The organism is Ferrimonas kyonanensis DSM 18153, from assembly GCF_000425405.1.
Classification (GTDB): Bacteria; Pseudomonadota; Gammaproteobacteria; order Enterobacterales; family Shewanellaceae; genus Ferrimonas; species Ferrimonas kyonanensis.
The window spans coordinates 1-57,671 of sequence record NZ_AUDJ01000014.1 but is presented as its reverse complement, the minus strand read 5'-3'; the positions used below and the strand labels follow the sequence as shown (position 1 = coordinate 57,671).

At 59.8% G+C, this 57,671-nt stretch carries 45 protein-coding genes, 1 other RNA gene and 1 pseudogene; 21 read left to right on the top strand and 26 right to left on the bottom strand.

Translation table 11 applies throughout. The features are described 5' to 3' along the window. Nucleotides 1-189: 189 nt before the first annotated feature. From malQ to H598_RS0106075, 6 genes are read left to right on the top strand one after another with little or no spacing between them, the layout of a single operon-like run. A complete protein-coding gene (gene malQ, locus H598_RS23520) occupies nucleotides 190-2,316 on the top strand; it encodes a 4-alpha-glucanotransferase (RefSeq protein ID WP_028112221.1) in 2,127 nt (708 codons plus the stop codon). Beyond that, complete coding sequence (gene glgB / locus H598_RS23515; RefSeq protein ID WP_051252490.1) at nucleotides 2,313-4,499, top strand: 1,4-alpha-glucan branching protein GlgB; 2,187 nt, start codon at nucleotides 2,313-2,315, stop codon at nucleotides 4,497-4,499. Before malQ ends, glgB begins: the two co-directional genes overlap by 4 nt. Continuing rightward, nucleotides 4,499-6,514: a glycogen debranching protein GlgX gene (gene glgX / locus H598_RS23510; protein WP_051252488.1), complete on the top strand. Its 2,016-nt coding sequence runs from the start codon at nucleotides 4,499-4,501 to the stop codon at nucleotides 6,512-6,514. The genes glgB and glgX overlap by 1 nt, the downstream gene beginning before the upstream one ends. Nucleotide 6,515: 1 nt before the next feature. Next, a complete protein-coding gene (locus tag H598_RS23505; protein WP_051252486.1) occupies nucleotides 6,516-9,005 on the top strand; it encodes a glycogen/starch/alpha-glucan phosphorylase in 2,490 nt (829 codons plus the stop codon). Then, nucleotides 8,998-10,269 carry a glucose-1-phosphate adenylyltransferase gene (gene glgC, locus H598_RS0106080; RefSeq protein ID WP_028112220.1) on the top strand — a complete coding sequence of 424 codons (1,272 nt, stop codon included), beginning with the start codon at nucleotides 8,998-9,000 and terminating at the stop codon, nucleotides 10,267-10,269. The genes H598_RS23505 and glgC overlap by 8 nt, the downstream gene beginning before the upstream one ends. After that, on the top strand, nucleotides 10,259-11,851 hold the full coding sequence (locus H598_RS0106075; RefSeq protein ID WP_245595562.1) for a glycogen synthase: 1,593 nt from the start codon (nucleotides 10,259-10,261) through the stop codon (nucleotides 11,849-11,851). The genes glgC and H598_RS0106075 overlap by 11 nt, the downstream gene beginning before the upstream one ends. A 37-nt stretch (nucleotides 11,852-11,888) precedes the next feature. On the opposite strand, the gene H598_RS25465 is transcribed toward H598_RS0106075, so the two are convergent. The 12 genes from H598_RS25465 to H598_RS23480 form a co-directional block, all read right to left on the bottom strand. Then, nucleotides 11,889-17,939: a LamG-like jellyroll fold domain-containing protein gene (locus H598_RS25465; RefSeq protein ID WP_169629224.1), complete on the bottom strand. Its 6,051-nt coding sequence runs from the start codon at nucleotides 17,937-17,939 to the stop codon at nucleotides 11,889-11,891. A gap of 303 nt (nucleotides 17,940-18,242) precedes the next feature. After that, entirely contained in the window at nucleotides 18,243-18,746 is a 504-nt protein-coding gene (locus tag H598_RS23495) for a porin family protein (RefSeq protein WP_051252482.1), read from the bottom strand. Between the two features lie 208 nt (nucleotides 18,747-18,954). Next, nucleotides 18,955-20,238 carry a proton-conducting transporter transmembrane domain-containing protein gene (locus tag H598_RS0106060; protein ID WP_028112218.1) on the bottom strand — a complete coding sequence of 428 codons (1,284 nt, stop codon included), beginning with the start codon at nucleotides 20,236-20,238 and terminating at the stop codon, nucleotides 18,955-18,957. Continuing rightward, nucleotides 20,235-21,731, bottom strand: a complete 1,497-nt coding sequence (locus H598_RS0106055) for a proton-conducting transporter transmembrane domain-containing protein (RefSeq protein WP_028112217.1) — start codon at nucleotides 21,729-21,731, stop codon at nucleotides 20,235-20,237. The genes H598_RS0106060 and H598_RS0106055 overlap by 4 nt, the downstream gene beginning before the upstream one ends. After that, the gene (locus tag H598_RS0106050) at nucleotides 21,728-23,161 is read right to left on the bottom strand and encodes a complex I subunit 5 family protein (RefSeq protein WP_028112216.1); all 1,434 of its coding nucleotides are present in this window, start codon (nucleotides 23,159-23,161) and stop codon (nucleotides 21,728-21,730) included. Before H598_RS0106050 ends, H598_RS0106055 begins: the two co-directional genes overlap by 4 nt. Further along, nucleotides 23,161-23,466: an NADH-quinone oxidoreductase subunit K gene (locus H598_RS0106045; RefSeq protein WP_028112215.1), complete on the bottom strand. Its 306-nt coding sequence runs from the start codon at nucleotides 23,464-23,466 to the stop codon at nucleotides 23,161-23,163. Before H598_RS0106045 ends, H598_RS0106050 begins: the two co-directional genes overlap by 1 nt. Further along, complete coding sequence (locus tag H598_RS23490; protein ID WP_035415544.1) at nucleotides 23,467-24,111, bottom strand: Na(+)/H(+) antiporter subunit B; 645 nt, start codon at nucleotides 24,109-24,111, stop codon at nucleotides 23,467-23,469. Between the two features lie 56 nt (nucleotides 24,112-24,167). Beyond that, nucleotides 24,168-24,488 carry a Na(+)/H(+) antiporter subunit B gene (locus tag H598_RS23485; RefSeq protein WP_245595561.1) on the bottom strand — a complete coding sequence of 107 codons (321 nt, stop codon included), beginning with the start codon at nucleotides 24,486-24,488 and terminating at the stop codon, nucleotides 24,168-24,170. Then, nucleotides 24,485-24,784: a monovalent cation/H(+) antiporter subunit G gene (mnhG, locus tag H598_RS0106035; RefSeq protein ID WP_028112214.1), complete on the bottom strand. Its 300-nt coding sequence runs from the start codon at nucleotides 24,782-24,784 to the stop codon at nucleotides 24,485-24,487. Before mnhG ends, H598_RS23485 begins: the two co-directional genes overlap by 4 nt. Next, entirely contained in the window at nucleotides 24,771-25,049 is a 279-nt protein-coding gene (locus H598_RS0106030) for an MrpF/PhaF family protein (protein WP_028112213.1), read from the bottom strand. Before H598_RS0106030 ends, mnhG begins: the two co-directional genes overlap by 14 nt. A gap of 5 nt (nucleotides 25,050-25,054) precedes the next feature. Beyond that, complete coding sequence (locus H598_RS0106025) at nucleotides 25,055-26,038, bottom strand: universal stress protein (RefSeq protein ID WP_028112212.1); 984 nt, start codon at nucleotides 26,036-26,038, stop codon at nucleotides 25,055-25,057. After that, entirely contained in the window at nucleotides 26,025-26,570 is a 546-nt protein-coding gene (locus H598_RS23480; RefSeq protein WP_028112211.1) for a Na+/H+ antiporter subunit E, read from the bottom strand. The genes H598_RS0106025 and H598_RS23480 overlap by 14 nt, the downstream gene beginning before the upstream one ends. 334 nt (nucleotides 26,571-26,904) lie before the next feature. On the opposite strand from H598_RS23480, the gene H598_RS0106015 reads away from it, so the two are divergent. The 7 genes from H598_RS0106015 to H598_RS0105985 all read left to right on the top strand — a co-directional run bounded on the left by H598_RS0106015 (nucleotide 26,905) and on the right by H598_RS0105985 (nucleotide 33,883). Next, nucleotides 26,905-27,561 carry a HEPN domain-containing protein gene (locus H598_RS0106015; protein WP_028112210.1) on the top strand — a complete coding sequence of 219 codons (657 nt, stop codon included), beginning with the start codon at nucleotides 26,905-26,907 and terminating at the stop codon, nucleotides 27,559-27,561. A gap of 174 nt (nucleotides 27,562-27,735) precedes the next feature. Continuing rightward, complete coding sequence (locus H598_RS0106010; RefSeq protein WP_028112209.1) at nucleotides 27,736-28,731, top strand: hypothetical protein; 996 nt, start codon at nucleotides 27,736-27,738, stop codon at nucleotides 28,729-28,731. Further along, entirely contained in the window at nucleotides 28,728-29,276 is a 549-nt protein-coding gene (locus H598_RS0106005; RefSeq protein WP_028112208.1) for a hypothetical protein, read from the top strand. The genes H598_RS0106010 and H598_RS0106005 overlap by 4 nt, the downstream gene beginning before the upstream one ends. A gap of 42 nt (nucleotides 29,277-29,318) precedes the next feature. Further along, entirely contained in the window at nucleotides 29,319-29,771 is a 453-nt protein-coding gene (locus tag H598_RS0106000; protein WP_156896948.1) for a hypothetical protein, read from the top strand. A 5-nt stretch (nucleotides 29,772-29,776) separates the two neighbouring features. After that, complete coding sequence (locus H598_RS25460) at nucleotides 29,777-33,220, top strand: DEAD/DEAH box helicase (protein WP_051252478.1); 3,444 nt, start codon at nucleotides 29,777-29,779, stop codon at nucleotides 33,218-33,220. Nucleotides 33,221-33,536: 316 nt separating this feature from the next. Continuing rightward, nucleotides 33,537-33,683 carry a hypothetical protein gene (locus tag H598_RS26410; RefSeq protein ID WP_156896947.1) on the top strand — a complete coding sequence of 49 codons (147 nt, stop codon included), beginning with the start codon at nucleotides 33,537-33,539 and terminating at the stop codon, nucleotides 33,681-33,683. Continuing rightward, complete coding sequence (locus tag H598_RS0105985) at nucleotides 33,680-33,883, top strand: hypothetical protein (protein ID WP_028112205.1); 204 nt, start codon at nucleotides 33,680-33,682, stop codon at nucleotides 33,881-33,883. The genes H598_RS26410 and H598_RS0105985 overlap by 4 nt, the downstream gene beginning before the upstream one ends. A 434-nt stretch (nucleotides 33,884-34,317) precedes the next feature. Here H598_RS0105985 and H598_RS26405 read toward each other — a convergent pair whose 3' ends face one another. From H598_RS26405 to H598_RS0105975, 4 genes and pseudogenes are all read right to left on the bottom strand, one after another. Continuing rightward, nucleotides 34,318-34,662, bottom strand: a complete 345-nt coding sequence (locus H598_RS26405; protein ID WP_028112204.1) for a hypothetical protein — start codon at nucleotides 34,660-34,662, stop codon at nucleotides 34,318-34,320. Nucleotides 34,663-34,686: 24 nt separating this feature from the next. Further along, nucleotides 34,687-34,890 (bottom strand): annotated as a pseudogene (locus H598_RS27170) (DUF6538 domain-containing protein); the annotation flags it as partial. Between the two features lie 71 nt (nucleotides 34,891-34,961). Next, nucleotides 34,962-35,058: signal recognition particle sRNA small type (ffs, locus tag H598_RS25920), an RNA gene on the bottom strand. Between the two features lie 207 nt (nucleotides 35,059-35,265). Continuing rightward, nucleotides 35,266-36,600, bottom strand: a complete 1,335-nt coding sequence (locus tag H598_RS0105975; protein ID WP_245595566.1) for a DASS family sodium-coupled anion symporter — start codon at nucleotides 36,598-36,600, stop codon at nucleotides 35,266-35,268. A 505-nt stretch (nucleotides 36,601-37,105) separates the two neighbouring features. Here H598_RS0105975 and H598_RS0105970 point away from each other — a divergent pair. The 3 genes from H598_RS0105970 to H598_RS0105960 all read left to right on the top strand — a co-directional run bounded on the left by H598_RS0105970 (nucleotide 37,106) and on the right by H598_RS0105960 (nucleotide 39,178). Beyond that, nucleotides 37,106-37,399, top strand: coding sequence for a ComEA family DNA-binding protein (locus H598_RS0105970; protein ID WP_028112202.1), 294 nt, complete (start codon nucleotides 37,106-37,108; stop codon nucleotides 37,397-37,399). 151 nt (nucleotides 37,400-37,550) lie between these two features. Further along, nucleotides 37,551-38,456, top strand: coding sequence for a UTP--glucose-1-phosphate uridylyltransferase GalU (gene galU / locus H598_RS0105965; RefSeq protein ID WP_028112201.1), 906 nt, complete (start codon nucleotides 37,551-37,553; stop codon nucleotides 38,454-38,456). 101 nt (nucleotides 38,457-38,557) lie between these two features. Further along, nucleotides 38,558-39,178, top strand: coding sequence for a hypothetical protein (locus H598_RS0105960; RefSeq protein ID WP_028112200.1), 621 nt, complete (start codon nucleotides 38,558-38,560; stop codon nucleotides 39,176-39,178). Here the strand turns inward: H598_RS0105960 and H598_RS0105955 are convergent. The 3 genes from H598_RS0105955 to H598_RS26400 all read right to left on the bottom strand — a co-directional run bounded on the left by H598_RS0105955 (nucleotide 39,159) and on the right by H598_RS26400 (nucleotide 41,048). Then, nucleotides 39,159-39,899 carry an ElyC/SanA/YdcF family protein gene (locus tag H598_RS0105955; protein ID WP_051252474.1) on the bottom strand — a complete coding sequence of 247 codons (741 nt, stop codon included), beginning with the start codon at nucleotides 39,897-39,899 and terminating at the stop codon, nucleotides 39,159-39,161. The genes H598_RS0105960 and H598_RS0105955 overlap by 20 nt on opposite strands. Further along, on the bottom strand, nucleotides 39,900-40,796 hold the full coding sequence (gene mak / locus H598_RS0105950) for a fructokinase (RefSeq protein WP_035415540.1): 897 nt from the start codon (nucleotides 40,794-40,796) through the stop codon (nucleotides 39,900-39,902). It abuts the gene before it with no gap. Between the two features lie 90 nt (nucleotides 40,797-40,886). Continuing rightward, nucleotides 40,887-41,048, bottom strand: coding sequence for a hypothetical protein (locus H598_RS26400; RefSeq protein ID WP_156896946.1), 162 nt, complete (start codon nucleotides 41,046-41,048; stop codon nucleotides 40,887-40,889). A gap of 377 nt (nucleotides 41,049-41,425) precedes the next feature. On the opposite strand from H598_RS26400, the gene aroG reads away from it, so the two are divergent. Continuing rightward, a complete protein-coding gene (gene aroG / locus H598_RS0105940) occupies nucleotides 41,426-42,481 on the top strand; it encodes a 3-deoxy-7-phosphoheptulonate synthase AroG (protein WP_028112197.1) in 1,056 nt (351 codons plus the stop codon). Between the two features lie 131 nt (nucleotides 42,482-42,612). On the opposite strand, the gene H598_RS26745 is transcribed toward aroG, so the two are convergent. Both H598_RS26745 and H598_RS26395 read right to left on the bottom strand, forming a co-directional pair. Next, complete coding sequence (locus tag H598_RS26745) at nucleotides 42,613-42,951, bottom strand: hypothetical protein (RefSeq protein ID WP_169629222.1); 339 nt, start codon at nucleotides 42,949-42,951, stop codon at nucleotides 42,613-42,615. A 359-nt stretch (nucleotides 42,952-43,310) separates the two neighbouring features. Further along, a complete protein-coding gene (locus H598_RS26395) occupies nucleotides 43,311-43,796 on the bottom strand; it encodes a hypothetical protein (RefSeq protein WP_051252472.1) in 486 nt (161 codons plus the stop codon). Between the two features lie 169 nt (nucleotides 43,797-43,965). Between H598_RS26395 and H598_RS0105930 the strand changes: the two genes are divergently transcribed. Further along, the gene (locus tag H598_RS0105930) at nucleotides 43,966-45,354 is read left to right on the top strand and encodes a UPF0149 family protein (RefSeq protein WP_169629221.1); all 1,389 of its coding nucleotides are present in this window, start codon (nucleotides 43,966-43,968) and stop codon (nucleotides 45,352-45,354) included. Nucleotides 45,355-45,527: 173 nt separating this feature from the next. On the opposite strand, the gene cysQ is transcribed toward H598_RS0105930, so the two are convergent. Genes cysQ through cysD form a run of 5 tightly spaced genes read right to left on the bottom strand, consistent with a single transcriptional unit; the run spans nucleotide 45,528 to nucleotide 51,004 of the window. Then, a complete protein-coding gene (cysQ, locus tag H598_RS0105925) occupies nucleotides 45,528-46,310 on the bottom strand; it encodes a 3'(2'),5'-bisphosphate nucleotidase CysQ (protein WP_051252469.1) in 783 nt (260 codons plus the stop codon). After that, a complete protein-coding gene (cysC, locus tag H598_RS0105920) occupies nucleotides 46,307-46,906 on the bottom strand; it encodes an adenylyl-sulfate kinase (protein ID WP_051252467.1) in 600 nt (199 codons plus the stop codon). Before cysC ends, cysQ begins: the two co-directional genes overlap by 4 nt. A gap of 7 nt (nucleotides 46,907-46,913) precedes the next feature. After that, the gene (locus H598_RS0105915) at nucleotides 46,914-48,638 is read right to left on the bottom strand and encodes an SLC13 family permease (protein ID WP_028112193.1); all 1,725 of its coding nucleotides are present in this window, start codon (nucleotides 48,636-48,638) and stop codon (nucleotides 46,914-46,916) included. Continuing rightward, on the bottom strand, nucleotides 48,638-50,065 hold the full coding sequence (gene cysN / locus H598_RS0105910; RefSeq protein WP_028112192.1) for a sulfate adenylyltransferase subunit CysN: 1,428 nt from the start codon (nucleotides 50,063-50,065) through the stop codon (nucleotides 48,638-48,640). Before cysN ends, H598_RS0105915 begins: the two co-directional genes overlap by 1 nt. Nucleotides 50,066-50,092: 27 nt before the next feature. Then, nucleotides 50,093-51,004: a sulfate adenylyltransferase subunit CysD gene (cysD, locus tag H598_RS0105905; protein WP_028112191.1), complete on the bottom strand. Its 912-nt coding sequence runs from the start codon at nucleotides 51,002-51,004 to the stop codon at nucleotides 50,093-50,095. 334 nt (nucleotides 51,005-51,338) lie between these two features. Between cysD and H598_RS0105900 the strand changes: the two genes are divergently transcribed. The 3 genes from H598_RS0105900 (at nucleotide 51,339) to H598_RS0105890 (ending at nucleotide 57,665) form a co-directional block, all read left to right on the top strand. Next, nucleotides 51,339-53,012 carry a response regulator gene (locus H598_RS0105900; protein WP_028112190.1) on the top strand — a complete coding sequence of 558 codons (1,674 nt, stop codon included), beginning with the start codon at nucleotides 51,339-51,341 and terminating at the stop codon, nucleotides 53,010-53,012. Between the two features lie 109 nt (nucleotides 53,013-53,121). Then, entirely contained in the window at nucleotides 53,122-56,340 is a 3,219-nt protein-coding gene (locus H598_RS23465; protein ID WP_084144345.1) for a DEAD/DEAH box helicase, read from the top strand. A 131-nt stretch (nucleotides 56,341-56,471) separates the two neighbouring features. Further along, nucleotides 56,472-57,665: an ISL3 family transposase gene (locus H598_RS0105890; protein WP_028112189.1), complete on the top strand. Its 1,194-nt coding sequence runs from the start codon at nucleotides 56,472-56,474 to the stop codon at nucleotides 57,663-57,665. Nucleotides 57,666-57,671: the final 6 nt, after the last annotated feature.

Sequence of the window (57,671 nt, the reverse complement as noted above, 5' to 3'; positions counted from 1 at the left end):
TTGCCGTTCAACGTTGCCCTTTCTCCTCCCGACTTCTACTTTTTATAACGGTCGGCATGCTCATTAGCCCAGGCACCGGATGCCGCTTCAGCCTTAGCCGTCGACCCCAGAAATAGAATCAAACTGACATCAGAATGAAACGTTTGCTTTTCATTCTATCCTCAGGGCGCCGAACCGGCGCCTGGGTTCATGGATGAACGCGGTCGCCACATCGGCCGCCAAGACAGGGTGATGGAAGACAGGGTGATACCGGAAAAACTGTTTTACCTGCAAGGGATAGGCGCCGACTACCAAGACAATCAGGGACAGTGCGTGGCCATCGACCCCGAGGTGCGACGGCGGTTGCTGTTCGCCATGACCGGGCCTCCAGCCATCGGAACCGACCCCTGGCAGCAACGCATCGACGCCCTGGATGCCCGCCCCTGGCTGCAACTGGCACCGGCGTTTCAAATTACCGACATCGACACCCCCACCCTTGAGGTGTATCAGCCACAGGAGCTGACCGCTCACTTTAGCCTGAGTCACCCTCAGGCAACGCCGCTGCAGATTGAGGCCAGGCCACACTGGCAGCACGGTGAGTACTGGTACCAACAGCGCCGCTTTGTCCGCTACCATCTGCCCCTGCCTCCTGACTGGCTGAGCACCGATGCCACCGACACCGAACTGACGGTGTATCAACAGGGGCGCCAACAGCGTGTCACCCTGTGCCGCACGCCGGCCCGCTGTTATCAGGCCCCGGCCAGACCCGAACGCAGCTGGGGACTGAACCTGCAACTGTATCGACTGCGAACGTCCCGGCAGTGGGGCATCGGCGACTTTGCCGATCTGCACCGACTCATCGACTGGCTGGGTCCCCTGGGGGCCGACTTCATTCAGCTCAATCCTCTGCACACCCCGGATCCGCACCTGAAAGGCAACGTCAGTCCCTATGCCGCAGCCGACCGACACTGCCTCAGCCCCCTCTATCTGGCCCCGGAGTGGATTGAAGAGTACTCGTCGTTAGCCGCCGAGTTTCAACGTCCCCAGTGGCTGGGCCCCAGGCAACGCCTGGCTGAGGCGGACTGGCTCGACTACGACGCCATCGCCAGGCTCAAGTTTGCCCTGTTCGACCGACTGCATCAGCAGTTTCTGCAGACCGTCTGCAACTCGGGCGCTGAGCGCGACCAGGCCTACCAGCGGTTTGTGCGTCAGCACGGGGAACGGCTGCAGCAATACCGACGTCAGGAGCATCAATGGTTGTGGCAACAGCTGCAGCTGGAGACCCATCCGGATCTGCCCCTGTTCCTGCAGTTTGAAGCCCGACGACAACAGGCTCGTTGTCAGGCCCGTTGCCAGGCTTTAGGGATGGTCACCGGTCTGATTGCGGATCTCCCGGTAGGGGTTCCCCCCACCAGCTGTGAGGTGGCCGCCGACCCGCAGTACTTTTGTCGCCACGCCAGCATTGGTGCCCCGCCAGACCCCTTCGCCGCTCAGGGGCAGGACTGGGGCCTGGCACCTGCAGACCCCATCATCATGAAACAACAGCACTTTCGTCATTGGCGATCGTTGCTGGACGCCAATATGCACCACTGCGGCGCCCTGCGCATTGATCACATCATGGGCCTGAGACGGCAGTGGTGGTGCCTGCCCGGCGAGGCCCCTGGCATCGGCGGTTACGTCTATTACCCCCATGAGCAGCTGTTCGATCTGCTGGCCCTGCACAGCCACAATCATGGGTGTGAAGTGATTGGCGAAAACCTCGGCATTGTGCCGCCCGAGATCGACCAGCAGATGCAACATAAAGGCATCGCCGGTACCCAGCTGCTGCACTTCTGTCTGGACTCACAAGGCCGCTACCTGGCCCCGGATACCCTGGGGAACAACCTGATGCTGATGACCAGCAACCATGACGTGCCACCACTGGCACAGTGGTGGCAGGGTGGGGATTTGCATCTCCTTCAGCAGTTGCAACTGCTGAGTGCCGAGCAACTGCCGCAACGATTGCAGCAGCGTCGGCGGCAAAAGCAGGCCTTGCTGGAGTGGCTGACGCGCTTTGGTGACAGCCCGGCAACCGATGCCGAGCAGGATTGGAACTTTGAACTGATGGCCGCCTCTTTGCTCACCCTGGCCAAAAGCCGGGCCAACCGCTTTGCGCTGCAACTGGACGACCTGCTATTGAGCTCTCAGCCGGTCAATATTCCCGGCACCTGGAAGCAGTACCGCAACTGGCAACTGCGCTTAAGCCAGCCATTGGCCAGCCTGGAGCAGGACCCGCAAATCCATGCGCTGCTGCAACAGATCGATCAACTCCGTCGCCAATCGAGGCCCACCCCATGACCCTGACCACCCTTGCCCCACCGGCTCCCGAGGATGACGTGCTGACCCCGTCCCAACTGGGGATGCACCCAGGCGCCGATGGTCGCCGACTTCAGGTCGGTTGCTATTTCCCCGGCGCCCTGTCCGTTCGAGTCGTCGACCTCAATAGTCAGCGCACCGTGGCCACCCTGGTACCGAGAGGAAATCTTGGCTACTTCCTGGGGCCTCTCGGGCGCCGCATTCGACGATTCCCGTATCGGCTGCAGGTGGACTACCCCCAGTCACAGGCGTCAATCATCGACCCCCATCAGTTCGGCTCGCTGCTCACCGAGCAACAGCGTTACCTGTTTGCCGAAGGCAAAGAGGAACACGCCTACCGTTTCCTCGGCGCCAACCATCGCTGCGTTCAGGGTATCGACGGCATCTGGTTCAGCCTGTGGGCCCCCAACGCCAGGGCGGTGGCGTTAATCGGCGACTTTAACCATTGGGACAGCCGCAGCCATCCCATGAAAACCCACCACCACAGTGGCATCTGGGAGCTGTTTTTGCCCCAGGCCAGTCCGGGCCAGCATTATAAATACCGCCTGACCCTGGCCGATGGCCGCACTCAGGATAAGGCGGATCCCTACGCCCGGGAGATGGAATCGCCGCCCCACAACGCCAGTCGAATCGGCGCCATTGCCGACTACCCATGGCAGGATCAGTGCTGGATGGCGCGCCGGGCCCAGTGGCCTTCCCACCAGCGGCCGCTGTCCATCTACGAGGTCCACCTTGCCTCCTGGCAACGGCAACAGGACAACCAGCCTCTGAGCTATACCCAGCTGGCGCAGCGCCTTATCCCCTATGTCAAACGGATGGGGTTCAGCCACATTCAGCTGATGCCCATCGCCAGTCACCCGTTCGAAGGCTCCTGGGGTTATCAGCCCATTGGCCTGTTCGCTCCCAATCAGCGCCTCGGCGACGGCGACGCCCTCAAGGCCTTCATCGATCAGTGCCATCAACAGGGGATCGGTGTCATTCTCGACTGGGTCGCGGCCCACTTCCCCGGCGACGCTCACGGCCTGGCGCAACTGGACGGCACCGCCCTGTATGAACACGACGATCCCCGTCAGGGCCATCATCCGGACTGGGACACCCTGCTGTTCAACTACGGCCGCAACGAGGTCAAAAGTTATCTCATCAGCAACGCCTTCTACTGGCTGGGCGAATACCACTTCGATGGCCTGCGTCTGGACGCCGTCTCCTCCATGCTGTACCTGGACTACAGCCGAGAGCCCGGACAGTGGGTGCCCAACCGCCATGGCGGCCGTGAAAACCTGGACGCCGCCGAGTTGCTGAAGCAGCTTAACCAACGCTGCCATTTCAACTTTCCCGGCCTGTTGATGATTGCCGAAGAGTCCACCACCTGGGACGGCATTACCCGACCGGTGGACCAGGGCGGTCTCGGCTTTGGCTACAAGTGGAACATGGGCTGGATGAACGACACCCTGCGTTACCTCAACCAGGACCCCATTCACCGCCGCCATCACCATAGCCTGATGAACTTCAGCATGCTGTACGCCTACAGTGAGCACTTCATCCTGTCCCTCAGCCATGATGAGGTGGTTCACGGCAAAGGATCATTACTGAGCAAAGTGCCCGGCGATCCCTGGCAGAAGTTCGCCACCCTCAGGGCCTACTTCGGCTTTATGTGGACCCACCCGGGAAAGAAGCTGTTGTTTATGGGCAATGAACTGGCCCAGTGGGACGAATGGTGCCATCAGCGCTCCCTCGACTGGCACCTGCTCGACAGCCCGCCTCACCTCGGCGTGCAGCACTGGGTTCGGGACCTGAACCAACTCTACGCCAGTCAGGGCGCCCTGCATCTGTGGGACCATCAACCCCAGGGGTTTCAGTGGCTGGAGTGCAACGACTACCACAACAGCGTATTCAGCTTCCTTCGGCGCGGACCCGAGCCGACATCACCGCTGTTGGTGATCATCAATATGACGCCGCAGGTTCATGAGCAATTTGCCGTCGGCGTGCCACAACCGGGCCGCTGGCGCGAGCAGCTCAACAGCGACGCCGGTGAGTATGGCGGCAGTGGCGTGACCAATCCCGAACCGCTCAGTAGCGACGATCAGCCGCTGCATCAGATGGCGCAGCGGTTGACCCTGCGCCTGCCGCCGCTGAGCTGCGTCATTCTGGCGCCGGAGTCACCGTAATGCAGACCCGGCCGGGACGCCCTTACCCATTAGGCGCAACCCTGACGGAACGGGGCGTCAACTTCGTCCTGTTCAGTGCCCATGCCGACGCCGTCACTCTGTGCTTATTCGATGACCAACAGCAACCTCAGGCGCAACTGCCACTGCGCCCCACCCCTGGCGGCCTGTGGTGCATCGAAGTGGCCAACCTCGCCGAAGGTCAATATTACGGCTATCGGGTTCATGGCCCGACGGCGCCCCATCTCGGTCACCGCTTCGCGCCCCACAAGCTGCTGCTAGACCCGTACGCCAAAGCCCTGTCCGGACCGATGCCGTCCCCGGACAGCGAACCCGCCCCCCAGCTGGATAACGGCCACTGGATGCCCAAATGCCGGGTCACCGCCCCCCTGGCTACCGCGGACAGCCGACCCCGAATCCCCCTGTCCGACACCCTGATTCTGGAACTTCACCCCAAGGGGTTCAGCATCAATCTTCCCGGGCTGGCTCCCCAGCATCGCGGCAAACTGTCCGCCCTGGCTCAGCCACAAGCCATTGAGTATTTTCACCGCCTCGGGATCACCACCCTGGAACTGTTGCCCATTCACCCCTTCGCCAGCGAACCCTTTCTGACCCAACGCTCCCTCAGCAACTACTGGGGCTACAACAGCCTGCAGTTTTTTGCCATCCATCCCGGCTACCTCAACGGCAACGATCCGGCCGAGTTTGCCGAGGTGGTACAACGCCTCCACGACGCCGGGTTGGAGGTCATTATGGATGTGGTGTTCAACCACAGCGCCGAAGGCGATGAACAGGGCTCCACCTACAGCTTTCGTGGCCTGGACAACGCCAGCTACTACCGTCTCGATGATCGGGACCCAAGCCGCTACCTCAACTTCAGTGGCTGCGGCAACAGCCTCAACCTCAGCCACCCCAGGGTGCTGCAGATGGTGACCGACAGCCTGCGTTACTGGGTCAGGGACATCGGCATCGACGGCTTTCGCTTCGACCTGGCGACCGCCCTGGGACGGGAAGCCCCCCACTTCGACGCCGGGGCTGGCCTGCTGGATGCCATCGGCCAGGATCCACTGCTGAGCCAGGTTAAGCTGATTGCCGAGCCCTGGGATCTCGGCCCGGACGGCTATCAACTGGGTCAGTTTCCACCACCATGGAGCGAATGGAACGATCAGTATCGCGACACCGTGCGCCGGTTCTGGCGCGGCGATGCCAATCAACTGCCGGCCCTGGCCAACGCCCTTCACGGCAGTGCCAGATGGTTCGATCACCATGGCCGCGGCCCTGTGGCCAGCATCAACTTTATTACCAGTCACGACGGTTACACCCTGGCGGATCTGGTCAGCTATGAACAGCGCCACAACCACGCCAATGGCGAACACAACCGAGACGGCCATGGCCACAACTTCAGCCGCAACCATGGCACCGAGGGCCCGACCGCCGCCAGCGACATTCGCGCCCTGAGGCGGCGGCAGCAGAAAAACCTGCTGGCCACCCTGCTGCTGTCTCAGGGAGTGCCCATGCTGCTGGCCGGTGATGACCTGGGTAACAGCCAGCAGGGCAACAACAACGCCTATTGTCAGGACAACGCCATCGGCTGGCTCGACTGGAGCCCGGCCCCGGAGCAGCAACACCTGGGTCAGTTTCTGCGTCAGTTGATCGCCCTGCGCCGCTCGCAGCCTCTGCTCAGACAATGCCGTTATCAGCACAACCACGGCGATGTCCGTTTCCACTGGTACACAGAACAGGGGCACAAGATGCAGGAGTCACACTGGCATCAACCGCAGCGCCGTCACCTGATGGTGCAGATTCAATCCACAAACGACGCCCTGTTGATGATGTTCAACGCCGGGGAGACGCCAGTGACTTTTCAGCTACCGCCCCCCCGCTACGCCCAGACCTGGCACTGCCGGGTGCACACCCAGGCCGACGGCCTCGAAGACGGCCATGCCCTGTCCCACAACACGGTGACCCTTTCGGAACACAGCCTGGCAGTGCTGCAGGCTTCATTAAAGGACCAATGAGATGCCCAAAGTCAGCCGCCCGACCCCACCCAAGTTCAGCGCTCAACCCAAGGAGTGCCTGAAAGCCGGTTTCGACCATTACATCCGCTACAGCCTCAACCGTGACAAGCCCAGTGACCAGGATCTCTACCAGGCCCTGGCGTTAAGTGTCCGCGAACAACTGATGGACAACTGGCGCGACACCCGGGTTCGCAACAACCAGTTTTCCGATCGCAAAGTCGCCTACCTGTCGCTGGAGTTCCTGATGGGACGGGCACTGGGCAACGCCGCCCTCAACCTGAACCTGACCGACGACGCCCGCCAGGCTTTGAAGGGCTACGGCGCCCGGCTGGAGGAGGTCGCCGAACAGGAGCAGGATGCCGGCCTGGGCAACGGCGGGTTGGGGCGACTGGCCGCCTGCTTCCTGGACAGTTGCGCCACCCTGGACATGGCGGTACTGGGGTACGGCATTCGCTATGAATACGGCATGTTTACGCAACAGTTTGTCGATGGCCATCAGGTGGAGCAACCGGACCGCTGGCTGCGCAACGGCACTCCCTGGGAGGTCAAAGTCCCACACCACAACGTGCTGGTGCAGTTTGGCGGCCGGGCCGACACCTTCTGCGACGATCAGGGCCGGCGGCGCCACCACTGGGTCGATACCGAAGAGGTACTGGCGGTGGCCTACGATGTGCCGATCCCCGGATTTAACAACCGCCGGGTCAACACCCTCAGGCTGTGGAAAGCGGAGGCCACCGACGAGTTTGACCTCAGTGAATTCAATCAGGGGGATTACAGTGAGGCGGTCGCCAGGAAAAACCAGGCGGAGCAGATCACCATGGTGCTGTACCCCAACGACAGCAGTGAGAACGGCAAAGAGTTGCGATTACGACAGCAGTATTTCCTCAGCTCCGCCAGCCTGCAGGATCTGCTGCGCAGCTACCTCGGTCAAGGTGGTGACGTCGGTGATTTCGCCAAGCACCATGTGATTCAGCTCAACGACACTCACCCCAGCATCTCGGTCGCCGAACTGATGCGGCTGCTGATGGATGAGTATGGACTGGGCTGGGATCAGGCCTGGTCGGTCAGCAGCCGCACCCTGGCTTACACCAACCACACCTTGCTGCCCGAGGCGTTGGAGAGCTGGCCGGTGGCGCTGATGCAGCGCCTGCTACCTCGGCTGATGGAGATCATCTTCGAGATCAATGCCCGCTTCCTGGAGCAGGTGGCCCAGCGCTGGCCCGGCGACAGCCACAAGCTGCGGCAATTGTCGATCATCAGCGACGATGCCGATCCGGCGGTGCGCATGGCACACCTGGCCATCGTCGGCAGTTTCTCGGTCAATGGCGTGGCCATGCTGCACACCACACTGTTGACCCAGGGGTTGTTTCACCACTTCCACCAGCTATGGCCACAACGGTTCAACAACAAAACCAACGGCGTGACGCCCCGGCGCTGGCTGGCCCACGCCAACCCACGCCTCAGCGCCCTGCTGACCGAGCGGCTGGGCAAGCAGTGGATTACCGATCTGAGCCAACTGACCGCCCTGAACGCCTACCTGAGCGACGACAGCTTTATTCATCACTGGCGCGAGATCAAACAGGCCAACAAACAACGGCTGGCACAGTTGGTGTACCAGCGCTGCAACGTCGAGTTTGACACCGGCATGCTGTTTGACGTCCAGGTAAAACGCATCCATGAGTACAAGCGGCAATTGCTGAACCTGCTCCACGTCATCCACCTGTACCGGCGCATTACCGCCGGCGACACCGCCAATATGACCCCCCGCTGCGTGCTGATTGGCGGCAAGGCCGCCCCGGGCTACGCGCTGGCCAAGCGGATACTGAAACTGGCCAACAATGTGGCCTACATGATCAATGCCGACGCTCGGGTCCGCCCCTTCCTGAGGGTGGCGGTGTTACCGGACTACAACGTCAGTGCCATGGAGATCATCTGTCCCGGTGCCGACCTGTCACAGCAGATCAGTACCGCCGGCAAAGAGGCCTCCGGCACCGGCAACATGAAGTTGATGATGAACGGTGCCCTGACCATCGGCACCCTGGACGGGGCCAACATCGAGATACTGGATGCGGTGGGTTCGGAGAACTTTTTCCTGTTCGGACTCAATGCCCAGGAGGTTGAACAGGCTCGGCAGCACTATCAGCCCGACACCTACCTGCAGCGTTCGCCAGCGCTGCGGGGGGTCATAGAACTGCTGCAAAGCGGCCACTTCAACCTGTTGGAGCCTGGGCTGTTCCAGCCGATACTGGATGCCCTGCTCAGCCCGGCGGACCCCTGGATGGTACTGGCCGATTTCGACGCCTACCTTCAGGCCCAGGAGCGGGTCGCCGAAGCCTACCTCAACCCCGCACACTGGACCCGCATGAGCATTCGCAATACCGCCGCCAGTGGCCGCTTTTCCAGCGATGCCACCATCAGCCGTTACCGGGACGAGATCTGGAGCCTCGCCCCCGCCAACCCTTGCCGTCAAGGAGAGACGCCCGATGCTTAATTCCAATCCACGCTACGTCAGCAACCTGACCCGGGATACCTACGCCATCATCCTGGCCGGGGGCCGTGGCAGCCGCCTGCATGAACTCACCAGCTGGCGGGCCAAACCGGCGGTCTATTTCGGTGGCCAGTTTCGAATCATCGACTTTCCGCTGTCCAACTGCGTTAACTCCGGCGTGCGCCGCATCGGTGTGGTGACTCAGTACAAATCCCACAGCCTGATCCGCCACCTGAGCCGAGGCTGGGGCCATTTCAAGCGCGAGCTGGGGGAGTCGGTGGAGATTCTGCCGGCTTCCCAGCGCTACTCCGACAACTGGTATCAGGGTACCGCCGATGCGGTATTTCAGAATCTGGACATCATTCGTCACGAGCTGCCCAAGTACGTCATGATCCTCTCCGGCGATCACATCTACCGCATGGACTACGCCGGCCTGATCGCCGCCCACGTTGAATCCGGTGCCGACATGACCGTTTCCTGCATCGAAGTGGCAGTAGCCGAGGCCGCCGGTGCCTTTGGGGTGATGGCCGTCGATACCGAGCAGCGCATCACCGGCTTCGAAGAGAAACCCGCGCGGCCGCAGGGGTTGGCGGACGACCCGGAGCGCTGCCTGGCCTCCATGGGCAACTACGTGTTCAACGCCGAATTCCTGTTTGACCAACTCAGCCAGGATGCCCGGCGCCAAAACTCGGATCGGGATTTCGGCAAGGACATCATTCCCGCCATCATCGAGAATCATAAAGTCTTCGCCTACCGCCACCGCAGCGCTCTGGACAACGAACCGCCCTACTGGCGCGACGTGGGCTCTCTGGACTCCTTCTACCAGGCCAACATGGAGCTGCTGCAGCCAACTCCGCCGCTGAACCTGTATGACTCCCGCTGGCCCATCTGGAGCTACCAGGAACAGCTGGCCCCGGCCAAGTTCGTGTTCGACGACGACCATCGTCGCGGCACCGCCGCCGATTCCATCGTGTCCTCCGGTTGCATTGTCTCAGGGGCAACCGTGCGCCGCTGCGTGCTGTTCAACCGGGTTCGCATCGACGATTACGCCCTGGTGGAAGACTCGGTGATTCTGCCCAACGTCCACATCGGCCAGGGCGCACAGATTAAAAATGCCATCCTCGAGCGAGGCTGTGAGGTACCTGACAACATGGTGATCGGCTACGACCGCCTGCAGGATAAAAGCCGTGGCTTTCGAGTAACGGAACAGGGACGAGTGCTGGTGACCCGGGAGATGCTGGGCTTACAGGTGGGTTATGAAGACTGAACACAGGATTCGAGTACTGATGGTTGCGGCGGAAAATGGCGCCCTTCCCGCCGCCAAAGTCGGCGGCATGGGCGATGTGCTGCGGGATCTGGCCCCTGAGCTGGCCAAGGCCCAGGTGCAAGCCGATCAGATCATGCCCGCTTACGGCCGCTTTCACCGCCACCCCCACGCCAGCCAACTGGCACGGTTGACCGTCCCCTTCGGCGGTCGTCATGAAATTGTCACCCTGTACCAGCTGGCCAATCCGGCCCACCCCGAGTCCAGGTTGTTTGTGCTCGATCACCCGCTGTTCAGTAACGCCGGCGACGGGGTCATCTACCACTGCAATGACCCCGAACCCTATGCCAGCGATGCCAGCAAGTTTGCCCTGTTTTGCGCCGCCGTTGCCGTCGCCCTGTGCCAGCGTCACCTAGGCCGGCCTGAGGTGCTGCACCTGCATGACTGGCATGCGGCCCTGCTCACGGTGCTGCGAGCTTTTGATCCCCGCTATCAGCCGTTGCAGGCGCTTCGCTGTGTGTACAGCATTCACAACCTGGCCCTCCAGGGTACCCGGCCGTTTCGAAACAGTCACTCCAGTTTTGGTCGCTGGTTTCCGGAGTTGGCCGCCAGCCTCACCGATGCCCAGACCCGCCGAATCGAAGACCCCAGCTACCCTCAGTGTCTGAACCCGATGCGGGCCGCCATCAACCTGGCGGACAAGGTACACCTGGTCAGCCCCAGCTACGCCAGCGAAGTGCTGCAACCCAGCGACCATCGACACGGGATCTGGGGCGGAGAAGGCCTGGAGCAGGATCTCAACCGCCGTCATCAACAGGGAGGGCTCTGCGGCATTCTGAACGGCCTGGTCTACCCGGACACCCCGGCGCCATCACAGAGTTTTGAAGCGCTGCTGAACACCATGCACACCACCCTGCTTGGCTGGCAGGGCCACGGCACCCACCTGCGCAACGTCGATTTCATTGCCCATACCCGCCTGCAGTTGTGGCAGCAGGCGAAGCGGCCGCCGCCGTCGATGCTGCTGACCACGGTCGCCAGGCTGACTGAGCAGAAAGTGGCCATCCTGTGCCACCGCCTCGACAATGGCGATACCGTACTGGAAACCCTGCTGCGCCGGTTTAAGCAACGTCAGCCTCAGGGGCTGTACGTCTGCCTGGGCAGCGGCAATCACACCATCGAAGCGGAACTGCAGCGGGTCGCGGCGCATCACGACAACTTCCTGTTCCTCAACGGCTATCAGGAACAGTTGTCGGCACAACTGTACCGTCAGGGCCAGTTGTTTATGATGCCCAGCTCCTTTGAACCCTGCGGCATCAGTCAGTTGATGGCGATGCGGGAAGGCCAACCCTGCCTGGTACACGCGGTAGGCGGACTGCGGGATACGGTGGTGGACAATCAGACCGGCTACTGGTTCGAAGGCGATGGCCTCGAGCAGCAGGGGCTGGCGCTGCTGGCCAGGTTTGATGAACTGCTGGAAGCATTTGGCAGCGACGACTGGCAACGGGTCGCCGCCAATGCCAAAGAGCAGCGGTTTGGCTGGCAGTCCCCCTGCCATCTCTATCGGCACACTCTGTATCTGGAGTAACAGCCAGGCGCTCCGACGGCGTCGGAGCGCCCATGGCTTACGGCGGCAACGTCGCTAGGGCCTGAATCTCGTCCCCGGTCAACGCTCGATCGTAGAGACGCACTTCATCCAGGGTTCCGCTGAAGAACTCGGAGACGCCATCGGCGCCACCGAAGATCAGGTCGCCATTGCCATCGGCTGGCTGTGCCGAGCCCGAGGCCACGACGGCGCCATCGCGGTACAGGGTGCGGGTTCCTGCGGGTCCGTTTTGCACCAGCGTCAACTGAGTCCAGCCGCTACTGATGCTGCCGTCAGCCAGATTTGCGGGCCCGCCAAAGACCCAGGCATTCCAGGATGACACCCAAAGGCCATACCAGGGGGCACTGTCACGGGACTTGGTCACCACTCCGGACCAGCCTCCCTGAGGCCCATCGGCGTTCACCCACACCGACAGGGTGAAACTGTCACCGACGGCAAAGGCCAGCGCCGACTCATGGCCGATACGAACCTGGTCGTCGCCGCCATCGAAGCTCAGGCCGCCCCCGGCCCAGCCCGGCACTCGACTGGCGCCGCTGAGGCTGCCCACCCGACCATTGCCTGAGGCATCCAGCACCGAATCACCGCCAGCTTCATCCAATGGCCAGTAGCCCACCAGGCCGACACTGGGCAGGCCACCACCGCTGAGGTCAATGTCAAACTGAGCACTGCTGATGCTGCTGTCTGACAAGCCGTCGGCCAGGGCGATGGCCTTGAGGGTCACGCTCTGATCCAGGGTCAACACCGACAGATACTCATCAGAGCCTACATCGGGATCGCTGCCGTCCAGGGTGTAATACACCCGCGCCAGCGGCGTCGACGAACTCAGGGTCACGGCCACCGGACCGGAGAAACTGCCTCCGGCCGGCGAGATCACCGGCGCCGCCACCGTCGCCAGTGCGGCTACGGTAACCGTGATGCTGTCACCGGACTCCGGATTAGTGAGCGGTTGATGATTTTCATCCACCAGCCACACCTGCACCAGGTGACTGCCCGGCGCCACCGCGCCAAAGTCATAACTGGACAGCGACAGATCGTGCACAGGCACATAGGCCTGATCGTCCAACTGCACATGGACATGGTTGTAGCCACTGGCATCGCCACTGCGGTTCCAGCTCACCACCAGGTTGCCGCTCACCTCACTGCCATCGATGGGTGCAGTGATCACCAGCGCCGGAGCCTGGTAAGGCTCGATGGCCACACTGACCTCGGCGGTATTACTGACGGTGCCGTTTTGATCCGCCAGCCGATAGCTGAAACTGTCGCTGCTGCTGGCGCTGCCATCATGCTGGTAGCTGAGGCTGCCGGTTGCCGCGTCGTAATCGATGCTGCCGTAGGCCGGTGCCGATACCAGCTCAAAGCTGTCCAGGTCCCACCCGGCCGGGGCCGAATCGTTGGCCAAAATGGCAATGGTGACCGCCTGCCCCTGGGTGACCAGTGCGCTGTCATTGCCGGCGCTGGGGTTGCCGCTACCGGGCTCCAGGTTCATCAGCGCCACCACCTCGGCGGCGCTGAAACCGCGGCCATACAAGCGGACTTCATCCAGCACACCGTCAAAGAACTCGCTGATGCCGGCGGCGCCGCCGAACCATAACTCACCGCTGCCGGTGCCCTCCCGGGCCGCTCCGCTGGCGATCTCAACGCCATTAAGGTAGAGGCTGCGACTGCCTGACGCCTGCACCAGGGCCAGGTGGTGCCAGCCACTGCTGATGCCACTGCCGTACAGGGCCGATGGGCCGCCGAAGGTCCAGGCATTCCAGGAGGAGATCCACAGCCCGTACCAGGGACTCTGATCCCGGGACTTGGTGACCACCCCGCTCCAGCCGCCCTGGCTGGCGGCAGGATTGACCCACGCCGACAGGGTAAAGGCATCGCCGGCACCAAACGCCAGTCCGGCGTCATGGGGCACGCTGACCCAGTTATCGACGCCATTGAAACTCAGGCCGCTGCCAAAGCGACCGGCGGTCAGGCTGGCACCGAAAGCGGTACCGCTGCGACCATTGCCCGAGGCATCGTTGACCAGGCCACCGGGCAGAGCGTCCATCGGCCAGTACCCCAACAGATCCGGATCGACGCTGCCGTCGACCACCTGAATCGTGATGGTCTGGGACGCCTCAGGATTGGGCAACGCCACATGGCTCGAGTCCACCAGCCACACCTGAACCTGATGACTGCCGACGCTCACCTGGCCAAAGTCATAACTGGTGAGGGCCGTATTGTGCAGGGTGACGTGGGGGTTGTCGTCCAGCTTGACGTGAATGTGGTCATAGGCGTTGCTGTCTCCGGACAGCTGCCAGTACACCACCAGATTGCCACTGAGATTCTGACCGTCGGCGGGACTGGTAATGGTCACCGTCGCAGGCTGATACCCCTGAACCGTCACAGACACCGGTGTGGCGCCAGACCAGTTACCGGCGTAATCCTGCACCCGATAGCTGAAGCTGTCACCGCTGCCGGTGGCACCATTGTGGCGATACAGTATCTCACCACTCTGGGCATCGATGGCGTCGATGGTGCCGGCTGCGGGTGCGGCCACCACCTCTACCGAGCCGGGATTCAGCCCGGAGGCGGCACTGTCATTAGCCAGCACATCGATGCCGACACTGGCCCCGGACACCACACTGGCGCTGTCGGATTGAGTCACCGGCCCCGGCGCCGGCGGCGCCGTGGTTGCCAGAGTCAGCAGTTCCTGAGAATCCAGCGCCCGGTTATAGAGGCGCACCTCATCCAGTACCCCGGAGAAGAACTCGCTGACCCCACCGGCCCCGCCGAATCTCAGATCACCGCCGCCGGTTGCGGCTTGAGCAGCGCCGCTGGCCACCAGTTCACCATTGAGATAGAGACGACGAACGCCGCCGGGGCCATCCTGAACCAGCGACAAGTGCTGCCAGCCGGTATCGATGCTGCTGCCATACAGGTTCGACGAGCCGCCAAAGGTCCACACGTCCCAGGCGGAGATCCACAATCCGTACCAGGGGCTCTGATCCCGGGAGTGAGTCACTAATCCGGCCCAGCCTCCCTGGTGACCATCGGCATCGACCCAGGCGGACAGGGTAAAACTGTCGCTGTCGGCAAACGCCATTCCAGGCTGGTGGGACACCACCACCTGGTCACCGCTGCCATTGAACCTGAGCCCCTGTCCGTCCCAGCCAGCGGTCCAACTGCCACCGCTGAGCTGGCCGTTCCAGCCGCTGCCGGACTCATCATTGACGGTGCTGCCGCCGCCTTCATTCATCGGCCAGTAACCCACCAATCCCAGCAACGGAAACTGCGGGCCGGTTTGCTGAAGATCGAACTGGGCGACCGCCACCGCGGAAGGAATGAAGCCAAGATGATAGGCCCACACTTTCAGGGTTGCACTTTGGTTCAGCGTCACCGTGCCGGTCGTCGTCGCGGAAGACAGATTCGGGTCGCTGCCATCGAGGGTGTAATACAGGCTGGCGCCCGCCGTCGCCGAGCTGAGACTGACCGTCAGAGGCGCGGTATGGCTGCCGCCGTTGGGCGTGATCACCGCAGTAGCCACGGTGGCACTACTGCCATTGTCATACAGATCGATGGTCACCGTTGCCGGCGCCGACACATAACCGTCACTGTCCTGCACCGTGTATTGAAAACTGACGCTGCCGGGGACGGCACTGCTGGGCTGATAGCTGACCCGACCGGTGCCCGGTATCACGGTCAGCAACCCGGACGCCGGCTGGCTGATCAGGGTCAGGCTGTCGTAATCCAGACCGGCATCGTCGCTGTCGTTGGCGAGCAGATCGATGTCTGCCACGCTCCCCAGCGCCACACTGGCGTTATCGTCATTGGCCACCGGGGGCGAAACGGTGCCGCAATCCGGATAGAGGGTGGCCACTTTATGGGTGGCCAGACCATGGGCATCGGTCACCGTCAGGTGAATGCGAAAGAAATAAGTTTCGCCATCGCAACCCACCGGGGCAATCTGCACCTGGCTGCTGCAGTTGCTGTCGATGGGGTCGGAGTGGGTGTGGTTGTTGTGATGCAACACCGTCTGCCAGGCACAGCTCAGCTCCGCCAGGCTGTGCTCATTGTCGCTGAGCTGGGCCTGCAACGGATACAGGGTGTCACCGGACAGAGGGTAACGGCTGCCATCGACCGGGCTGGTGATGGTGACCGACGGCGGGGTGTTGTTGACGCTCACCAGCACACTGGCGTCGTCGCTCTGCGCCGGCGAACCAGAATCTGTGACCGTCAGCTGCACCTGGAAGCTGGCGGGGCCGGCCCCGGGGGCAGAAAACTGATGAACCGGGTTGGCGCTGCCACTGCTGGCACCATCATCAAAGTTCCACCAGTAGCTGAGCGGCCCCCCTTCCGGATCGCTGGAGCCGCCGGAGGACAACTGCACCGACAGCGGCGATGGCCCGAACTGAGGCGTGGCCGAGGCCACGGCGGTTGGCGGCCGGTTGCCCCCCGGCGCGTAACTGACCTTATGGATGAAACTGGCCCAGCTGATGTAGTACAACTGCCCTTCGGTAGGGTGAGTGGCCAGAAATACGATGCCGCCGCCCTGGCTCAGGAAGGGACGGATCTCCGCAGGACGATGATCCGCAGTCATCACAAAGTTACGAATCCACTGACCACCAAAATCACCGTGGAAGTAGGTACCCTGATAGCTGGTGGGGAAATCACTGCCCTGATACCAGACGCCGCCGGTTGAGGCATTGCCGAAAAACGGCTGCCCCTGAGTCAGCACATTACCGGTGCCCGGTACCGCATCCCCCACATCCACCGCCACGCTGTTACCGGCCCCGTCGAACGCCGGATAGCGGGTGATCGCACCGCCATGAAACCAGTCCAGTTGCGGCCGTTGGTGCACGTATACCGGCACCTGAGTAATGCTGCCGCCACCACAAGGATTGGCAAAACCAGGGCTTGGTTGAGCCGCTTGCTTCAACAGATCGCCAAAATTGACGGTACACCCCAGCACCTGTGAGGCGATCTGGTTTTGCACCACCTTATTCTGGTACTCCTGTGACGGTTCAATCCCTTCAAACAGCGGCCAGCCAAAATTCTGCCCTGGGCCACTGACCACGTTAAACTCCTCCCAGCGGTTGTTGCCCACGTCCCCCACAAACAGTACGCCGGGGTCGCCATCGGCAATGTTGTGCGAGCCGGTGCCCGGCTTCAGGCTCATGCGGTAAGGGTTTCGCAGCCCCAGTGCCCACACTCTGGACTTAGGCGCTCGCGGTGCCGCAGCATCGAAATAGGGATTGCCCGGTAGCCCATCTCCGCTCTCGGGATCCAGCCTCACAATCTTGCCATTCAAGGAGTTCGGCATTTGCGAACGGTAAGAACCGACGTTCTCCTCCGGAGTGATAATGCCGTCGTTAAGACCATCCTGATAGGCGGTTTCACCGGCGCTACCGGTGTCCGTGCTGGCGTAACTGGCACCATCGCCAAAGGCCGCCAACAAGCTGCCGTCGGTACCAAACACCAACTGACCGCTGCTGTGGGATTGGTGCAGCAGTGGAAAACCGCTGGACGCGGTTTCCCCCAGCAACACTTTACGGCTGCCGTAATCCACGCTGGTGGCATTGCGATAATCCGCCTGACCGGCGGGTTTGATGGCGGTGTAACGGGTGATGCGACCGATGGTGGCCTGAGTCACCTGAATGGTGAGCGACGGGTCATAATCCTGGTCACACTGCGGGGCGCCAACCCCGGATGGGGGTTCGCTGCAGTGCAGCAGGTGATGCCGATCGACGCCATAATTCAGGTAGAGGTAACCGTTGTTGTTGAAGTCGGGATCCAGAGCAAAGCCCAACAAACCGTGATCACGCCAGGCCAACACCTCATCGCTGATGTCGAGGAGAGGCTGAGTCACCGGAGTCGCTTGATCAATAATCCAGACTTTACCGTCACGTTCCCAGGCGTAGATGCGAGAGCCTTCCTCGTTGAAAGCCAGACCTACCACACCAGACCACCCAGCCCCATCGGGGCGGGAGAGGGTCTCCTCCGTGAAATCCGAGTCTTCAAACAGTGCCGCCGATGCCATCATTGGCAACAGCCAGAGTCCTGAGAGCAACAGCATGCCCATTATGATTTGGCGCATACACATCACCCACTGCATTAGGGTAAGAATACCGGGCGCTGATCCCCGGCATGCAACATCCTGATTCGGCAATTCAAGCCGCCGAATGCAACTAGTCTAGTAAAGAAATAAACGCTGTCGAACCTGCAACGGCTCGGCGCAAGGGCTGGCTTCAAGGATAGAAAACTGAGTGATTTTATCGGGTTTTAAAACTCTTCAATTAGAACAGCAACCTGTACCGGGGCAACGGAAAAACAATGGGGGCAACAGAAAAAATAAAAAAAGGGCGCCCCTCAGGCACCCTTGTCGACGACACCACCGGCATCAGAACCGATAAGTGACACCCAGGCTGAATCCGGACACTTCCACGTCTTTCTTGTCCAGGTACATCATGTATTCCAGACCCACGTCCAGGTTGTCGGTGGCCGCGAAGTCCACCCCGATGCCGTAGGAGAAATCGTTTTCGTCCTCCTTGGCTTTATCAAAGTCATTGCTGGCTTCCAGTTCACCCTTGGTATAACCGGCAATCACATAGGGAGTAAAACCGGAATCCATCGGCATCTGACCGCGCAGATACACGCCGTAGTAGTAGTTCAATTCAATGTCGACGCCCATCAGGGTATCGTCGGACACCCCCATGCCCAGACGTGCCTCGACCGCCACGTTTCTATTGAACTCATACCCCAGACGCCCACTCAAGGCGCCGATATCGACGCTGGGGCCGCCATCCACTTCCATAAAGTTATACTGGCCACCTACATAGACGGCAGGCTCCGATGCCAGGGCACACATCGGCATCAACAAACAGGCAAATACGATCTTTTTCATGCATCACTCCATGAGCCGTTCCGGAACTTCATAAGCCCAGAACTCAAGTTAAATCAAATAGAACACCAGCTCTAATTCGTGGTGTGTGCCCATATTACGCCCAATAACCTGCGCCGTTTTGCGCCCCGGATCACAGCCGCAAACAAATCAGTATCGAATTCGGTTCGACCCCAAGCCTGTCACCAGGCAGGCCGGTGCATTCACACCATCAAGGCGGCTCTACCTGCAGCAGCCACAGTGCCACCGCCACAATGCACAACAGCAACAACAACGACAGTGCCACCCTCCAAACCCGCAACCATCGCTCGCCAGTCTCAAACAGCCTCACCCAATATGACAAACGCCGCTGCTCTCCCCCCCAGATAAGCCAGCGCGCCAGCATTGCGAACCCTGACTGCAGCGCCACCCGCCGTCCCAACGCGACACACGCCTGGTAGCAGCGCTCTATAGCCACCCTCGGTGGCGACACACCCACAGGCGTTGGCGCTCTCCCGCCCGCGCTCTGCCAGCCCGCAACCCCGAGGCTAACCCCTATTCCCAAGGCCACCATCAACGGCCATGCCACGCCTCCATAGCGCTGCCAGAGCTCCGGGGTCACCATCGCCGCTCCCAGTGCCGTAACCAGCCCCCCGGTCACCATAATGACCACATAGGCTGGCCGTCGTTGCCTCTGGGCCCCCACGATCCCAACCATCAGGCAATAGAGCATCGCCGCAACCCCAAAGGCCTGAAGCCCCCTCCCCAACCCAGGCGCAACCACCTTACCCAGCGGCAGCCAGTGAGCCAACCCGAGCAAGCCGGTGGCGACCGGCCCCAACCACAACAACAAGAATGTTGCCAACCGCTGCGGATGATGCGCCAACGGCAGCCATTGATGCAGCGGCCATAAACCGATTTTCAAAGCAAACCCCGTCATCACCAGGGCCAGATACAGTGTTGAAGAATCGAACGTCGACAGCGCCTCGGGCAAGGAGGTAAACCCGACCGAGCCGCTGAACCCGGCCACGAGCAACATCGCCTCAAACAACAGCAGGTCTGCCACCACCAACGCCATCAGATAGAGGCGACCGGCGCGCCGGGCAGCCCCATCGCCTTGCGCGCACAACACCCCGACGCAGGCATAGCCCATCAAGGTTGAAAACGACAGAAACACAATCATATCCATCGACAAAATCGCCCCTAACTGCCCCGCCATCGACAGCAACAACAGGCGATTTGCCCCCCCAGCACCCGCGGTTTTGCCACCGAGGAATGCCGCACTGCTCCAAAACAGCACCGATACCGCCAACCACCACCATCGCTGCGAATCCAGCCCCATCCCTGCCCCCGCATACAGCCACGGCAGTTCCACCATCAGCGGCTGCGAAACCAGCAACAATGCCGCGGCCGGCAGCAACGCCAGATGCGCAGACCAGAGCAGGCGCCATGGCGATTTAGACAGCGCCAGTAGCAACGGCCACAAGGGGGAAAGCAGCACCAGCAGATCGCTCATTCGCCCCCCGCCCTGTTGACAATCAAGCTAACCCACTCCACCAAACTGAAGGGGGCCGACGCCCACAGCCCCAGAACCACAACGGTAGTAGCGGTAATCAATGGCGGTATCAACAGCATCCAGGCCGTCTCCTGCTGCCCAAGACAGCGCTCGTCAGGCCAGCGTGTGGGCGCAGGCTCAAACCAGGCGGCGTAGAGAATGGGCAGGAAATACGCGGCATTTAACAGGCTGCTGCCTGCCAAAATCCACACGACCCAGCCCTGATCGGAGGCCAGTGCCCCCATGCCGAGATACCATTTACTGAAAAAGCCCGCCAGGGGCGGTGCCCCGATCATGGCGAACACCCCCACGGTGAACGCCGCCATGGTCCAGGGCATTCGCCGCCCGACCCCATTCATTTCACTGACTCGATGAATCCCCAAGGTCTCGGCCAGGTTGCCGGCACACAGAAACAGAGTGATTTTCTGAACCCCCTGGTGCACCAAGTGAATCAAGCCGCCAGTGGCCGCAACCGGGCCGGCGACACCAATGCCAAGGATGATGTAAGCCACCTGACTGACCGTCGAAAACGCCAGCCGTCGCTTGAGCTCATCCTGAAACAGCGCCCGGAACGAGCCATACAGAATGGTGACCGCGGCCACCACCGCCAGAGGCAAGGTCAGCCCAAGGCTTTGCGAAAACTCAATGCCGTAGACGTCATACACAATCCGAATAATCCCAAATGCCCCGGCCTTAACCACCGCCACCGCGTGCAGCAGGGCGCTCACTGGGGCCGGAGCCACCATCGCCTTGAGCAACCAGCCATGCAGAGGAACCAGGGCAGCCTTAACCCCCAGGCCTGCAATACACAAGGCGAAAATCAGCATCAGCGTTGGATGCAACGAAGCATCGAGACCGGACAGAAAACCGTGCGCCCGGAACTCGGTCGTACCGGACAGGGTGTGCAGCCAAACCGTAGACAACAGCAATAACGCCCCACCGCCGAGGGTGTAGACGAGGTAATCTCGCCCTGCCCGTTTCGCGACCTCGGTGCCGCGATGGACAATAAGCGGATAGGTGCACAGGGTCAGCAGCTCATAAAATAACAGGAAGGTCACCAGGTTGCCGGCCAGGGCAACCCCTACCGTTGCCGTGACGCACACACTGAAAAACCCGAAGAAGCGACTGCGGTAAGGGGACCCTTCCAGGTAGCCGACCGCGTACACCGTGGTCACCAGCCACAGCGCCGCCGACAAGCTCAGGAACAACATCGACAGTGGTCCGGCACTCAATACCAATTCGATTCCCGGCAGCAGAGGCAAGCGGGTCTGGTATTGCTGGCCATTTAACAGGCCAAAAAACATCACCCCGACCAACAGCAGTTTGACCACCGCGCCGGCCAAATTCAGCGTTGTTCGGGCAGCCACCCGCTCCTCCGGCAGGAAGAAGATGACCAGCCCCGGAACAAGGGAGCTGCCGACCACCAATAGCGGCAGAGCCTCGCCCCAGTTCATAAGCAAACAGTCCCGCCAAAAGGAGCACCGATCTCCATCACGGCCAGCGGCCAGGGGGCAACCAACCCCAACACAACGGCCGCCATCGCCAACAGCAAGGCGGTCCACTCCATTCGCGCGACGCCCCCTTGGCTGTCATGGCCCGGCTCGGCCTGAGTAAAGGCATGAGCGATGATTTTGAACACGTAAGCCGCAGCCAATAACCCGCCGACAAGCAAAATCGCCCCCCACCACCACTGGCCAGACTCGAGTGAGGCCTCCAGCAACAACCACTTGGCAATGAAGCCACCACTGGGGGGCAACCCCATCAGACTGATTCCAGCCAGTGTCAAAGCAATGAAGGTCAGAGGCATGCGCTGAGCAACGGGCGCTAACTCCGCGATGCGATCGTGACCCGCCACCCGTTGTATGTTCCCCGCTGCCATAAACATCGCCGCCTTCGCCACCGCATGAGACAACAGCATATAAAGCCCGCCTTTCCAGGCGGTGCTCATACCAAGGGGAAAAGCCAGAAACAGGTAGCCCAGTTGCGACACCGTCGAATACGCTATCAGTAGCTTTAGCCGCTGCTGACATAGCGCCAGAATCCCGCCCCACAAAACGGCCAACGCCCCCAAAGTCCCCAGTAACTGGGCAACATACCCATCCACTGCGGGGAACACCTCCAGCCACAGACGCAACAAGATGTAGAACGGGGCCTTCACCACCAGCGCCGACAGCAACGCACTCACCGGAGCCGGAGAAAAGGCGTGGGCAGCCGGCAACCAGAAATGCAGTGGAAACAGTGCCGACTTAATCAGCAGGCCGACACTCATCACCCCTAGCGCCACCAGTACCGGCGGCGATGGCACCACTCTTTGTGCCAGTACGGCGATATCCAGGCTGCCAAACCCATGATAAATAAAGGCGATGCCTAATAGGTAAAACAAAGACCCCACTTGGCTGATTAACCAGTAACGCATCGCCGAATTCAGGGCCTGTGCCCCGCCGTCCAGCGCGATCAAGGCCACCGCCGCTAATCCCAACAACTCAAGAGTGACATAGAGATTAAAGATATCGGCCGACAGAAACAGGGCATTGAGTGCGGCCCAAAGCAGCAGCCACAATGACCAGAAATGGACTGATTTATCGCGACCAAAGTAGTCATAGGAGTAGACGCTGATCCCGAGCCCGACCACGGAGGCCACCGCCAGCATCAACAGGCTCAGCCCATCGGCATAAAGATCAATCCCCAGAGGCGCGCCCCAGCCACCAATGGCATAGCGCTGTGGCCCCATCTGTTGCAACTGCCAGCCTAACCCCGCGATCGCCCCCATCACCGCCAATGACGTGGCCAGGCCCAAGAGTCCGGCCTTGGTACGAAACAGAAAGCAGCCGATGCCTCCCAACAAAGGCACGACGATCAGTACCACACCCCACGGAGTGTCCATTACTCCCCACTGCCATCAGACAATTGGTTGTCCCCCGTTGCCTGATACAGCCGCAACATCAACGTCAGTGCCAGCGCCGTCGCTGACACCGTGATAACAATGCCGGTAATGACCATGGCGTGAGGCACCGGGTCCACCACCCCCGAAGTGCGGGACGCCAAGGCCACCAGCACCAGAAACACCCCGGAGCACATCACATTAACGGCCAGTATCTTGCGCAACAGATTCACATTGTGAATCAAGGCATGCAGGGCCAGAACAAACACGCTGACGCCAAGCAGTGCGTAGAAATAAGCGTGACCCATTCACTCCTCCCCTGGGCGCCCGCCCATAAACAGCGCCGCCAATGTCGCGCCGATGGACAGCGTCGCCATGGCCTCAATCACGACCACCAATTGACTCGCCACCGAGGGCGGGTACTGCAAAAACGCGCCATCTGCCGCGGCCAGGGCGACACCGGTCAATACAAACAATCCCAGCCCCGACGCCAGCAACAGCCGCAGCGGCAAGCCGATAAAGCGATTGTCGATACGCCAGCCACACAACAGCAGCAGTACCCCTGCCGCCCCCAATAGTGAACCGGCCTGGAAGGCGCCCCCCGGGGCGTTGGTGCCCGCCCAAAGCAGATACCCTGCCGAGACAATCAATACCGGAACCAGTTGACGGGACATGGTGTCCAGCACCTGACCCGGGTTCCATTGCCGCGACACCGAGGCGATGCGCAAAGACCACACCCCCAACAGAGCCGCCAGCAATACCGCCAACTCCAGTAAGGTGTCGTAGCCACGAAAATTCAGCAGCACCGCGGTCACCGGGTTCGAGATCCCACTCTCCTCCATCTTCGCCGCGACCGTTTCCGACAGGCTGACAGCGTGCTCTGGCAGAGAGACGACGGTGTACACCAGTCCCAACCAAAACAGCAGCAGTAACGGCCTGAGCCTAGCCCTCATGCCAGCCTCTTGCAGCCATCACTTCGGCGGCGCCGACCACGACACCGCGGGATGGGTCACAGCTCACTTTCCGCTCCCTTGACCGCCGATTGTTCGCCGGCCCCATCCTGCTCGGCCTTCGGTGCTGCCAGCCGGCTCCGCCGCATTCGCGCCATGGCTGCCAACAACAGGGCACCGGTCAGTCCGCCACCTATCGCCGCTTCCGCCAGGGCGATGTCCGGCGCATTGAGCCGAACCCACACCAATGACATCAACAATCCGAAACTGACATAGAGCACGATCGCCTTGAACGTCTGTTTAGTCGCCAATGCCAGCCACGCCAGCCACAACACCGCCGCTGCCAGCAGTCCATCAAGCAACCAAGACAACAGCGTCATTCCGTCCATGGCTTAATGCCCCGCTGCAACGCCCGCCGGGCGATCAAGTGGGCGATGCTTGCGCTGGCAAGCATCACCAACCCCCAAATGAGCAGCAGTTTACCCACGCCAAGCCCATGAGGTGCCTGAACCGCCAACCCCAGGATCACCAACCCCAGGCCAACATTGTCGGCCTTGGTCAACGCGTGCAGCCGCGTATACACATCAGGAAAACGCAGCAAGCCGACGGTGCCCGCCACAAAAAACACACTCCCTGCCAGCAATAAAATGGCAGAGAACACCTCAATGGGAGTCATTCTTCTGCTCCTTAGTCCGCCAGGCCGGTCTGACAAACGCCACGGCCGTGACCGCCGACAGCAAGGCAAAAACCAAAGCCACGTCAACCAGGGCCGAATGACCTAAGGCCTGCGCCAAAATCAACAAGATGGCCACCAGGGAGGTGCCCAGCAACTGCACCGACAACATGCGATCGGCCGCCGTGGGCCCCCGCACGACCCGCCACATACCGACAACCAGATTGACAAGCAGCACCAACACCAATGACAGGTAAAAAATTTGCATAAGGGTCAACCATCCACTTTCACCGGCGTGCTAAAGCCGGGTGGTTTCACAGCAAGCACGGAGCACTGAATCTGACCCAGTATCGTCTCGGCGGTATTTCCCATGATCAATCCCGACACCCCGGTTCGGGCGACGGTTCCCATCACCACCAGGTCGGCATCAATCTGCTGACTCAGTGACGGGATCTGCTGACAGGCATCGCCCTTAAGCAGGTGAATCGTCGGGCGAAGGTACTGCAGGGCATCGGCACCGATGCTGTGTTTCAGCGACTGCATCAAACTCTCCATGCAGGCCGAACGCTGGCGCCTAATTTGCTGAACATAAGCGTCAACCTCGGTCTGCCCGGTTCTCATGAATGCGCCATTTCGCATCGCGCTCTCGGCCGGGGCCTCCCAGACATGGATGATGTGCAGCTCGGCCGATTCGGCCAGTGCCAGGGCGCTGGCCATTTCAAGCAACTGTCGGTTCAACCCCTCAACGGGCGCGGCCTCATCCCGGGGGTAGGCATCATCAACATCGACGGCGGCCAGGATGACGCGACAAGGCTTGGGCGCCTGCGGTTTGATGATCCAAAGCGGACAGGGGCATTTCCGCAACAGGTGCATATCATCACTGCCAAATAGACGATCCAACCAATCCCGCTGCTCGGGAACCTTGATCACCAGGTCCCGGTGATGACGCAGTACCTCATGAATAATCTGCAAGAACGGAATCCCGACCAACACCTTGATGTCCATCTTGGTGCGCGTGGCAAAGGGCGCTATGAAGGCGTCCAGTTTCTGACGGTGAATAGTGACTATCGCATCCTGAAGATCGACCAGATCCGGCCCGCCATCAGACACGCCAATCCCTACCGTGACATGCGGCACCACACTGACAACGGTCAGCCTGCCCTGGTTGCTATTCGCCAACTCAATGGCCCGCTCCAGCACCGGCACGGAGCTGCGCTCAGGCTCCAGCACGCAAAGAATGTTTTTAAACCGCTTCACTACTTGCCCCTGCATCACAGTCCAAGGAAACTTCAAACATTCGCGCCACCAACTGCTCCAATCTCATCAGTTCCGGCCAGACCGCTTTGCGCAGGTCAAGCACATGGATCTGTAAGCGATTGGCACGCAGCTCCATTCCCAATGTGCCCGGGAGCAAACTGATGGTGTTCACCAGGCATACCCGAGGCAACCCCTTTGGCAATCGTATTGAAAACTCCACCACTCCCGGGAAGATGGGCAGGCCCGGGTGAAAGGCGCGCCAGGCCACGTCGATGGCCCCCAGCAGCGAGTGCCACAAGAAAAACCGGAGGAAGCGCATCGAGCCAACGACCGAACACGAGAACGCCGGCACCAGGGTCACGTAGGTCAAGGTCGCGATACACACCACCGGCAGCCCCAATATCCATGACTGTGCCGAACCTGAACTGAGCATCCACCACAGCCCGGCAAACATCAGCGCACTGGTCGCGATGCGTCGACGGTCAACACTCGGCCCCTTTCCAAGCCCGCTCCAGCCAGATCGTCGATTCATGCCAAAGCCTCAATGTTGGTTAAGCTGCCCACAGGGGCTCGAAAAACCCACGCGCCAACGCCCAAGGATGACAAACAGCAAGGTGGCCCGATGCCAGCCAGTCACAAGCGCGCCGATGCAACCACAGCTCTCCATCTTCCCAAGTGTAGATGATGAATGCTGCGGGTCTGGCCAAGTTGACCACCGCGACAACGTGGGCCGGCGCTAGTTTCCAAGGCTCACCGGCTCTCAGAGACAGAGGAGTCCGGGCCAGACACGGCAAAGGTCACGTCACCATTGGGGTCCACTTTCCCTTCTGTGTTATGGTGTGCCAGCACGGAGAAATAATTAAAAAATGAAGCAGTTTAACCAGTTAAAAACTAAGCAGCGGCAGCTGAGAGCCGGCTTTTCCGAGAACCTGAGCCTGAGGGTGCATCGCGCCCTGAGTTGGCTGCAGCGCTCGGAAGCCTGCGACGATGACCCCGACGGCGAATTCATCTTCCTGTGGATCGCCTTTAACGCCGCCTACGCCAACGACATGGATGCCCAGTACCGCGGCAGCGAACTGGATGCCTCCAATCGCTTCCTGACCCGGCTGTGCCAACTGGACCCCGAGCAACGACTCAGTGCCCTGGTCTGGCAGCAGTACCCAGGCCCCATTCGAGTGCTGCTCGACAATCAACACGTTTTTCAGCCGTTCTGGGATCACCTCAACGGCAAGCCAGGCAGCGAGCAATGGCAACAGCAGTTCAGTGAAGCCAGGCACCAGGCGGCTAAAGCACTGAGCCAACAAAACACCCCCAGGGTGCTGGCGATTGCCCTGCAGCGCATCTACACCCTTCGCAATCAACTGGTTCATGGCGGAGCCACTTGGAACAGTCAGCTGAACCGCCAGCAACTCAGGGATTGCTGCGCCATCTTGCGCAGCCTGGTACCCATCGTTATCGACATCATGATGGACAATGCCGATCAGATCTGGGGAGACCCCTTCTACCCGGTGGTGGCCTCCTGACTCAAGCAGAACGATCCGTCGTCGAACCTTAACCTCGATGACGAACCACCACGCTGCCGTTGCCGCACCTGTCGTGTTTTCAGGCAGGTGTCCATTCTGCCTGCAAGCGAACCGCCGTCGGGCTGTGATAAGATTGATTCCACAAATAAAAAAGCACAGACCTGCACCTGATCTATGAATTCACCGGGCACTCTACCTGCACCCCTGAAAGTCCAACTTCCGGTCCGGCGTTACCGCCTAACCCTACAGCATCAACTGCTCGACGCCTTAGGCAAGGTATCGCAGTTTGTACTGCAAGCGTTGGCCGAAGACTGCCGCACCCTGGCTGACATCAAGCGCATCACCGCCCTCACCGACGCCCACCTGACGCCGATTCTGACCCGACTGGAGGGGCTGGGTTGGTTCGATCTGGAGCGACAACAACTCACCGAAATGGGCCAGGAGATGGCTCAGGCCTCGGCGCTGAATGGCCAGAGCCAGGGGCTGTGGCTGGACGTGGTGGATGGCATCAGCAGCCTGCATCACGCCGAAGCGGAGCAACGACTGCACCCCGCTAGCGATGTCGATGACGCGGTGACGGTCCCCGAGTTTGAGAAGGACTGGAACATTCAAAAAGTGCTGCAGACCCGGCGCCTGACCAAAGGCCTGACCGACGACAGCGGCGAAGCCTTCATCGACTTTATGACCCGGCTATGGCCCCAGCATCATGACATTCTCCGCAGCCAGTGCCAGGGCTGGCAGTTTCAGCTCAGCGTCGACGGCACTGAGCAGACGCTGCGCTATCGCACCGTCGAGTTGGCAGCCGGTACCCCACTGGAAACCGACTACTGGCGAGGCATCACGGTACAACTTCCGGTGCTGCAGTGTCGCATCGAGCACCGGGTACCGGAGCTGATCGCCGGGGCACTGACGCCGATACCGCCACTGAGCGAGGACATATGCCGGGTCACCGGTATGCCATTGACCCAGTTTGAAGCGGCCATGACCCGCAAGACGGATCTGCACTGGCCCGAAGCGAGCTTGATTCCGATCACCGAACTGGTCGCCACCGAAACACCACTGCCACCGCTAATGAGCCGCAGCGTGTCCCTGACCCAGAGCAGCCGGGCCTTGATTCTCGGTCATCACGTCTTACGACAGCAACTGCATGCCGACAGGGAGTCATCATGAAGACCGTCGAACTGTTCCAGTTCAATCAGTTGGATTTTGGCAGCGGCCGCCATGCCCGGGTCGTCAAAAACTCCCGAGCCGCCCTGCAACTGGTGCGCCACGGCGCCAAGGGCGCCAACCCGGTGGCCGCCTGGGTCGACGCCGCCATCTCGGTGGCCGATGCCATCAACTCCTACTGCAAACTGCAGCGGGCCAGGGCCATTACCGAACAACTGCAAGCCAGAAAGCAGGAGCTGACACGCAAGGTGGCCAACGCCAGTGAGGTGCTGGCCATTAAGCAGAACCTGTGGCAACTGGAACAGCAACACCGATTAACCCTGCTGGAAACCACGCTGGAACAGCGTCAGCAACACACCGAACGATTGCTGGCGCAGCTGAAAAGCCAGCACAAGAGCCTGGAGATGCTGTTGACCCAGGTGCGGGCTCTGAGGCGCCAAAGCCGCAGCAGTTGCCCCAGATTAACGACCCTGACCCACGCCGCCGATGCCCTGATGCAGGCGCAACTGGCGTGCCTGGTGTATGCCCTCAATGAGCCGTCTGAATGACCACCGCGCCCGTTGACCGTATCAACTAATTGCCGAGAACTGATGATGAAAACCCCGACCAGAACCGTATCGAAAAAGACCAAGGCCACTCAGCAAGGCGCCGCCGCCAAGGCGGTCGACAAGCTGGACGGCCAGCAACTGGTGGAACTGGCCCAGGAGGGCGTCAAGGCCTACAGCAGCTACAACGAACTGCGCAGCGAGCGGGAGCGGACCATTCAGGTCAAAGCCGACGCCCTCAAAGAGATGCAGCAATCGGACAACGAGGTGCGCAAGCAGCAGACCGCCTTCCATCAGCGCAGCAAAGAGCTGGAAGTGGAGCAATACAACGCCGAAACTGAGCGACTGAGCCACAGCCAGCGGCACCAGCAGTGGCAACAAGACCAGCAGAGCCGCGAGAAAACCATCGCCGTGCTTCGCGCCAAGGTAGCCACCGGAGACGCCAGTGCCGATGAAATTGTGCTGCTGCAACAGCTTCACAGCGCCAGCCAGGACTGACCCGCATGCTTGCAGCCCTAACCGCTATCGGTGTCGGCGTCGCCCTGACCGCCTCCGCCGCCGCCTGGTATTTCGACAAGGCCACCGAGGAGGAGCAGCGGCGCCACAGCCATTTGCGAGCCGACATCGATGCCCTCAACCAACAGCTGGCCGCCCATGGCATCGAGCTGGAAACCGCCAATGCCCTGCACCTGCGCCAGGCTCTGGAGCAGGTGCTGACCAAGCTCGGTGAAGAACATCAGCGTCAGCGCAGCAAAATTGCCGCCATCGATGCCGAGCTCAGTAAGCTGCCGCCCCAGCTGGCCAGAGAGTTGCAGGACGACAGCATCAGTCCCTACCGTCGCCGCGCCCTGAAGCAAAGCTACTGCCAGATTGAAGATGCCCAGGCCCGATTGCGGGCCTTTGGCCACTACCTGGACTGGTACCGCACCCAGCTAGACCACTATTGGTCGACCCTGGATCACAACCGCCACGACATCGAATCGCTGCAAACCCTGCTCGGCGACATTGAGCTGCCGTCGGCCACCCTGCCTCACGACTGGCTTTACGTGGGTAAGGTGGTGTTGATTGAGGAACAGGAGCTCGACAGCAACATGGCGTTTAACAGCCGCCTGCACCTGACCAACAACCGGGTGATGCAGGGCTGGAGCAGCGATTTTCAGGAGCGGCTGTTCTTCGACTACCCTCAGCGGGATGCAATTCCACTGCAGATCGTTCACCACAAGACCAGTGCCAAAGGCAAACGACTGTTTTACGGCTGCGTCGCCAAGGGCCGCCTCTGGGTCGACCACATCCTGGCGGGCCAGCCAATTCCACTGGAAGTGGAACGCAAAACCCGCCTCGGTTACCTGCTGCAGTCGGAGCTGGGCATCGTCCGCGCCAACTTGCCGATTCAATTGACCCATAACCCGCTGATTGAACTGCTGCCCGGCCAGCAGGTGCACGCCTACGCCGATCAGTACAACCTGCTGCTGAGCGATTCGCCGGGCAACCTCAATCCCAAGTTCAAGCGGATTCAGGTGAGCATGCTCGACAGCGCCGAGCTGGGCTCAGAGGAGCAAGGCGGGCTGTTTCTGTTTCTGGACGCCAAGCTGCTGCAGCCCGGTTGGGAAGCGGCACTGGATGGTGCCGACACCACCCCGTGGCGAATGCTGGCGCTGGAGGGCAACCAGCTGGTGATCGCCCGCCATAATCTGCGCCTGCACTGCCACATGGACGCCTCGTTATCGGCGCTGACGGTACAGCACATCGACCCCTACCAGGATCACGGCCAGGGATTTGAACTGCCCCTGGCCATGGTCGCGGTGGACGCCCGCCTGGTTGGGCAGACCCCCACCAACCCCGACGCCTTCGAACAATTGGTCAACCTGACCGCCCAGATTGCCGCCGCCGATGCCAATCAGCAGCAGCGGCTGGCCCAGGCCAAGATGCTGGGGCAGTGGCAACAGGTAATGGACTATCAACAAAGCCAGCTGCAACTAACGGTAGAAGGGGTCGCCAGTGAACCGGACGAGCAGGCGGCACAGCTGCAGCTGTCGTTACAGGCCGCTGCCGACGCACCGTTAGCGGAGTTCATTGACGCCTGCAAACAGATTCAGCGCAGCGGTTTCGAGCCACGCTGTCGCCTCAGCTACTGGGGCGATGACGGTCAGGGCCAACACCGTTGGCTGGAGCCTTTGCCGCCTCGAGCACGGCATAAGCTGGAGCTGGTCATTCAGGGAAAACGTCTGAACCTGGGGCTGCCGTGGGCCCACGGTCGGCAGCTGCAACACGCTTTGCAGCACCACCCGGGGGCCGTGGCACTGCAACTGACCCTGCACAAGTACGACGACGCCCTCAACCGCCAGCACACCGCCCTGGAAGCGTTTCGCCATGACGCCCTGGCCTCGCCGCAGATCAAACAGATTCTGCTGGCGCCCGGGCAGTATCAGGGCGAGCGAGATCCCTTCTGGCATCAGCATTTCAGCCAGCCGGTGCAATGGCAGAATCCGCAACTGACCCCAACCCAGAAACAGGTGATCGCCACGGCGCTGACCGAACGCCACCTGGCGCTGATTCAGGGCCCTCCGGGCACCGCCAAAACCACCAGCATCGTCGAGATGTTGCACCAGATTTTCAGCCAACAGCCGGAGACCCGGGTGCTGCTGGTGTCGCAGCAGCACGCCGCCGTCGACAACGCCCTGGACCGGTTCATCGATCTGCACCAGCCACAACTGGGCAGCGGCCAGGTCAAGCTGCTTCGCATCGGCCCGGAGAAGAAGGTGGAAGGCCAGCTGCGCAATTACACCCTGGGCAAGCGGCAACAGGAGTTTGTCGACCTCAGCCGCCAGGCGGCCACCCAAGCCGCCGTCAGCGCTCAGGCCGACGACCGGACGCTGGCCAGTCATTGGCTGAACGGCGTACTGGGCCCGGTTGCCGAAGAGGATAAACCCACCCCGGCGCTGAACCAGGAGCTGACCTGGCTGCTGCTGCAAAACCACAACCTGGTGGGGGCCACCTGCGTCGGACTGGCGTCACGGCAACAGAGCATCGACCAGCTGCGCTTCGACGTGGTGATCATCGATGAAGCCGGTCGCTCGACGGTGCCGGAGCTGATGATTCCCATGCTCAGGGCCAAGAAAGTGATTCTGATCGGGGATCATTTTCAGCTGCCGCCCAGCGTGGCGCCGCTGTTGCAGACCGATGAAGCCAGCGAGGAACTGCCGTTTTTGAAAGAGACCTTTCTGGAGACCAGCTTCTTTGAAACCCTCTACGATGGCCTGCCGGCCCAGTCGAAGAGTTTCCTCGGCGAGCAGTTCCGAATGCCGAAACAGATCGGTGACCTGGTGGCAGAGCTGTTCTACAGCCCGAATGGCCAGCGGCAACTGCAGAACGGCCGCATCATCGACGAGTCCGAGTTTCTGCTGCCCCACACCCTGATGTGGCAGGACGTTCGCGGCCGGCAACAGCGCGAGGACACCAGCCAGTACAACCGCGAAGAGGCCAGCGCCATCATCCGCTTCCTGAACGCGCAGCGGCACAAACTCAAGGGTGACGATACCCGACAGGTGGCGGTGATCACCCCCTATGGGGCCCAGAAACGCACCATTCGGACGATGATGGCCAAAGTCTGCGATAACGAAAGCCACGGCGAATACACTTGGGGCGGACTGAGCATTCGCATCAACACCGTCGACAGTTTTCAGGGCAGCGAAGCGGAGTTGGTGTGTTACTCCACCGTGCGCACCTACGGCAACCTGCGCTTCCTGCTGGACTGGAAGCGGCTCAATGTGGCCTGCTCCCGCGCCAAGGAGAACCTGATATTCTTCGGCCACCTGCCGTTTTTGCGCCGCCCTTGCCGCAATGGCGAACGCAACCTGTTTGCGGAGATCATCGCCCGCATCCCCAAATGCGCCATCCTGCCTCCCCAGCCTCAGCCTCAACGTCCCAAGGCTCGACGCCCCGCCTGAGGCACAACACAACGGCCCGCTGAATAGCGGGCCGTTGACCATCACCACTGCGTGGCTCTGCGGTGATTCAGCAACCGCCGGATTGACTTCAGAGAGGGGGATTCAAAGTATTTCTGAGCAACAGACAACGACTCAAAGACGCGCTCAGCAGCAAAACAGTGTTGAATACCGACAGGAGAAAAGCTGAGCTTCTGGGGTATTGGAAAGTCGCAACCTGTCTCACCAAGTGTCTCACACCAGTTTCAACAAAAGCATTTTCAATAGAATCAGCAGGATAGCTGTGAAATTGGTGCCCCCCAGGGGCGCAGAGTCCATCATGAAGGCAATAGCCGACGGCCATCTTCCGGCAGACGTGGGACGGTCGCTTCTAGAAGGCATCGGCACGGTTCAGCGCATCAAAGAAATGGCGGAGTTAGAAGTTCGTCTCGCAGAGCTGGAAGACAAACTGGAGGGAGCAGCATGAGGCGACTGGAAACCCGTATTCGCCGTGCAGAGCGTCTGGCTGATGGCAACCTGAACGATATGCAACGAGCCTTACTCTTGGCTTTCAGTTCCATCGACTTCCCGGATAGCCCCCCCCAACAAATAAACTGCGACAGCGCGATTTTGGCTATGGATGGCGAGCCTCTGCTGGATGAACTTGAACGCCTTTTCTCTAGCTGATGCCCCCCGAACCCGATGAATAATTGGCCAGATTGTTTTTCACGAGTACACTTACCTTGAGTCCGCTCCCACCTCGGAACGGGGCGATGTAGGTCCGTGGTGCGTAGGGCTAGGTGTGTCAAGACCCTGCCTAGTTTCATCGGGCTCGCTCTTCTGCCCTTGCGATTGCACCTGGCTCGCTGCGTGGCTATTCTGGTCCTGAGTCCGCTCCCACCGCAGAACGGGGCGATGTAGGTCTGCCGTGCGTAGGGCTAGGTGTGTCAAGACCCTGCCTAGTTTCATCGGGCTCGCTCTTCTGCCCTTGCGATTGCACCTGGCTCGCTGCGTGGCTATTCTGGTCCTGAGTCAGCTCCCACCTCGGGACGGGCAAGTGTAGGCCCGTGGTGCGTAGACTTGGGTGTGTCACGACCCTGCCCAAATTCACCTGGCTCAATCTACCCGTATCCACTGGGTGTGATAGCCACGGACAGGTTGCCCACACTAAGAAAGTGCTGCTTGTATTTCAAAGCCACCCGCCCATCGAACTGACTCAACCGAATATCACCGACAATCTTAATCAGCTCCCGGTAGGCAAAGTCGTTGTGCGCCTCTTCGTGAGGCTTCCAGGCTTTGACCCGGATCTTCTCGGCGGTAAACAGTTTGATGGCCTCAGAGAGCCTGGAGGAATCGTCTACAGGCTTCCTAGCCCTTTGCTTTCTGAGTTGCGACTCAGCGTGCGGCTTCGTCGCAGATTGCGCTTGTGGGCGACCCTGGGGCTTCTCAGCCGTTTCTTGATGCACTCCCCTCGCCTTCTGAGAAAGCTGTTCTAAAACCTGCCAAGAACGCTGTACGGCTTCTCGATAACACCGAGTGCGCAGAGATTGCCTGACTTCAGAACGGGTTGAGCTAATGGGGGAGTCTTTAGGAACGACGACGCGGGCATACCAGATCCCATGGCGGGACTGAAACAGATAGGGGGCTGTTTGGGCCGTTTTCGAGGTCTTTTTAGGCGCCGAATTGACATGCATTATGTACCACCAAGTGTACCACCTGTGGTCATTTTCAGTTATGCGCTTGGAATATAAAGAGAAATTGGTGACACCCCCAGCCACATCCCGGCACATAAGTCATACGCTGCGGTTGCTCCCTTCCGGGCCTGGCCGAGTTCACGTACTATTATTGCGAGAGGACCGGGGGCATCATAGACATGTGCCCCGAAGGCAGGCGCATTATCGCTAATGCACCTGTTGGTTGCAAGGGGCGGATGCGTATAGCCGTGCGTTTGCGCAAGCTTTAAGCACTCTCCCTACTCTGTCGCCATAGCACCGCCGCGTTCACCGCAGCCAGATGGCGCCAATGGCATGATGCCGGACTCAAGGCCTGCCGACACCATCCCCTAACCATTACCAGAGAATCAGCGACAACAGATAGATAACGCCAATGGCGATGGCATTGATCAGAACACCGGCCCGCATCATCTCGCTCTGTTTAATGTAGCCAGCGCCAAACACAATGGCATTGGGTGGCGTCGCCACCGGCAGCATAAAGGCACAGGAAGCGGAGAAGGCAATCACCATCGACAGCATCACCGAGGAGATCCCCAGCGCCTCGGCGATGGAGGCAAACACCGGCACCAACAGCGCCGCACTGGCGGTATTACTGGCAAACTCGGTCAGCAATACCACAAACACCGTGGTGGCGAGCACAAACAGCGCCATGTGCGAAGAACCAAACAGGTCGGTGATCTGATGGGCCATAAACACACTGGTGCCGGTGGTCTTGAGCACCCCACTCAGGGTCAGGCCACCGCCGAACAGCAGCAGTACGCCCCAATCGGTGGTTTTTTCGATCTGCTTCCAGTTCACCAGTCGCAAGATCCCCAGGGCGCCGACGGCGCTCAGTGCCACGAAGGTATCGAACTTGGCGATGCCTCCCAGGGCCGCGCTCAGGGGCTTGGAGAAGATCCAGGCACTGACGGTCAGCATAAACACCAGCAGGGTACACTTACCGTTGGCCGTCAACCGTCCCGCCGCCGCGCGATAGCTGAAGCTCTGTTTCAGGTTCGGCTTAAGGAAAAAATACAGCGCACCGATGGCCAGTGGCCACAGCAGCAGAACCACCGCAATGCCGTACTCCATCCACTCGAAGAAGCTCAGTCCCACCTCTGCGGCGGCAATGGCGTTCGGTGGGCTACCGACGATGGTGCCGATGCCACCGATATTGGCACTGTAGGCCACGCCCAACAGCACGAACACGTAGGTGCGGTGATTGTCCTCTTTGTCCAGTTGCGACAACATCCCCAAGGCCAGTGGCAGCATCATCGCCGCCGTGGCGGTGTTACTGATCCACATCGACAGCAACGCCGTCACACTCAGCAACATCAGGGTCGCCACCCCCAAGCGGCCGCCGGCCATGTTAATCACCTTGCCGGCAATCAGCTTATCGATCCCCTGGGCATGCAAGGCTGCCGCCATGACAAAGCCACCAAAGAACAAAAAGATGATCGGGTTGGAGAAGTTGGCCATCGCCGCCGGCATGGAGAACACCCCGAGGGCCACCGCTAACACCGGCACCAGCAACGCAGTAATGCTGATGTGAATCGCCTCGGTGAGCCACAAAATGGCCACACAAACCAGCATTGCCAAGCCTTTGTTGATTTGGGCGTCAAACGGGAGCCAGGCAATCAGTGCGGCAAACAGCGCCACGTCTGCCAGCAAAATGGCCATCTTTCGGTCCATTAAGCTGCTAAAGAAGCCAGGCTCGGTCACGCCCTGTGACTGTGTGATGTCGGACATAAAATTCCCTTAAACCTAGAGTGTTTTTTATTAGATTAGGGGAGCAGAATGTGATCAAACAAGAGTCCGAATCCTGAAACTGAGTACCAAATTCCTCGGACCCACCGCACAGTGACAACGGAATTGAAAGTCGCCACAGTGAGCAGCAATGGCGTTATCACGCTGCGATTAGACCAAAGTCGAACTGTGACCACTTGTGATTTTCTTTCAAAAGTCCCGAGTTTTCAGATTTTTGTTGCTTACCCCAAAAACCAGGTTCGGGATCGCGATCACGAGCCGTCGAGCACCACCGCCGATCCTGATCACAAAAAATCACACTGTGAGTTACAAAGATGACCTGTGACAATCACAAAAAGTCACCTTGATGCAGATAAAACTCGGCTAGCTTGTCCTAAGTGAGCACTCGGAGGTGCCCACCACCCTAAACCGACTGAAGGAATAAAGGACTATGCTAAAACTCTTTGTGTTTATGGCAGCGCTGATGGCTGCACCCGCCCTGGTATTCGCCGCCGACGAACCGGCCCCGTCACAGATGGACACGATCACCAACACCATCAACATCAACACCGCCGATGCCGAACAACTGGCCAGCGGCCTCAAGGGGGTGGGCACCAGTAAAGCCGAAGCCATTGTCGCCTACCGTGAACAGTACGGCCCGTTCACCGAGTTGGCACAACTGGCTGAGGTCAAAGGCATTGGTGAACAGATCATCACCGCCAATAATGACCGCATTCAATTCTGAACGCCGGCACGGCATGTGAGGCTCTGTTTCAGCGATGGTCGTAACGGCCATCGCTTGTTGTGTCCGGCGGCTCGACGCAAGGGGTGAAATCCCCGCTCAAAACGAATAAGATCGCCAGCGGTATTCATACTCGACCCAAAGGACACAGCCCATGCAGACTCGCTCAGTCAAGAAAGCGGTCATTCCTGTAGCCGGACTTGGCACCCGCATGCTTCCCGCCACCAAGGCCATTCCTAAAGAGATGCTGCCGGTGGTGGACAAGCCTCTGATCCAGTATGTGGTCAAAGAGGCCATCGAAGCCGGCATCAAAGAGATTGTGTTGGTCACCCACGCCAGTAAGAACTCCATTGAGAACCACTTCGATACCAGCTTCGAACTGGAAGCCACGCTGGAAAAGCGGGTCAAGCGTCAGTTGCTGGACGAAGTCCAGGCCATCTGCCCCAAGGACGTCACCATCATGCATGTGCGTCAAGGGGAAGCCAAAGGGCTGGGTCACGCCATTATGTGTGCCAAACCCCTGGTGGGCGAAGCCCCGTTCGCCATCATCCTGCCCGATGTGCTGATCGATGACGTCGCCAGTGATCCGAAAAAAGACAACCTGGCCGACATGGTTAACCGCTACCAGCAAGACGGCATCAGTCAGATCATGGTGGAAGCGGTGCCCGAGCAGGAGGTGTCCAGCTACGGCGTGGCCGACATCAATGGCGTCACCCTGGCCGAAGGGGAGTCTGCCGCCATCAATGCCTTGGTGGAAAAGCCGGCGGTCGAAGACGCGCCATCAAACCTGGCGGTGGTAGGGCGTTACGTGCTGTCCGAGCACATCTGGCCACTGCTGAGCAAAACGCCTCCGGGCGCTGGCGACGAGATTCAACTGACCGACGCCATCGACATGCTGTTGGCACAAGAGCAGGTCAACGCCTACGCCATGAAGGGATGCAGCCACGATTGCGGCAGCAAGCTGGGCTACATGATGGCCAATGTGGAATACGGCTTGCGCCACCCGTCATTAAAAGATGATTTTAAAACCTACCTGAAACAAGTGGTTGACCGCTTTTAACGGTGTTTCTCCCTAAAACAGCGGCCTGGTGCCGCTGTTTTTGTCTGGCTCTGAGTCTATTCTTATACAGATAATGCTGTACACCTTAGCTGGGTGATCCTATGGAAGTTCTGACCTTTGCGCCTCGCCACAGTCACAAAGCTCAGCCGCTGTTTCTGTTTGGTATGGTCAACTTGCTGGCCGCTTTGGGCCTGCTGATTCAATTCGGCCGTCAATACCCGCTGGCCATTGTCTGGGTGCTGGCCTCCGCCGTTGCCCTGTCGGTGGCCATTGCCAACATGCGTCAAGCCCGTCACAGCCTGGTGGCCGACGACCGCGGCCTGTTGCTGCTGATTGAGCAAACGGTCATCCCCATCCACTGGCAACAACTGCAACGACTGGATACCGTCCCCGAGCACCAGGCGTTAGGCATTCGGCTGAGACCCGATGCCCATGTCTGGCAGCAGCTCAGCAATCGCCAGCTTCGACGCTGGTGCCAACTGACTCAGCAGAGCCTCAAACTGTACGGCGTCGCCGCCATAACCGATGGCCTGTTGGAGCAACCCACCCTACTGAAGCAGCAGTGTTACCTGTCGGAGCAACTGGCCCAGAGCAGCGGCTTTCACATCCTGCTGCACCAAAGCCAGTTCGACGAACCGTTAATCGACATCGCGAATAAGCTGCGACAAGCGCGTCAACAGGCCCTGTCGCCTCGTCCGCCCCCTAAGCCAGCGTCGACTTAAGCCGCAGCCACAGCTGGCCCAGGTACTCGTGCAGTGCCCGCTCCGACGTCAGTAGGTTGTCGGCACTGAAATTCCACCAGCGCCCGGTTCGGCCTCGAAAGTCCGTCGGGGCAGCAAGTACGTCCACCCCCAACTGCTCAAACAGCATCATGGCTCTGGGCAGGTGCGCCGCCGAGCTCACCACGGCGACGGTACCGCCGTTTACCAACTGAGCCAGCCCCTCGGCCTCTTCCTGAGTGTCTTTGGCATGATCCAGGGTGCGAATTCGGCGGCGATCCACCCCCAGCATCTCCGCGGCATCGGCCATCACCTGGGCATGGGGACGCGACTGCATCCCTTTGGCGCCGCTGAGCACCAGCAGGCTGCCGGGGCTGGCCTCAACAATGCGCACCCCCTCGGTCAACCGCGCCAATGCCGTCGCCATCAACTGCTGCGTCGGCAGATCGCTGATTTGGTCATCGTGACCAAACCCCAGCACCAACACCGCCGCCACCGGCTGACCGTGCCAGCGTGAATACTGCTGCTCCAACGGGGCCGTCAACGCCCGACTGCCGGGCGTCGAGCTCAGCGCCAGCAACAGCAGCGGCCCCGCCAGAATCAAGCCTTTGCCCAGCCAAGGACGTCGTTTTAGCTGCCACAGCCCGGCCAACACCAGAAACACGCACACCGGGATGGGCAACAACAGCGCCGAAATCCCCTTCTTAATCCAGAATCCGATCACCTAGCGCCCCCACAACCAGGCCGCACCGCGAACGCCGGAGCTGCAACCATGCTGGTTCTTTCGAATCGGGGTGGCACACTCGCCCCCCAGCACCTGCTTAGACAGGCGGGCATTAAGGCTGGGATAGAGTTCATCAATGTTGGACAGGCCGCCACCGAGAACGATGACGTCGGGATCCAGAATGTTCACCACGTGCGCCAGGGCGCGAGACAATTGACCCAGGTAGCGCTCAAACACCTCACAGGCGGCGGGCTCCTGCTGCCGAACCCGGCTGATGATCTCGCTGCCGCTGAGCTGCTGCGAGGTTAACGCCTGGTACTGGCGGCTGAACCCGGTGCCAGAGACAAAGGTTTCGATGCAGCCGCTGCGGCCACAGAAACACTCCGGACCGGGAAACTCGTCGGCGCTCATCCACGGCAGCGGGTTGTGCCCCCACTCACCACTCAAGCCATTGCCCCCGGTCAGCGCCTTGCCGTCGACGGCCAGGCCGCCGCCACAACCGGTGCCCAAAATCACCCCAAATACCAACCCCTTGCCGGCACCGGCGCCATCGATGGCTTCTGACACCGCGAAACAGTTGGCGTCGTTGGCGATACGAACCGGCCGCGACAGTATGGCGGCCAGGTCCTGGTCCAGCTGTTGGCCATTAAGGCACAGGGAGTTGGCGTTCTTAACCCGACCGGTTTGTGGTGACAGCACGCCGGGAATGCCCACGCCGACGGTCCCGGAGAGGGTCAACGTGGCTTCCGCCCGCTGAACCAGAGTGGCAATGGCCTCTAAGGTAGCGGAATAATCGCCTCGCGGGGTGGCAACCCGTTCCCGCCACAACTGCTTTCCCTGCTCATCCAGCGCTATCCCTTCAATCTTGGTCCCGCCAAGATCGATGCCAATTCTCATGCTCGATTCCTGCTAATTCACAATGAGTCAGCATGATAGCAAAGATTTAAGATAAAGCTGTGAACCCGCTTGTGCCGGCATTCGCCGCAATTACAGCAGATTGCTGAACAACGCGATGATGATCAGGGCCGCAACGATGATGGTGATAATGGGGTAGAAAAGCCGATCCGGCAGCGCATAGCGGTTCCTTTGCCACAGCTTAGAGCCACTCATTTTCTTGCGGGGGCTTTTGTCGGGTTGAGTGCTGGTCATACTGGCCTCCTTCGCACCTGAGCGGACAGGAAACCGGATTCCGGGGAGGGTTCCGAACGCCTCCTGACCACCTGCCTTCAGTATATCAAACTAAAGATGAACCCTTGATGACAAACCAAAAAAAAACCACTCCAACAAAGGGAGTGGCGGTACTGAATCTGTAGCAAAGAAAAGGAGATGATGATGAAAACAAGCTTAAAGAAACTGTGTTTACTGTTAAGTCAGAGTACCCAGGCCACAGAAAGTTCAGCCAAAAGTGAAAAAAATCCACATTTGGCCGCTTGCATCGATTCAGAGGGGCGTTTACAGTCATCTTGGGTTCACTTGTGGATTAATTTTATAATTCTTATTAGATAGTTAAATTCTGGAGTCGCATTATGTACTACCAAACCGATGACGTACGCATCGATAAAATAAAAGAACTGCTACCCCCCATTGCGATTCTGGAACGATTTCCCCTGGACGACAACGCCGCCGCCACCGTCTATCAGGCCCGGCAATCCATCCACAATATGATGAACCGTCAGGACGACCGCCTGCTGGTGGTCATCGGCCCCTGTTCCATTCACGACCCCAAGGCTGCACTGGAATACGGCCGCAAGCTCAATGTGTTACGGGAAGAACTCAAAGACGACCTCGAGATCGTCATGCGGGTCTATTTCGAAAAGCCCCGCACCACCGTCGGCTGGAAAGGGTTGATCAACGATCCGCTGCTGGACAACAGCTTCAAGCTCAATGACGGCCTGCGCACCGCCCGCAAGCTGCTGTTGGAGTTGAATCAGATGGGACTGCCGACCGCCGGTGAGTTCCTGGATATGATCACCCCTCAGTACGTGGCCGATCTAATGTGTTGGGGTGCCATCGGTGCCCGAACCACCGAGTCTCAGGTTCACCGTGAGCTGGCTTCCGGCCTCTCTTGCCCGGTGGGCTTTAAAAACGGTACCGATGGCACCATCAAAATCGCCATCGATGCCATCAACTCCGCCAACGCACCGCACCACTTCCTGTCGGTCACCAAGTATGGCCACTCGGCCATCGTGTCCACCACAGGCAACCAGGATTGCCACATCATCCTGCGCGGCGGCAAAAGCCCCAATTACCAGGCCGAGCAGGTGGCCGCCATTACCGAGCAGTTGCATCAGGCTGCCCTGCCCGCCAACATCATGATCGATTTCAGCCACGCCAACAGCGAAAAGCAGTTCAAGCGTCAGTTAGACGTGGCCGACAACGTGTGTGAGCAACTGGCCGCAGGCAACCAGAATATCTTCGGCGCCATGATTGAGAGTCACCTGGTGGAGGGACGCCAGGATCTCGCCACGCCCGACAGCCTGACTTACGGCCAGAGCATTACCGATGGCTGCATCGGCTGGGATGACAGTGAGTCGGTTCTCAGAACGTTAGCCACTGCCGTGCGGGCCCGCCGTCAGCGCTAACTGCGATGGCCCCACCACCGAGTGGGGTCGTTGACGGCCACTTTCCCGACAGCAAAAAAAACGCCACCTCAAGGAGGTGGCGAGCAACAAAACTGTCAGGGAGATGATGATGAAACTAAATTCGTTACCTTTCAATAGAGTCCTCCGTTTCCTAAAAGTTCACGCCTCGAAGTAATTTTTTTAAATTTAATTAAAAATCCGAATCTTATGAAATGCCACAACGGCATTAATGCGCTTACCTGAACCGTTGGCAAAAAAAACGCCACCTCAAACAGGTGGCGAACATTAAGGAATTCAGGAGATGATGATGAAACCAAATTCGTTACAGAAATATAGAGTCGAACCGGTCGCCAAAGTTCCATAGCAACCCCCGTTTTTTTCTTCTCCTGTTCTCGCCCAATGCCAACCGCGCTCGCAGCCCCGCTGCCAGCGGGCAGAGGCGCCCTGACAGCGAGCAAAAAAAACGCCATCTCAAGGAGATGGCGGAGAATAAGGAATTCTGAGAGATGATGATGAAACTAAATTCGTTACAGAGATATAGAGTCGCCGCCATCAGAAAAGTTCACCGGGTCAGAAAAAAAACCGGCTTTTTTTATTGGCAACAAAATCCGGGCAAAAAAAACGCCACCTCAAGGAGATGACGAAGAATACTTTATTCAAGGAGATGATGATGATGAAACTGAATTCGTTACCCTTATATAGAGCGGAAAAAACAACAAAAGTTCAGCCGTCATGAAAAAAATCACCAATTTTTTCACCCCTGGCTGAAACAGGAGCCAAAGGTCATTAAAATCAACACATTACAATCACCTATCACTGTAACTTCCGGTCAGTTCAACGGCGATGTCGTTACCACGTACCCGCTACCTCCCTGCAACGGCGCAAACCAGACGCCCTCATGCTCCCGGTACGACACCCCATCCACCGTCACGGCCCGGCTGTCTGCCGGCAATCGTTGCACCCGCTGTCCGAGTGCATACTCCGGAGCGGCTAACACCGGCTGGGGCTCACCAGACAGCACCTGATAACTGCCTGCAGGAGGCTGAGCCACGTACACATAGCTGTCCCCCTGCTGGCGATAATAGGCGTTATCGACAATGGCATAGGTCACTCCGGCGAACACCGCAAAGGTGGCGATCCGCGCCAACTCATGACGATGATAAGAGTAGTGGTTTCGATAGGGTTTATGGTGATACCCCGGCTTCACGATGATGACATTCTTGCCCTTATGGGCCTTCCCCGAATGAGGTTTGGCCTGCAGTGCCGGGCTGACCAGCAGTGTGGCGGTCACAATCAGTGCGATAACACGTTGCATAGGTCCTCCTGAGTGCACCCTGTTAACGGTAAGCCTAACGCCGTCAACTTCAACCAACGTCAACCCAGGGTAAAGTCGGGTAAATTCCTCGCCTCACCGAACGGCGCAATCTGCTATGATCGGCGCCTCATCAGCTAACCGCTGCATTTTTCACTGCCAGTCGATCACTATGTCACTTTCACCGCAAAAACTCCGTCACGCCATCAATCGTCTGCCGCTTCCCTGCGAAGCCAGCCTGAACTACTACTATCTGCATGGCTTTATCAGCGCCGTTGTCTGTGCGCCGACGCCGGTATTACCCAGCCATTGGCTGGCGATTCTGCTGGGCCCGGAGCAGGCCCTGGATGACGATCTGAGTCCGGCGCTGGTGCAGTTGTATCAGCAGGCCGCCGCGGCACTCAAAACTCAGGCTCTGGTACTGCCCAGCCAATGCCGCCTGCCCCAGGCTGAGCCACTGCGAGGCTTTGCCCCAGACTCGCCCCTGGCCCAGTGGGCCGCCGGGTTTGAGCACGGCCTGCCGCTGGTGATGGAGCAACTGGATCATCAGGATCCCGATCTGCAGCCCACCATCGCAGCCTTTGCCAGCTATGGCTGCTTTTTTGCCAACCTGCATCAGGTCCAGGCCCACTGCCAACAAAACGGACTCGATGACGCGGCATTCATCGCCGAAGCCAGACAGGTTCGACGCCACCTGTGTGAAGTGATCAATCAGGCCGCCGCCCTGTTTCTGGGCCAACACCCGGACGCAGACAACCAGCTCATGGAGCATGAATCCCTGATTGAGCAACTGACGCTGCATACCGGCGACCTGCCCGAAGCGCTGTTGAACGAACTGCAGCCGCCCTCGCCACTGCTGGTAAAACTGGCTCAGGAGGAGTTGCAGCTGTTTGTGGATGCACCGCAAATCGATCTGAACAATCAGGACTACATCGGTCACTGGCACAGCCTGTGGTGCCTGGCTGACGCCAACGCCCATCAGGATGTTCGCGATGCCATCGATACCCTGCTGCGCTTTCATTGGCACACCGACAGCCCGATGGCCCGGCTGTTTGAGCACCACTATGCGGCGCTGGCTCAATGCCTGGGGCAGCTGTTCAATCAGGCGCCAGGGTACTTGATGGGCCTGTTGAAACAAGAGCAGCTCGATACTCAGGCGCGCAGCCTGTGCCTGGGCGCCCTCGCCTGGCTGCATCAGCAAGCGCAACTGACTGACGCCCGCCTCGGCGAGGCATTATCACCGCTGCTCGGCGGTGCCGCCGCTCAGGCCAACGAGCTGCGCTCACTGGCCAGAGGCGTCGCCAAGCAGTTACCCCAGTCTCAGCAGAGCGCACTGGGAGGCCCCTGGCCGGATGCCTGTGGACCCAGTCTGCCCCAAGGCGGCTGGCCCGGCGCGACGACGCTGATCCAACAGCTGTTCCAGCGCTACCAGCAGGGTGATAAGCGCCCGGTGGACACCGAGCCAGACTCCACGATCACCGCGACTCACGGCAAAACCACTGGCCGAAACGATCCCTGCCCCTGCGGAAGTGGCAAGAAGTACAAAAAGTGCTGTGGCTAAGTGCATGAAGGCAAAAGAAGAAATAAATAGCGCGAAAAAATATCGAAAAAGATGGGTAAAAATTTGAACTAACGCAGCAATGGAGACTCTGACCTTATGTAACAAATTTGAACTGAAATTTGTTTCATCATCATCTCCATTATATTTAACCACCTTTTTTAAGGTGGTTTTTTTTATCCGTCGCTGCGAGCGATGAAGTGCGGGTTAAGCACCGAGGCCTTGCCGTTGTAACCCAGCGGCTGGTCATCCAGGGTACGAACGCTGCCTCCGGCCCCTTCCAGCACCGCGTGTGCCGCCGCAATGTCCCACTCGCTGGTCGGGCCCAACCTGGGGTACAGATCCGCCTTGCCTTCGGCCAACAGACACAGCTTTAACGAACTGCCCACCTCAACCAGTGATACCTTGGGATAACGGCTTAACCACTGTGCCAATTCGGCCGAGGGGTGAGAGCGACTGGTCACCACTCTGGGCACCGCGCCGCACTGGCCACCGCTAATGGCCCGCAGACCGGACTCGTCTTCCAGCCAGGCCCCCAGGTCCCGGCCACCACTGTAGAGTTTCCCCAGCGCCGGTGCCACCACCACCCCAAGCAGCGGCACGCCTTGCTCGATCAGCGCGATATTGATGGTGAACTCGCCATTTTCGGCGATGAACTCCTTGGTGCCGTCAACCGGATCCAACAACCAATAGCGTTGCCACTGCCGCCGCAGTTCCCACGGCGCCAAGCCGGCCTCCTCCGACAACACCGGCCAGGGGTTGCCCCAGTCGCGGATGCCCTGAACCAGGGCCTGGTGACTGGCCAGATCCGCCTGAGTCAGCGGACTGTCGTCTTGCTTATAGCGGGTCTGCGGCTGGCCATAATGGGCCATCGCCGCTTCGCCCGCCTGCCGGGCCACCACGATCATCTGTGACAGCAGCAGTTGCTGCTGATGCCGGTCTAAAGGTTCCAGGGTCATGAGGGCAAAATTCCACGTTGGGTCAGATAAGCCACCATCTTGTCAACGGCAGCCTCGGTGTCAAGTTGGTCGGTCCGTATATGGATCTCCGCCTCATTCGGCGCCTCATAGTCGGAATCAATGCCGGTAAAATTGGCAATCTCGCCGGCACGGGCCTTTTGATACAACCCTTTAGGATCCCGCTGCTCACACACCGCCAGCGGCGCGTCCACAAACACCTCAATAAACTGTCCGGCGGGCAGTGCCGCCCGAACCCGCTGCCGATCCGCCTGAAACGGCGAGATGAAAGCCGACAAACACAAGGTCCCGGCGCTGACGAACAGCTTCCCCACTTCGCCGATACGACGAATGTTCTCCTCACGATCGGCGTCACCAAAACCTAAGTCTTGATTCAGTCCCAGCCGCACGTTGTCCCCATCCAACAGAAAACTGTGCACCCCCATGGCAATCAGGCGCCGCTCCAGGGCGTTGGCCAGCGTCGACTTGCCCGAGCCACTCAGGCCGGTGAACCACAATAGGGCACTGCCGTGGCCCTTAAGTTGTTGCCGTTGTTCTGGCGTTACCGCGTGGTCATGCCAGGTCAGGTTGTTGGTCATACTCACCTCAAAATGGAAAAAACAGCGGCGTAGTCAGCAGCACCGCCGCGCTGTAGGCCAGCGACATGGGCAGCCCCAGCCTCAGATAATCACGCTTACGATAATCGCCCAGGCTCATCACCATCAGGTTGGTCTGATAACTGAACGGGCTGATAAAACTGGCACTGGCCCCATAGGCAACCGCCATCACAAACGGCATGGCGCTGACCCCGAAGGCGTCTGCCAACCCCAGCGCCAATGGCAACGCCAGCGCGGCGGCGGCGTTGTTGGTCATCAGTTCGGTCAGAATCAGCGCCACCAGGTAGACCCCGACAAACGCCACCATCACCCCCTGACCATTGAACAGTTGATGCAGCCAGTTGGAAGCCACCAACGCCAGGCCGGACTGCAATACACTGTCGGCGATGGCCAGAGCCCCGGTGATGATCATCCAGATCTCAAATGGAAAACGCTGGCGAACGTCCTGGCCGCTGAGCACGCCGCTGGTGAGCATCAGCATCAGCAGCACCGCCAGCCCGGCAACCAACTCAATGGCTCCGAAAGCACTCAGCGCCAGCACCGACACAAAACCGCCGATGGCGATCCACTCCTGCAACGGGGTCAGGGTGGCAGACAACTGGGCATTGCCAATCACAAAGAAGTTTCGACTGACGCGGGAGTGATCAAACCCCTGCCCCACCGCCAGCACCAGCACATCACCCGCCTGAATCGGGATCTGGCCCAGCTTGCCGGATAAACGTTCGCCCCGGCGTCGCATCGCCACCACCGCCGCATCGAACCGGGCCCGAAACTCTACCGATTTCAGGGTTTGGCCGACGATGGCGGAGGTCGGGCTGACAATCACCTCGGTCAGGGTACGATCCAACTGCCCCTGCGCCGAGGCGAACAGGGTCAGGCCGCGGAACCGCTGCAGCACAGTGACCCGCCGAACATCGCCGCAAAACACCAGCTTGTCGCCAGCCTCCAGCACCGTGTCCGGACTCAGCGGCGAGATCAGCCTCTGCCCCCGAACCACTTCAGCCAAAAACAGTCCCTCCAAGGCGCGCAGGCCGTTGGCCTGCACCGAGCGCCCCACCAGCGGACTGTCCGGTTGCACCTTGGCTTCAATAAAGTAGGGATCCTCCTGCTGCGCCTGACGCGGATGGCGAGGCAGCCAGGCCGACAGCAGCACCAGTAACACCAGTCCCACCGAACACGCCACCAGCCCCACCGGCAAAAAATCAAACAGTGCCAGCGACGGCTTACCGGCCTCCACCAGAAAGCTGTTCACAATCAGGTTGGTGGAGGTGCCCACCAGGGTCAGGGTGCCACCGAGGATGGCCGCATACGACAGCGGTAACAGCAGCCGTGACGGCGAGTGATCCGGGTTGCTGTGCACCCGCCCCATCAAGGCCGCCACCACCGCGGTGTTATTCAGAAACGCCGACGACACCATGGTACCGGCCCCCATTCGCATCAGGGTGCTGGCGTAGGAACGGCGAAACAGGAACTGACTGAGCCAGGCCAGCAGACGGGTCTTCTCGATGCCTGCCGACACCAGCAGCAACAGCAGCAGGCTGATGACCGCCGGATTGGCCGCCAGAGTCAACAGCCGGGCCACGTCCAGCTGCTGCATCAACACCAGGGCGATGGCAGTGCCGCTGAACAACAGCACCGGCCTCAGGCGGGTAAACACCAGCCCGAAGAACATCGACACTGCCAGAGCCAGCAACTGACCATGGATCAGGGTCATTAGCGACGTCCGCTGTCAGCCAGTGCCTTCAGATCCAACGCATTCCAATGAGGGAAATGCTTACGCACCAATGCATTCAGCTCCAGCTCAAAGGCGGAGTAGTCCGCGGTCACGGCCTGAGTGTCGGCCGACTCCAGCACCATGCCCGCGGCAACCGTGCCGTTGCTGATGGGGTCAATCAGGATAAACGAGCCGGTATCACGCTGGTCTCGATAGGGGTCTATCGGCAACGGCTGTTCGGTTTGCAATCGAATCTGGCCGATGGCGTTGAGTGCCAACTGCTCGGTTTGGCGTTCACTCCAATCGTGAATGTCCACCTGATGATCGATGGCCGACACCTTTGCCCGTACCGTGGAGGTGGCCAGCTTCAGGCGATAATCCCGCCCCGGTTGCAGCGGCGTCTCCGACATCCACACCACCCTCGCCGTGAAGCTGTCGGACAGTGGCACCGAATCCGCCGCATGAACCAGCCAGTTGCCGCGGCTGACATCAATCTCACGATCCAGAGTCAGGGTGACCGCTTCACCGGCTTGCGCCTGACTGACGTCACCGCCGAACTGATGGATTCCCGCCACCCGGGCGGTCTTGCCCGATGGCAGCACCTGCAACTCATCACCCACCCGCACCACACCGGCGCTGATGGTGCCGGCAAAGCCTCGAAAATCGAGGTTGGGCCTGGCCACCATCTGTACCGGTAACCGGAACGGCCGCGCCGCGGCTTCATCTGCCGGCAAAGCCTGCTCCAGCAATGCCAACAAGCTCGGGCCCTGATACCAGGGCATGGCCGCACTCAACGAGGCGACGTTGTCCCCTTCCAACGCCGACATCGGCACATAATCGATGCGCTCGAACCCCAGTGATTCTGCCATCTGAGCATACTGCGCCGAGATGGCGTCAAACACCGACTGGTCGTACGCTTTGAGATCCATCTTGTTGATGGCGACCACTATCTGCTTGATCCCCAATAACGACACCAGGAAGCTATGACGACGAGTCTGCTCCAGCAGGCCATAACGGGCATCCACCAGAATAATGGCCAGATCCGCCGTCGATGCACCGGTGGCCATGTTGCGAGTGTACTGTTCGTGACCCGGCGTATCGGCGATGATGAACTTACGTTTGTCGGTGGAGAAGTAGCGGTAGGCCACATCGATGGTGATCCCCTGTTCGCGCTCCGCCTGCAGGCCATCCACCAACAGGGCCAAATCCGGGCGTTCCCCGGTGGTGCCGCTGCGACGGCTCTGTTGGTTCACCGCCTCCAACTGGTCGTCGTACAACGCCTTGGTATCGTGCAGCAGTCGCCCGATCAGGGTGCTCTTGCCGTCGTCGACACTGCCGCAGGTGATGAACCTCAGCAACGCCTTGTTTTCATGTTGGGCCAGGTATTCCGTAACCCGTTGGGTAACGCTGGATGCGTGGGTGGACATAGTTAACTCCTGTATCTCAAACCTGGCCTAGAAATAGCCTTCCATCTTCTTCTTCTCCATCGAGCCGGCACTGTCGCGGTCGATGACCCGTCCCTGGCGTTCTGAGGTCGTCGCCAGCAACATCTCTTCGATGATGCCCGGCAGAGTGTCCGCCTCAGATTCCACCGCCCCGGTGAGGGGATAACACCCCAGGGTGCGAAAACGCACGCTGCGCAGTTGCGGGGTTTCCCCGTCTTCCAGGGGCATGCGATCGTCGTCCACCATGATCAAGCTGCCGTCCCGCTCCAGCACCGGCCGCGGCTTGGCCAGGTACAGCGGCACGATCTCAATCTGCTCGCGGTAGATGTACTGCCAGATATCCAGTTCGGTCCAGTTGGACAGTGGAAACACGCGAATGCTTTCACCGGGATGCACCTTGGCGTTGTAGAGATTCCACAATTCGGGGCGTTGATTTTTAGGATCCCAGCGGTGGTTTTTATCCCGGAACGAGTAAACCCGCTCCTTGGCCCGGGAGGCCTCTTCATCCCGACGAGCACCGCCAAAGGCGGCATCGAAACCGTGCTGATCCAGCGCCTGCCTTAACCCCTGAGTTTTCATGATGTCGGTATGCAGGGCACTGCCATGAACAAAGGGATTGATGGCCATCTCCAGCCCCTGCGGGTTCTTATGCACCAACAGGTCAAACCCGTGTTCACGGGCCATGCGATCGCGAAACTCAATCATCTCCTTGAACTTCCAATCGGTGTCCACGTGCAGCAGCGGAAACGGAATCTTCCCCGGGTAAAACGCCTTGCGCGCCAGATGCAACAGCACCGACGAGTCTTTGCCGATGGAGTACAGCATCACCGGGTTTTCAAACTCGGCCGCCACTTCGCGGAAGATGTGGATGCTCTCCGCTTCGAGGCGATCCAGGTGAGTCAGGGGCTGTGGTTGTGACATCCTTGCGTCCTATTCAACGTTTTTCTGCCATTTAGTGAACGCCACAACCGCGATTTCAACAATTCAACTTCGGACTTTCATATAACCAAAACAGATTAATAGACACAACAACCAATCAAATTGGAATAAGGAGGGAATTTATCGTTCCACCGGGGAGGCAGAATCTGGCCGTTACACTATCCTTAAATCAGGATAGTCGGCTTTTGGTGTGAGCAAAGGCCGAATATTTGACGCAAATAACTGAAGTAACGGAAACAATGCCGCAGTTCGGCCTGACACCACCCCGGTTACACGGATCGTAACCGCCAGCACCGATCTGAGGTTGGAGGCAAGGATGCTCACCGATCGTACCTTTCTGATCATCGATCACTCGACCGATTTTATCGGGCTGGTGCGCTCGATCCTGCTTGATGCAGGAGCCAGCCACCCCAACATCACCAGCACCTCAGACACCCTCAAGGCGCTGCGACTGGTTCGCCAGCACCAGTACGATGCGGTGCTGTGTGGCTTCGACCCGGAGCGGCGGGTCGATGGCGGCCTGATTCTGGATGAGCTTCGCCATCATCAACACCTGTGTGGCAACGGCGCCTTCCTGTTTATCAGCGATGACCACAGTCGCGAAACGATCAGTCAATGCCTGGCCATGGAGCCGGATGACCTGCTGCTCAAGCCGTTCCGCTACCAGGAGCTGGAGCGACGGCTGATGCTGGCGTTGCAGCGCCGCCAACAGCTGTCTGAGCTGCATCAGGCCCTGGCGGATCAAGCCTACGGCGCGGCGCTGCACCTGACCCTGAGGCTAAGACGTACCTTTCCTCAGCACACGCCGTTCCTGGACCGGACCCACGGCAACTGTTTGCTACAGCTACGCCGATTTAGCGAAGCCCTGACCTTCTACCGTCACCACAGCCAGCGCAGTGATAAGGTCTGGCCACGCATCGGCGCCGGCCAGGCGCTGATCGGGCTGCAGCGTTTCGAGGACGCCACCCACATCTTTAATGAGCTGCAGCGCCGCGGTCCGTTTGAACCGGCAGCGCAACAGGGGCTGACCCAATCGGCCCTGCACCAGGATGCCTGTTCCGATGCCCTGAGCGCCATGACCCGACTGCAACGGCTGTGTCCGGCCGATCCTGGCTACCAGGTCATCATCGCCGACCTTCACGCCCAGCAAGGCGACTTCTGTGCCGCCGCCCATCACTATGACGATTACCTGGCACGGGTAAAAGGCAGCCACCGCTTTTCTCCAGAGCTGCAGATCCACGCCAACCTGTGCCGCTTGTTTGCCGCCCTTGCCGAGACCAGCCCGGCCCGGCGCCACAGCCTCATCGCCCAGAGCCTGAAACAGATCGCCCAGCTGAGCCAGGGCAGCGTTTGCCAACCCGGGCTGGAAAGCGGTCTCAAAGTGGCCGCGGCCCTGGCGGCGCTGGTGGAGGGGCAACTGGATCACTGCGTGATGATCATGCAGGTGTTGGGCCCCGATACCCACCCTCACCCCAACTTCTATACCCAATTAAACAGCGCCAAGCTGTTTGCCCTGTGCGGCCTGACGGAACGGTTTGAGCAGGGCATTGAGCTGGCTCGAGTCACGGCCGAAGCGCAGCCGGATCCCACCCTCAGGCTCAGCCAGCTGGCATTGCTGGCCGCATACCGCCAGAACATGCAAGCCCGGCTGACACAAGGAGCACGGTTGGCCGATGTGGCGCTGGGTCACCACAAGGCACAGCGTTACCACCTGGCCTACGAGCGCGCCTGTCGAGCCTTCTTTCTGGTGCCCATGTACCCATCATTGAGCCTGATGTTGCTGGAGCAGGCCTCGGCAGCCCCGCCACCTTGGATGGACAGCGTGACCGCCCGGCAGATGCTGGATGCCGCCCACTGGCTGTACCGCAGCCGCCACAACGAGCCAGCCCTGCGGGAACGGGCAGCCGTCCTGTATCAGCGAGCCATCGCCCACCTGGCCGAGCCCCCCCAGCCGAGCCACTACCAGGATTCCGCGGCGCGCCTGGCCTGAGCCTGTCCGCACCTGCCTTTGTGCACCCCATCATGCAAGTCACTATTAACCCCCCTTGTCAGGGGTGGTATGATGGCCGATTGCACCCTGTTACCCGGCTGATCACTGAATGCTTTTATTCCGTCTAACTGATGTGGAAAACAACTTCGACGACGCGACCTTTAACCGAGGCAAACGCTACTTCGAGGAGGAGATGGTCCTGCAAGCCGAGCTGGGCCCTGGCGGCAACTCGGTCCATGGCACCACCCTGGGCCGACGGGACAACCAGTACGACACCAGCATTGAAATCAAAAAGCGCGGCGACCGCTGCACTCTGGAGAGCTTCTGCAACTGCCCAGTCTCTTCACAATGCAAGCACGCCGTGGCCCTGTTGCTGACCATCTTGGATCAACACCATGGCCACCAGGATCGTTATCAGGCCTGGCTGGAAAAATTCTCTGCCGTCCACCCCCCTAAGCCACAGCCCGCCCCGCCGGAATCGCCGTTGGTGGGCCGCTTTCGAGTGGCACCGTCGTTAACCCGCAACGCCAGCGTCGGCGAGTCGATCGTGGTGGAAGTGGGCAACTGCCGACGACTGAAGCGGGGCGGATTCAGTAAATTTACCGCCAAACAGTTGTTCAACGTTGCCGCTCACTACGGCGATGGCTGGGCCAACGACGATGTGGTCACCTACAGCCGGCTGCTGCTGGCAACCCGGGGCAACACCTGGTATCGCTACGCCCATCTGGAAACGGATCTGGATCGCTATACCTATCAGAAGCTGCTGGATCAGCAGTTGGCATTCTGGGATCAACCCAACCAGACCCTGACCCAGGGCCCGGTCCAGACCCTGAACTTCCGCTGGGAGCACCACACCGATTACCAGCTGCACTCGCAACTGCAGTGCGGCGCGCCCTGGGTACTGGTGCCCTTCTCCCGGCCCTGGTACATCAACCTCGACGACTTCAGCTCCGGGCCGCTGGAGACCGAACTCTCCACCGAGGTGCTGTTCTGCCTGCAGCGACTGCCAGCGCTCCCCAGGGAGCAAGCCCGCCATTTTGGCGACACCATCGCCCTGCAGTTCAATGAACACACCCTGCCGCACCCGATTCAAACCGAGTACCAGCAGATTGAGGCGCCACTGACACCGGTGCTGAAACTGGTGCCCAGCGACGAAGGCATTCAGAGTTTTTTCTGGCTGCAGTACGACCAATTGCCATTGCCGAAAGAGGTCACTCAGCGGCCAACCCAGACCCGCTTTAGCAATGATCACGGCCACTGGCAGATTCAGCGCAACAGCGAGGCTGAACAGGCTGCGGTCGAACTGTACCAGCAACTGCAGCTGTCGGAGTTCGAACACGGCGGCGAGCTGGCCCCACAAGTGGCGTCGGCCGCCTACCTGAAGCTGGCCACCGCCGCCACCGATCTCTCCTTCTGGCAGAAGCTGCTCAGCCAGTTTCAGGGACCGATGAACCAGCAGCAGTGGCAGCTGCAAATTGACCCGTCATTGCCGTTGCTGCCCCATGAAATTCCCGCCTTTGATCTGATCATCGAAGAGGACGACTCCTGGTTTAACCTGGGGCTGTCGGTGGAGATTGACGATCAGCAGGTGGAACTGCTGCCACTGCTGCTGACCTGGCTGGACCACAACAGCGACTGGCGCGGCGATAACAACCCGATTCTGCTGCACCGTGAAGGGGCGATGCCGCTGCGCATCGCCAACCGCAGCATTCGACCGGTGCTGGCAATTCTGGAGGAGCTGGCTAACCCCAGTGGCGATCGCATTCGCCTGCCCAGCCATCAGGCCGGACTGCTGGAACAGCTGCCTCGCCAGGGCCGATGGATTGGCGGCGAGCGCATTCAACAACTGGCCCACAAACTCAACCACTTCAGTGGCATCGAGACCGTCGAGCCTCCCGAAAACCTGCATGCCACCCTGCGCCCTTACCAACAGCAGGGATTGGACTGGCTGGCCTTTCTGCATCAATACGGCTTTGGCGGTGTGCTTGCCGATGACATGGGCCTGGGGAAAACCCTGCAGACGCTGGCGCACCTGCAGCGGCTCAAGCAACGGGATCAACTGCCTCATCCGGCCCTGCTGGTGTGTCCCACCAGCCTGATCAGCAACTGGCGCAGCGAGTCGCAACGCTTCTGTCCGGATCTGTCGGTACTGGTGTTGCACGGCCAGGAGCGCCACCGCCATTTCGATACCCTGGGCGAGTTCGATCTGATCATCACCACCTATGGTCTGGTCGGTCGGGACATCGAGCTGTTTGCCAGCCTCAATTTCAGCCTGGCCATCCTCGATGAGGCGCAGGCCATCAAGACCCCGGGGGCCAAGATCACCAAGGCGGTAAAACAGCTTAACGCTGGCCAACGCCTGTGCCTGACAGGCACGCCGATGGAAAATCACCTCGGGGAACTGTGGTCGCTGTTCGATTTCGTAATGCCATCCTTCCTCGGCAGCGAAGGCCAGTTCAGCCGCTATTACCGCAAGCCCATCGAAAAAGAGGGCAACCTGGATCTGAAGAAGGAACTGCTGACCCGCCTGGCGCCGTTTTTGTTGCGCCGCACCAAGAGTGAGGTGGCTCAGGAACTGCCGGCCAAGACCGAGATGGTGCAGACCATTCCCTTACCGCCTCAGCAGCGGATACTGTACGAAGGGGTTCGAGTGGCCATGGAAGCCCGGGTGCGGGAGTTACTCAGCAGCAAAGGAATGGCCAAAAGCCAGATCGAATTTCTCGATGCCCTGCTGAAGTTACGGCAGATCTGCTGCGACCCACAACTGGTGAAACTGGAACAGGCGGCGCTGGTGCAGGAATCGGCCAAGCTCGACTTCCTGATGGAGATGCTGCCGCCGATGCTGGAGGAGGGACGACGAGTGCTGATCTTCTCTCAGTTCACCCAGATGCTGGCGCTGATCGAAGCGCGGCTGGAGCAACAGGGCATTCCCTTTGCCAAGCTCACCGGTCAGACCCGCAAGCGCGAGCAAGCCATCGACAGTTTCCAGAATGGCGAGGTGCCGGTGTTCCTGATCTCCCTCAAGGCCGGCGGCGTGGGCCTGAACCTGACCGCGGCAGACACGGTGATCCACTACGATCCCTGGTGGAACCCGGCGGCGGAAAATCAGGCCACCGACCGCGCCTACCGCATCGGTCAGGACAAGCCGGTGTTTGTCTACAAGCTGATCTGCGAACAAACCATCGAAGAGCGGGTCATGGAGTTGCAGCAGCAGAAACAGGCGCTGGCAGACAGCATCTACGACAAGGATGCCCAGGATCTTGGCAGCAGCCTCACCGGCGACCAGTTGCTGAGCCTGTTCGATACCCCGCTGCCTCAGCCGGAGTAGCCAACAAAAAGCCCCGCAATGCGGGGCTTTTTTTTGGTTCTTCGCAGATTAGCGGGAACTAGATACGAGAACGGCTGGAAAGGTTATTGTGTAGTCGCCAAACAAACCCAATAACCAACCAGCCGTTCTCGATGCCGAAGCTTACCTTGCCTGTCTCACTGTGGGAAGGGTTTTCCCCCACTCATACTGAGCTCCACCACGACACTCTTACCATCCATTTGACCCCTACGAGCCCCGGTCGATGTCACTGTGGCCAGCCAGTCACTCAGGTCCATGATGTTTCCTCGCGCACTGTCCAGGAGCGAGACATTCTTGGCTATCGCACCCTGCTATCGCTGCCGCTACGCCGACTTCGCTGCTCTGGTTGTGGAGTAACTACCGAGAGCCTCTCCTGGCTTGAACCCCATGCGCGGCAGACCAATCTGCTGATTCATTACATCGAACACTTGCTTAAGCTGATGCCCATCAAGCACGTTAACGAGCTGACTGGTTTGCACTGGCACACCCTCAAGCGCCTGGATATGCGGCGCCTGACCCGAGAGGTGATGGAACCTGACTGGAGCCAGGTGCGGCGTTTGGTCATGGACGAGTTTGCCCTGTTCAAGGGCCACCGCTACGCCACGGTCATCGCTGATGCCGATACCCATCAGGTGCTGTGGGTCGGCGAGGGCCGTAGTCGAGAAGCAATACGGCCGTTCTTCCTACAGTTGGGGGAGCACTGCCAGTACATCGAAGCGGTGGCCATGGATATGAATACCGCCTTCGACCTGGAGGTGGCTATGCACTGTCCAAACGCCGAAGTGGTCTATGACCTGTTCCATGTGGTGGCCAAGTATGGCCGGGAAGTGGTGGACCGGGTTCGGGTAGACCGAGCCAACGAGCTGAAGCAGGACAAACCGGCCAGAAGAAGGGTGAAGCGAGGTCGTTGGGTGTTGCTGAAGAATCGGGAGAACATGACCGGCAAGCAACATGCCTATCTGGAGGAGTTGCTAGCCGAGAACCGGTCGCTGATGGTTGTGTACCTGATGCGAGAGCAACTGAAGGAGTTGTGGTATGCCGACAGTCCCGATGTTGCTCTGAACCAGTGGCAACTGTGGTGGCAGCAGGTCACCGAGAGCGGTATAGAGCCGCTAATCCGCTTCGCCAGGAAGCTCAAACCTTACCTCAAAGGCATCGTCGCCTCAGCGACTTATCGGCTGCATACCTGCAAGCTGGAGGGGATGAACAACAAGATAAAGGTCATCAAACGCATGGCCTACGGATACCGGGATAGCGACTACTTCTTCTTGAAGATACGAGCCGCTTTTCCCGGTAATGCGCGATGAACCTTT

What these genes read in the sequence shown, in the direction of transcription:
- H598_RS0105900 (WP_028112190.1), top strand. Translation starts at nt 51,339, where the DNA reads ATGCTCACCGATCGTACCTTTCTGATCATCGATCACTCGACCGATTTT.
- H598_RS0105975 (WP_245595566.1), bottom strand. Translation starts at nt 36,600, where the DNA reads ATGGACCGAAAGATGGCCATTTTGCTGGCAGACGTGGCGCTGTTTGCC.
- H598_RS23505 (WP_051252486.1), top strand. Translation starts at nt 6,516, where the DNA reads ATGCCCAAAGTCAGCCGCCCGACCCCACCCAAGTTCAGCGCTCAACCC.
- glgX (WP_051252488.1), top strand. Translation starts at nt 4,499, where the DNA reads ATGCAGACCCGGCCGGGACGCCCTTACCCATTAGGCGCAACCCTGACG.
- H598_RS23480 (WP_028112211.1), bottom strand. Translation starts at nt 26,570, where the DNA reads ATGAATCGACGATCTGGCTGGAGCGGGCTTGGAAAGGGGCCGAGTGTT.
- H598_RS0105970 (WP_028112202.1), top strand. Translation starts at nt 37,106, where the DNA reads ATGCTAAAACTCTTTGTGTTTATGGCAGCGCTGATGGCTGCACCCGCC.
- H598_RS26410 (WP_156896947.1), top strand. Translation starts at nt 33,537, where the DNA reads ATGAAGGCAATAGCCGACGGCCATCTTCCGGCAGACGTGGGACGGTCG.
- H598_RS0106000 (WP_156896948.1), top strand. Translation starts at nt 29,319, where the DNA reads ATGATGAAAACCCCGACCAGAACCGTATCGAAAAAGACCAAGGCCACT.
- H598_RS25460 (WP_051252478.1), top strand. Translation starts at nt 29,777, where the DNA reads ATGCTTGCAGCCCTAACCGCTATCGGTGTCGGCGTCGCCCTGACCGCC.
- H598_RS0105930 (WP_169629221.1), top strand. Translation starts at nt 43,966, where the DNA reads ATGTCACTTTCACCGCAAAAACTCCGTCACGCCATCAATCGTCTGCCG.
- H598_RS0105985 (WP_028112205.1), top strand. Translation starts at nt 33,680, where the DNA reads ATGAGGCGACTGGAAACCCGTATTCGCCGTGCAGAGCGTCTGGCTGAT.
- H598_RS0105915 (WP_028112193.1), bottom strand. Translation starts at nt 48,638, where the DNA reads ATGACCCTGATCCATGGTCAGTTGCTGGCTCTGGCAGTGTCGATGTTC.
- aroG (WP_028112197.1), top strand. Translation starts at nt 41,426, where the DNA reads ATGTACTACCAAACCGATGACGTACGCATCGATAAAATAAAAGAACTG.
- H598_RS25465 (WP_169629224.1), bottom strand. Translation starts at nt 17,939, where the DNA reads ATGCGCCAAATCATAATGGGCATGCTGTTGCTCTCAGGACTCTGGCTG.
- glgB (WP_051252490.1), top strand. Translation starts at nt 2,313, where the DNA reads ATGACCCTGACCACCCTTGCCCCACCGGCTCCCGAGGATGACGTGCTG.
- H598_RS0106005 (WP_028112208.1), top strand. Translation starts at nt 28,728, where the DNA reads ATGAAGACCGTCGAACTGTTCCAGTTCAATCAGTTGGATTTTGGCAGC.
- malQ (WP_028112221.1), top strand. Translation starts at nt 190, where the DNA reads ATGGATGAACGCGGTCGCCACATCGGCCGCCAAGACAGGGTGATGGAA.
- H598_RS0106045 (WP_028112215.1), bottom strand. Translation starts at nt 23,466, where the DNA reads ATGGGTCACGCTTATTTCTACGCACTGCTTGGCGTCAGCGTGTTTGTT.
- H598_RS0106050 (WP_028112216.1), bottom strand. Translation starts at nt 23,161, where the DNA reads ATGGACACTCCGTGGGGTGTGGTACTGATCGTCGTGCCTTTGTTGGGA.
- H598_RS26745 (WP_169629222.1), bottom strand. Translation starts at nt 42,951, where the DNA reads ATGGCGTTTTTTTTGCTCGCTGTCAGGGCGCCTCTGCCCGCTGGCAGC.
- H598_RS23485 (WP_245595561.1), bottom strand. Translation starts at nt 24,488, where the DNA reads ATGACGCTGTTGTCTTGGTTGCTTGATGGACTGCTGGCAGCGGCGGTG.
- H598_RS23495 (WP_051252482.1), bottom strand. Translation starts at nt 18,746, where the DNA reads ATGAAAAAGATCGTATTTGCCTGTTTGTTGATGCCGATGTGTGCCCTG.
- H598_RS26400 (WP_156896946.1), bottom strand. Translation starts at nt 41,048, where the DNA reads ATGACCAGCACTCAACCCGACAAAAGCCCCCGCAAGAAAATGAGTGGC.
- glgC (WP_028112220.1), top strand. Translation starts at nt 8,998, where the DNA reads ATGCTTAATTCCAATCCACGCTACGTCAGCAACCTGACCCGGGATACC.
- cysN (WP_028112192.1), bottom strand. Translation starts at nt 50,065, where the DNA reads ATGTCCACCCACGCATCCAGCGTTACCCAACGGGTTACGGAATACCTG.
- H598_RS0105890 (WP_028112189.1), top strand. Translation starts at nt 56,472, where the DNA reads ATGCCGAAGCTTACCTTGCCTGTCTCACTGTGGGAAGGGTTTTCCCCC.
- mak (WP_035415540.1), bottom strand. Translation starts at nt 40,796, where the DNA reads ATGAGAATTGGCATCGATCTTGGCGGGACCAAGATTGAAGGGATAGCG.
- cysQ (WP_051252469.1), bottom strand. Translation starts at nt 46,310, where the DNA reads ATGACCCTGGAACCTTTAGACCGGCATCAGCAGCAACTGCTGCTGTCA.
- H598_RS0106030 (WP_028112213.1), bottom strand. Translation starts at nt 25,049, where the DNA reads ATGCAAATTTTTTACCTGTCATTGGTGTTGGTGCTGCTTGTCAATCTG.
- H598_RS0106075 (WP_245595562.1), top strand. Translation starts at nt 10,259, where the DNA reads ATGAAGACTGAACACAGGATTCGAGTACTGATGGTTGCGGCGGAAAAT.
- mnhG (WP_028112214.1), bottom strand. Translation starts at nt 24,784, where the DNA reads ATGACTCCCATTGAGGTGTTCTCTGCCATTTTATTGCTGGCAGGGAGT.
- H598_RS0105960 (WP_028112200.1), top strand. Translation starts at nt 38,558, where the DNA reads ATGGAAGTTCTGACCTTTGCGCCTCGCCACAGTCACAAAGCTCAGCCG.
- cysC (WP_051252467.1), bottom strand. Translation starts at nt 46,906, where the DNA reads ATGACCAACAACCTGACCTGGCATGACCACGCGGTAACGCCAGAACAA.
- H598_RS0106060 (WP_028112218.1), bottom strand. Translation starts at nt 20,238, where the DNA reads ATGAGCGATCTGCTGGTGCTGCTTTCCCCCTTGTGGCCGTTGCTACTG.
- H598_RS0106055 (WP_028112217.1), bottom strand. Translation starts at nt 21,731, where the DNA reads ATGAACTGGGGCGAGGCTCTGCCGCTATTGGTGGTCGGCAGCTCCCTT.
- H598_RS0106010 (WP_028112209.1), top strand. Translation starts at nt 27,736, where the DNA reads ATGAATTCACCGGGCACTCTACCTGCACCCCTGAAAGTCCAACTTCCG.
- H598_RS23465 (WP_084144345.1), top strand. Translation starts at nt 53,122, where the DNA reads ATGCTTTTATTCCGTCTAACTGATGTGGAAAACAACTTCGACGACGCG.
- H598_RS23490 (WP_035415544.1), bottom strand. Translation starts at nt 24,111, where the DNA reads ATGAGGGCTAGGCTCAGGCCGTTACTGCTGCTGTTTTGGTTGGGACTG.
- H598_RS26395 (WP_051252472.1), bottom strand. Translation starts at nt 43,796, where the DNA reads ATGCAACGTGTTATCGCACTGATTGTGACCGCCACACTGCTGGTCAGC.
- cysD (WP_028112191.1), bottom strand. Translation starts at nt 51,004, where the DNA reads ATGTCACAACCACAGCCCCTGACTCACCTGGATCGCCTCGAAGCGGAG.
- galU (WP_028112201.1), top strand. Translation starts at nt 37,551, where the DNA reads ATGCAGACTCGCTCAGTCAAGAAAGCGGTCATTCCTGTAGCCGGACTT.
- H598_RS0106015 (WP_028112210.1), top strand. Translation starts at nt 26,905, where the DNA reads ATGAAGCAGTTTAACCAGTTAAAAACTAAGCAGCGGCAGCTGAGAGCC.